Here is a 50,035-nt window from a genome sequence, read left to right as displayed (position 1 = left end):
CCCTCAGGACAAAATATACTCCCGCATCGCCGCCGTCTGAGCCTCAACCGCCTCCATCTTCGCCTTCACAGCATCGCCAATCGAAACGATTCCAACCAACTCCCGACCAGCCAGAACAGGCAAATGACGAACACGGCGATCTGTCATGCGCATCATGATATCCTCGACTGTATCGTCCGGGGCAGCGGTCACGAAGGCGGGTGTAGTGGCGTTCGCCACAGTCCTGTTGAGACTGGCCCGACCATGCATCGCCAGCTCGCGAACGATATCGCGCTCGGTCAGGACGGCAATCGGCCGACCGGTTGGATCGACCACCACCAAAGCACCAATGGCGTTGGCATCCAGCGCCTGGGCCGCCTCGCGCAGTGTGCAGCCGTCTTCAATGGTGACTACGGAACGCCCTTTTACATTGAGGATTGTCTCCACTCGCATGGGTCACTCCATTCCTATGGAGTCTCCTTATACCACAAAACGAAAGAAATGTGAGCCCTTAGACGAGGCGCCTCGCGTGAATCAAACTAACGTGGACAGGCCTCCCCGCCTCCGTCAGTCTACTGGCGTGACGGACCTCATCACCGGATCGGGGAGACAGCATGGGCTATCAATCGCGTCTCAAGCGGGACCTGTAACGCTGGCAGTCCGAGGGCTGGGTCAGCCAAGACGGCAAGGCATCGATACTGGATGATGTAGCGAAGGCACCGGGTGGATGGACGCCGGTCGGCGCGCTGGCCATTCTGGGATCGGTGCTAATTGCCCTTTCCGCTATCAGTTTTGTCGGCGCCAACTGGGACGCCACACCCAAACTGCTTGTCTTCGCGCTGCTGCTGGCTGTGATCTGGGTCAGCCTGTTTGCGGCCGGACGCGCCTTCGACTGCAACGCCCCGGTTCTTGGCCATGCCCTGGCCCTTCTGGGTGCGGCGATGTTTGGCATCACCATCATGCTGACTGCCCAGACATTCAATCTATCCTCCTTCCGCAATACGGCGGTTCTGATCTGGGCGTTGGCGGCACTGGCTGTTTCGCTCGCGGTGTCGTCGAGGCCGGTGATGATCCTGGCGACGCTTCTGTCGGCATTGTGGGTCTGGCTGGAGATCCTTTCCCCCGCCGCACCGGACACCATGTGGAGTTATGCCCTGGTCTGGGCCGTAATGCTGGCCGCGTCATCGCGCCTCAATTCTTCTGTCTCCGTCAACCTGCTTGGACTGGCTCTCCTGCCCTGGCTGATCAATGCTCTGGTCCGCGGCCTGGAAAGCCTGGGCATGGAAGCACACCAGATTGCCACCCTCACCCTCTTGTCCTTTGGCATCCTGGCCACCGGATTTGCGCTCCTGCGTCACCGCCAGGTGCCAACGGCCGGCGTGATCGCGGGCTGGTGTGGCACGGCGGCCATCATCGGAGGCGCACTGATCCAGTGGCCGCTCGGCGAATACGAGGCGTTTGTGCGCGAACTGAACCGTTCAGACACAGGCCCGGGCATGCCCAATCCGGCCCTCTACGTGCCACTCGCCCTCGCCCTTTCAGGCGGCATCGCTGCGATGGCCTGGATAAACGGGGGCGGGCAGCGCAAACGAACCGGGCTGGGCGTCGCCATCGCCGCCCTCACAGCTGCCAGCTTCCCCTTCATTGTCTACATCGAGGATCCCGTTGTCTTTCTCGCCGTGCGCATCCTGTTCGGCACGGCCTATTATGCCTTCTGCATCTCGCTGATCCTGATCGGTACACGAGCGGATGCCCGGGCCACCGGCACGCTGGGCATTGCCGGCTTCATCCTGCACACCGCCTATGTTTACTGGGAGACATTCTCGGGCCTGCTCTCCACTTCCCTCTTCTTCCTCACGGGCGGGCTTGTGCTGTTTGGCCTCAGCTGGGGTTTGCTGAAATGGCGCAAGCGCCTGCCAACAAGCCAGGGAGACGTGTCATGAGCCATACAAACCGCCTCTTGATCATAGCAGCCGTGATGACGGCATTTCTGGTCTTCATGCTGGGCAGTAATACGGCCCGGCGTGCGGGCGGCCAGGAAGTGGTGCTCGATGTCACGGGTTATGATCCGCGCGATCCGTTCCTGGGCCATTACAGCCGCATTCGCCTGGATATCGCGATACTGGACTTGCGCGACCTGGGCGGTCTCGACGAGATCCAGGCAGAGGACCTAGTCTATGTCGCGCTTGAACCGAACGAGGCCGGCGTCTGGATCGCCAGCAGCCTTCATCACGAGCGGCCGGAAACGGGCCCGGCAATATTGGGCCTTGTGACGAGCGTCTATTTCAGAGGCCAGGCAGATGAGCGGCATGAGGTGGTCCAGATCGACTATGGGCTCAACCGGTATTTCGCGGATCGGGCAACAGCGCTCGAGCTGGATTCAATTCTCCGAGATGACAGCCGGTCACCCCGCCTGATCGTGTCGATCCCGTCCGATGGGCGTGCCCTGATCAAGGGGATCGAGATTGATGGTGAGCCGCAATATGAGAGGCTGTGGTAGTCAGCGCGGACGGGCAAGCCTGAGAATGACGGGAAACAACCCTGCCCCCGCAACCGCGCCGCCGATATGCGCCGCCCAACCGATCGGGATCGGAAACGCCACACCCAGCAAGCCGATGACCAGGTTCACGCCGATCCAGGGCAAGGTCAATCTGAGCATGCCGGCATACCCGCCACGCACCCAGCCGGCTGCTGCGATCAAGCCGGAGACCCCTGTGGAGGCGCCGCCCAGAATCAGCGGCTCACTGCCTTCGGCAACCACCTGGGCAACGGCGCCCAGAACACTGCACGCACCAAAGAACGACAGGAACAGCAATACACCTTGTGCGCTGTCGCCGAGAACACGGGCGACGAGGCGGCCGGCCGAGAGCAGCACCACCAGATTCATGATGATGTGCAGCCAGCCGAAATGGACGAGGAAATGGAGCAGGAAAGGCAGGTATTGACCAAGCGGCTGCGCGGGAGGCACCTGCCCCGCCGGAGTATGGACCAGAACGCTGGCCTGGAAGATCAGCTCGCCGAGCGGTGGCACCACGACTTTCGCCAGCTCGGCGCCAAGTATGGCCAGAGCCAAGACGAGCACGACCACCGGCATGGAATTGAAAACCGGCTCACGATCGCCACTGTCCCGATGCGGCACACTCATTCTGGCAACTCCCTCTTGTGATGGCTCAAACGGGCACTTTTTCGTTAATCACAACTTAATTCCCCCACCGGGTGAACCGGTTTTACAGGCTTTCCCCTCTGGCACGCACGTTGCACGTCTCACGTATGAATACGTGCCAGTGAGGACGCAGGATGACACACAAGCGGACGCGGTTTTTGACCTCTGCCATCGGCCTGACAATGCTGGCCGCCTCGGCGGCGAGCGCCCAGTCAACACAGACGACGGCCCAGTGGGAACGCCCCTACGGCGTCGCCTATGGCCAGGAGCAACGTCCCTGGTCTGGCGCCACGGCAAGCGCTGGTTCCGCGGCACGCTCGTCTGCAGGCAATCGCGTCATCATCGATGGTGTCATCCAGACCGGTGTTGGCGTTTCCAGCCAGCTGAACGGCCTGTTCGGAGGCGGTGTCGGTGCCAATGCAACGGCCATCGGCAACCAGCTTAACGTGAATGTCACCGGTCAGTGGAACACTGTCATCGTCAATTCGACCCAGATCAATAATGGCAACGTCAACGCCAACGCCCAGTCCAACGGGGAAACGAGTGAAGACAATGAAGAAGGCTAAACTTCTCCTGGCCACACTGGCCGGCGCGCTGGCCCTGTCCGGCTGTGCCACGACCGCTCGCACGGGCGGATCTGACGGACTCTACGCGCAGCCGATCGGCGGCGCACCGGTGACCGCGAACCCGACCCCCTATTCCGAGGCCCTGGTATGCCTGGCCAACTACGCCCGCGCGAACAATCTGGTCTCGCCGCGCATCGCTGTGGGTCGCCTGTCGGACTACACCGGACGCGCCTCACTTGAAGGCGGTGCTGCTGTGACCCAGGGCGCCTCGCTGATGGCGATCTCCGCCTTTGCCAAGGCCGGCATCCGTCTGGTCGAGCGTTTTGACACCTCGGTGTCCGAGCTGGAGCTGCGTTATGCCAACAATCAGCTGATTGGCGACGAGAACGGCGATCAACGTCAGATCTACGCAGCCTCGCTGCCCGGCTCCGACTTCCATCTGGTCGGCGGCATTACCGAGCTGAACTACAATATCCGCTCCGGCGGCGTTGATATCCTGGGCGGTGACCGCATCGACAGTGACCCGACCGGTGTTTTCAATCGCCGCACCTGGGTGATGAATATCGGCCTCGATTTGCGGCTCAATGATACACGCACGATGGAGACCGTCGACGTCATCTCCTACCAGAAACAGATTATCGGCCGCGAGATAAGCGCTGGCATCTTCGCCTTCTGGGATGAAGCCGTTGTCGACATCTCGGCTGGTGGCCGCTCGCTCGAGCCGGTCCAGCTGGCCGTACGCTCTGTCATCGAACGCGCTGTCCTGGAAGTTTCCGCCCAGCTTTATGGCGTCGATCCAAGCGCGGCCTGCCACTATTCCGATCCAATCGGTGGCTCAACCAATGTAACCGGCGGCGTCAATGTCGCTACAGCCTATGGCTCCCGGGAGACCTCGAATGTCCAAGCGCGTCAAACTGTTGAGCACGGCCATGACCGCCGCGATCCTCACGTGCGCAGCTACCTACGCGGACGATACGACTGAGATTCTCAACGGGCAGGTCAATCTGAACGCCAATATTCAGGTGACCGCCGAGACCTCGGTTGGACAAGCTGCGAGCGCGATGATGACAGCCATTGGCATGGCCAATGCGCTGACCATTGACGTGCTCACGCCGCACGATATCGAGAACACCCAGACTTTCTCCGGCAGTGTGGTCGGGCGCGCAACGACCGATGCGCAGACGATTGACGGGGCTGCGATCACAACCTCGACCATGTTCGGTAACTCCGCTGTGGTTCTTGTCGACAACGGCATGGACGTCACCTCGCAGCAGAACGCCCTCGATGGCGCGCAGGTCCGCTCGACGGCCCAGCACTCGCTCTCCAATTACGGCATCACCTCGGTCACAACGGCCGGCGCCTCGGCAAATGCCTGGGAATCAACGGCCTATGCGGGCGAAGCCAATCTCGACCTGCGCCAGGATAGCGGCGCCTCTGTGACAGCAGACGCCTATGTGCTTGCGCCAACCGCGGGGCTGGGCGTGTCTTCGACGACGGTCGCAGCCGCCAACGGCAATTCCGCCATGGTGACCGGTTATGACGCCGCCTCGCAAGTCGTCGATGTCGACCAGGATAATCGCGGCAATGTGACAGGCCTGGTTCGTGTGAACGCCGGCGGCGGTGGCGAGATGACCAATGCGACCGCATCGGCTAATGGCAATAATGTCCGGATCGAAAACCAGGAAGCCTATGCCCACCTGCAGGGACAGCAGACCAATAGCGGCGAGGTGCTGGCTGATTCCGAGATCATTGTCGGAAATTTCGACGTGGATCTGATGACGGTTGCCGCCGAAGGCGTTGGAAACTCCGCCGTGCTGTCCAATATCGGTTCAAACTCCTTCATGGGGCTGGACCAGACAAATACGGCGAATGTCACGGCCCGAGCCAATTTCGAAGGTGATGCAGGCGGCGTCGCCATGCTGTCCTCGACAGCATTCGGTAATGCGGCGACCAGCTATATCTGCTCGGAATGCCCGGTGACGGCCTATGGTGCGATGAACCAGACCAACTCGGCGACAATCAGTTCGGTGGTAACGGGTCAGATGACGACCGGCGGCATGATCACCGGCACGGCGACTGCCATCGGCAACTCCTCTACCTACCAGACGACCAATCCGCGTTATTGATCAGCGATAGGCCTTGGCTTGCACGTTGAACATGGTGGCGTAGGCGCCGCCCTTTTCAACAAGCGCGTCATGGTCGCCCTGCTCGATAAGACGCCCCTTTTCCAGCATGATGATCTGGTCCGTCGGCCGGAGATTGGACAGGCGGTGCGAGATGATGATCAGTCCCGTGCCGTCTCGCGGCCGTTTGAGCAGTTCAGCCTCGGCATTGGCATCAAGGGCGGCAGTCGGTTCGTCCAGAATCACACAGTCAGCATCTGGGTTAGCGTAGGCGCGCGCCAAAGCCAGGCGTTTCCACTGGCCGCCCGACATCTCGATCCCGTCAACAAAGCGCTTTGAAAGACGGCTGTTATAGCCCTCAGGCAGATCGGCAATCACCTCATCGGCCAGGCCCAGCTCTGTCGCGCGGGCCAGTGCCTCGTCCGACATTGGCGCAAGACCAACACCAACCTCGATATTGTCACGGGCCGTCATCTTGAAATTGGTGGACGGCTGAAAGAGCACACCAAATCGTCTCGCCAGGGCCTCCCGGTCCCAGTCCGCCAGATCCGTCCCGTCCAGCAGGACCTTGCCGTTCAACGGCCGGTATAGCCCCAATGCCAGTTTGATCAGCGTCGACTTGCCTGACCCGTTCACCCCGACAATACCCAGTGCGCTCCCTCCCGGCACATGAAACGTAACATCATCCAGCGCCAGTCGCGGGCCGTTTGGATAGCGATAGGAAACATATAGAAACGAAGGCCATCGCCGGGCGTTTCCCCAACACTCACCCCGCTTGCGCGGGCCTCGACCGGCGTGTCGAGAAAACCATAGAGCGTTGAGAGATAAAGCACGTCCTCAACCACACCATTGAAGGCTGCCAGAAGACTGGTGACGCTTGCCTGCCCCTGTTTGACCAGGCCGACAAACATCGTCATCTGACCGAGCGTGATCGCGCCGGAAATGGTGACCCAGACAATCCAGACCTTGGCGCCCAGAAACACGGCCGTCGACAGGATGGCCAGCACCGCCCCCCAGAACGCATGCCGCCCCTTCATCACCAGATCTCGCTGAAACATGGACTGGAAGAGCTCGCGATATCGCGCCTGCAACGGCCTATCGAGCCGATAGTGGAGCCGGTCCCGGGCGCTGCCCTCACCCGTGATCAGGCTTTCCAGATAACTCCGCTCGCGCACTTCCGGCGTGCGTCCCTTGTAGAACCCGAATGCCGTGTCGGCGAAGCGAAGATTACCCAGGAAAAGCGGCAGGGCGCCCGCCACAATGAAGGCCAGCAATAGCGGCGAAAATGCCCACAACAGGACCGCTACCGAAACAAGTGTCAGCGCGTGCTGTAACAGGTCGAAACCACGGCTGACCAGGTTGTAGGGCCGGCTCGTGGCAAATTGCTTGGCGATGACGAGTTGTTGCTGGAGGTCTGCTCGCTCGATCTGCTCCAGATCCAAAGCGGCGCACTTGCCCAGGATCGCCTGGTTGGTTGCATATCCGAGCTCTACCTGAAGCCGAGATCGCTCGAACGCCAGCAAGCGCCTGGCCGCCAGCAGAACAGCGAGTATAGCAGCCTCAACACCGACCCACATCAATGCTGCATCCCGATCAGCGCTTGCTCCGCTCTCGATCGCCGCAACAACGCTGTCGACGATCAGCCGAGACATGTAGAGCGCCGCAGCTGGCAAAAGCGCCACCACAACGGTCAGGATGGAAATACAAATGATCAGCCAGGGCTGGCTGGACCAGACGAGCCCCGCGGTCCGCACACCATGCGACCAGGCCATCGCGATGGATGGCCTAACCTGTGCGCTATCGGGGTTCGTGTCGCTCATGTCGTCCTAGGCGACAGCCGCGGCCTTTTTCTCGGCCTCTTCCTTCATCCGGCGCGAAAGGACAGCGCCCTTGTGCGGAAAGACTTCGGTCGGAACCGGACGGTCCAGGAAAGGTGCAAGCTTCTCGAACCCTTCGCCGGAACAGATATCAATGACCAAAAGGTCGCCCGGACGGTCCTTGAAATAATCCATCACGGCACGGACATGGTCATCATAGACATCTGAGAAGCGGTGCCGGTCGAAATTATAACACCCGTAAACCGCCGCCCTGAGGAAGCGGCGCATGTTCATGTGCACTTCCTGGTCCGGGTCTTCAGTCAACTTGAACGCCGGGCGGTTGAAATAATGCCGCGCGCAAGAGCCGAGCCAGCCTTCCTTGTCGCGAACCGTCAGGATGAATTTCGATCCGGGATACTGTTTGTCCAACTGCTTGTAGCAAGGGATGGTCGTGATGTCGGTCAGGCCATCATGGTATTTCAGCAGGGTCAGACCGTATTGCGCATTGGACAGCTCGGTATAGGTGTCCTCGTCAATGGGATAATGGCTGCAATCAAAGCCCAGAACCTGCAGACCGGCCGTCAGGCTGCGCGTGCCGGTCCGGCTGAGGCCCAGTCCGAAGATTTTCGGTTTATCAGCTGAGGAACCATAGTTTACCCGGCCGCGATTTTCCTCGAGCCAGCGCTTCAGTTCTTCGCGCGAAAACTCCGGCTTTTCCTGCACGCCCAGGCGCCTGATCTCGGCATCGGCATGTTCCGGCAGCGCCTCGATAAATTCGTGCACCTCATCCGGGCTTGAATCGAGCGGCATTTTTTCCCGGGCGTAATCCACGGCGTGTTTCGCCATTTTCAGATCGCACCAGTCCTCGGACAGGTCCCAGGCGTCCATGGAGCGACGCAGGCGAACCCCCTGGTCCTTGGTCCGGCTGCGCAATTCGCGCAGCGCGTACTTCATGAAGATGTGGTGATAGGACTGGAAGTGATCATGTAGAATATCGAAGTTCCGGAACTGCTTGGCCACACCCATCGGTTTCATGGCCAGGTTGCGCAGGCGCGATTCCGGACGCAACACGTATTTCATGTCGTCCGCCGGCACTTCGGTAGCCGCCATGCGACGCACGAGATCAATCCGGGTGATGTGCACACCGCAGTGCAGACGGCCTCGGAAACGGTCTGACACATAACTGTCCACATAGGGCGCGTCGCAGGTTTCGATAAAGGCCCGCAGGTCTTCGAGGATAAGACAATCCGCATCGACATAGACGACGTAGTCGCAATCGTGATCGATTTGCAGCATCTGGTTCACGCACTCAGTGAAGGGCCGCACATCGTCGATGATGCTAGGTATTGTCCGGCCGGATACTCTCCTTGGCCAGTTCCAGCGCCACATCGCGTGTACGTTCGTCGATCTGACGGAAAACAAGATCAATCTTGGCCATCGACTTCAGGCCTCCCACTTCAGTTCTGCGTTGGCTCGCCCGGCGAGCTTTTCAAACAAGGCTTCGTGCTCGCTGGACAATTCCTGTTTCCAGCGCAGATCGAGCGAGATGCCGCCGGCATGCTCGCCATAATAGTCACGTGTACGATCAGCCAGCGAGACAAACGCATCCTGAGGGTTTTCGAACTGATTACGGGCGACAAGAAACTGAGTTCCGCTATTGCCGCCCAGCACGTGTTGCGGGCGCTCGTCGAAGCGCAACATATCCGGCTCGTACTCGATCTGAAGCAGATCACAGACCTGGCGGGTCACTACTTCCGGGTCGGTCGCCAATTTTTCATACCGCACACGCATCTTTGGGCCGTCAGAAGCGTTGAACGGTGTGTCGCTCGTGCCGATCTTGTCGGCCCACTGCCGGATCTGGTCTGACGGGTCGCGCTCGGGATATTTCCGGATACGCGAATTGACGACGGCGCGACCATCACGGGTCAGAAACAACAGGGCCGGTACGCCCCCCGCCTCGCGCATCTCCTTGCTACGGGTCTCGATCCAGCGTTCATCCTTGGTCGTGTCGACAATCATCGAGACTCCGACATGCTCCGCGACTTGCGGATAGAGCGCACGCGTCTCGTCCCAGTGGAACTTGCTCCACACCGGACAGTCATCACCACAGATCTTGCAGACCCGCTTGCGCATCGGCTTGCGCTCATCGTGCAGATAGCGAACCTTGCCGCCCTCTCCCATGTAGAAGGCGCTCGAATGCCTGCCGAGAATCATCCCCAGCAGTGTCGAGCCGGAATGACCGGCGCCACACAAGGACACGGATCGCATTTGCGAAGTCTTGTCCATTTGTCCCCTCGCACAATTCAACCTGTGAATTGTGACTTTCCTTGTATTCTCTTGGAGCGAACATTTCGCGATGACGCAAGAAAAATGCGGGTTCTCCATGTAACCGGAGATGAACGGGCCGGATTGTGAGGCTGCATGCATCCGGCGTCATCCTGACGCATCGGCATTCGGTGCGACTGGCGTATATCTACCTCCACCCCAGAACGGAGATTGAAATGTCGCGTCTAGTCCTGCCCGCCCTGTCCGCCTTCATGCTTGTAGCCTGCGGTGGAGGCGACAGCTCGGCCACGTCCAGCGAACTGCCGACCAATGCCGGAGCCGAGCCTACAGCCGAAGCAGGGGCAAACGAAGCTGGAGCAGCTGCAGAGACTGCCGTCACAGAGTTGGCAGAATCCACCAGTCAGCAGGCCTCCGATGCGCTTCCTGATGCCGTACTGGCGCTGGGCGAGACCTTCGCCAATGCTGACCTGGTCAATGGTCGCCGCCAATATCGCCGTTGCCAGTCCTGTCACACGTTGGAAGCAGGAGGCCGCCATACAGTCGGACCGAACCTCCACGGTATCATGGGAGCCCAGGCCGCAGCCAAGGAAGGCTTCAATTATTCGCCCCGCCTGACGGACGCCGGTCTTGTCTGGGATGTTGCAACGCTCGACGCGTGGATTCAAAACCCGCGTGGCCTTGTACCGGGCAATCGCATGAGTTTTGTAGGCTTGCGTGACGCGGATGACCGCCGTGATGTCATCGCATACATCGCCGCGCAGACATCGAACTAGAAACGCCGCCAGACCGACAGGACCGCAGCGCGTTCGTCCAGCGCGTTGCGGCCGCTGGGCGTCAAAATAACTCCGATCTGGTAATCGACCTCGCCGACCGTTCGAAGCACGCTGAACTGAAGTTTGTGCTGGTCGAATTCAGGCAGGCCCGGACGCGTTTCCTCTGCACTCCAGACCGAATAGCTTTGCACCATCGCCGACCATCGTTCGCTGATTGCGAAGCCGAGGCTGGTATCCATTCGCCACTCATCGAGATAGCGGCCATCGCGCGCACGGTGCGCGAGCTGAACATCCAGGAAACCGTCGCGGGGCAGCGCGCGGCCAACCAGCAAACGCAGATCAAACGCCCCCTCACCCTGGCCGAGCGGCTGATTGGTGACATTCTCGCCCTCCCCCGGCACAAAATGTGAAAGCTGTCCGCTGACCACCCAGTCATCCCGGCGCCAGATCAAGGCCCGCACTCCCAGCTCGCTGGCCGAGAAGCCCTGCGCGGCATCCCGCCGCCCGCCCGAGAGCTGGTCGACATTCTGCCAAGCAAAACGACCGACCAGGGTCACCCGGTCGGTCGCTCCGTATTCGATGTAGGCGGCCAGCTCATCCTTGTAGAAATGACCGCCTGATTGCCGCTGCCGGTCAGCATCAAAATAGCCATCAGCGCGGTCGACCAGATTGGTCAGGATGAGCAGGGTCTCGCCCTTGTCCCGCGGCCAGCCCCCCGCTTCAGCAGAAGGCACCCAGGCCAGCGCGGCCAACAGTCCTAGGTATCGAAGCCCGGGCTTTCGCGGCGCACGCGGTCGAGAACAGCGGCCCACGCAATTTCCTTGAAGAATTCGTTGCCCGCGATCTCGGAAGACTGTCCAAACACCCTGTCCTGCATGGGCTGATCCCATTCGATCAACTCCCCGCCTGCCTGCGCCATGAGCTGAATCTTGCACGCACGCTCAAGTAGATAAATTCTAACATACGCGGAAAACGGGTGATCGCCAACCGATAATGTGCCGTGATTGCGCAGGATCATGAGGTTCTTTTCGCCCAGGTCGTCGACCAGGCGAACCTTTTCCTCGGACTCAAGGGCAATGCCTTCATAGTCATGATACGCGACATCATTATAGACATTCATCGCCAGCTGGCTGATCGGCAGAAGTCCACGTTTCTGCGCTGCAACAGCGACGCCCTGGTCGGAATGCAGGTGCATCGCGACCTTAACATCGCTGCGCGCTTCATGAATGGCGGAGTGAATGGTGAAACCGGCCGGATTGATGCCATAGGTCGAGGGCGGCAGAACATTGCCCTGCAGGTCGACCTTCACCATGTTACTGGCGGTCACGTCTTCATAGAGAAGCCCGAACGGGTTGAGCAGGAAGTGCTCTTCCGGCCCCGGGACACGCATGGAGATGTGGGTGAAAAACAGGTCATCCCAGCCGTGCATGTGAACGAGGCGATATAGCGCTGCGAGATCGCACCGCGCCTTCCATTCCTCTGCCGTGACCTGATCCTTGACGCTCGGTGCAGCTTGATCGTCCATAGCGATCTCCCCAATTCTTTATCGACTGGGGCTAACATCCTCCGCACTGGGCTCTGCGTCAAATATCCTTGGCCAGTCGAACGCCGGAAAACTGCCAGCGTGCATCGGGCGGGAAGAAGTTGCGGTAACTTGCGCGAACATGACCTGGCGGCGTCGCACAAGATCCCCCCTTCAGCACGAATTGCCCGCACATGAACTTGCCATTGTATTCACCTACAGCCCCCGCTGCCGGGCGGTAGCGCGGATAGGCGGAATAGGCCGAACGAGTCCACTCCCACACCCCACCGAACAATTGCGAAAATCCACCATGTTCAGGGCGGGAAACGGGATGGGGGGCCCGCGCCGGGTCAAGCGTGTCAGCAAGACCGGGGTTGTGGCTGGCGGCCGCAAATTCCCATTCGCGCTCCTCGGGGAGGCGTGCTCCCGCCCACTCGGCGAAGGCGGCCGCTTCGAAATAGCTGAGATGGCTGACCGGCGCATCCGGATCGACACGACGTTCACCACCCAGTGTAAACTCGAACCACTCCCCTTCCTTGCGGAACCAGTAGAGCGGAGCGGCCCAGTTCTCGCGGTTTACGCTTGCCCAGCCCTCGGACAGCCAGAGTGCGGCAGAGCCGTATCCATCATCGGCCATGAATTCGAGATACTCGCCATTGCTGACCGGACGCGAGGCCAAGGCAAAATCCTCAAGCCAGTATTGGTGTCGTGGGCCCTCATTATCGAAATGAAAGTCCTCACCGATATGCCCGAACTCATACAGCCCGCCCTGGAAGGCCCGCCAGCTCAACTCTGGCAGATCATTGCCGCGCAGGGTCTCTTCCGCCCAGGCCTTGAGACTGAACGGATGCCGCGACAAAACATGCTTGATATCCGTTACCAGCAATTCCTGATGCTGCTCCTCGTGAGCAACACCAAGCTCAACCAGCGCCTTTACTTCGGTAGAATCGATTTTGTGGTTACCGGAGAGTAAACGCTCCATCGCTGCGTCAACATGAGCACGATAAGCCAACACTTCATCGAGAGACGGGCGGGTCAGGAAACCACGCTCCGGGCGAGCGTGTCGTTCGCCAATCTGCTCGTAATACGAGTTGAACAAATAATTGAATTCAGGAGAGAATTCGACGTAGTCGGGATCGTACTTACGAAGAATAAAGCACTCCCAGAACCAGGTCGTATGCGCGAGATGCCATTTGGTCGGGCTGACGTCCGGCATGGTCTGCACGACCATATCCTCGGCGGACAGGTCCGATACCAGTAATTGTGTGCGCCGACGAACTCCCGAATAAAGCGAAAAAATCGAGCTAAAAATCTGTTCGTCCATAAGAAATCTGCTTTCCGAATACTGGAATTAACAAGTTTTCAAACTGATCCGCGCTATCAGCAAGGTCGGGCAAAGAAATATATAGACATCAATGACAGCCAGTCCTGCACAAGCGCTTCAAGCTCTCGCAAAAATGCGTGACCCCGACAAGCGTCACCAGCTTGCATTGGGGGTAACGGATATGTGCATTGCCCAGAAGCTGTCGGACTCAGCTGAGCCCGTTGCCGGCGAGTTACTGGTTACGCTCTCTTCAACCTGCACCGAAGACACGCAAAAGGCCATGGCTGAAAAGCTGACCTCTTGCGAATGGGCGCCCCATGCGGCTCTGCGCTTCCTGGGCACGCGAGATATCGAGATTGCCAGCGTGATCATCAAGAAAGGTGACGGCCTGTCTGATGAGGACATGATCCACATCGCGCAGACCGCCTCCCCCTATCACCGTCTGATCCTGGCCAAACGTTCCAACCTGCGCGTCCGTGTCACTGATACCCTGGCGCAACCTGGCGAGGCCAATGTGCTTCGAGCGCTCGCCGACAATGACACAGCGGAGATTTCCGAAGGTACGCTGGAGATCTGCCTCACGGCGGCGCGCACCCACCCAAAGCTGCGCGAAGCGCTTGCCCGTCGCCACGACATCTCCACGGATTACGCGACGCAATTGTGCATCATGCTGCCGGAAAGCTGGCGCGAGGAACTCTGCCGCCGCTTCGGCCTGGACAAGACCAAGGTCGAGGAGCTGACGGTCGAGGCTGCACTCAAGATCTCCGACGAGGGTTCGGACAACGACGCCGCCGAACTGGTTCATGCAGCCAGGAAGGAAGGCCGCCTCAACGGTCAATACGCCCTTTCCGCCCTGAAGAAGGGCGAGGAAGCAGTCTTCGACCATGCTATCGCCGAGCTCTGCGAACTGACCGTCGCGCAATGGCGCGTCGCCCTGGCCATGGGCGGTGTCCGTGCTGCGGCCCTCGCCTGTCAGTCTGCAGGGCTGGATCGAACCGCTTACCCGATCGTTCACAAGGCTCTGCGCCACCTCGGGCGAATGCACCAGGCGCTCGAGGGCGATGCGATGTCCTCTGCGGCCAATGTCTTTCGTATGTACGGTCCTGAAAAAGCGGCCAAAGTCTTGCGTCAGATGGGTGGCAGGGTTTAATGGCCACTCACCAAGTGAGTGCGCAATTTGACCTCCAGACCCAGCCTAGCCTTTCTCGCCAGCCCCAAACCTGAAGCGAAAGCCGCGCGCCAGCGGCTTGAAGAGCGATATGGCTCCACATCTGTTTATGATGCCGACATAATTATCGCCCTGGGCGGCGACGGGTTGATGCTGGACGCGCTGCACACGGCAATCTCAACCGGCGCCAAGGTCTATGGCATGAATTTCGGCTCCGTCGGCTTCATGATGAATGACTATGCCGAGCACGATTTGCTGGAACGCCTGGCTCGCGCCGAGGCCGCCAGCATTCACCCCCTGCGTGCACGCGGCGAAGACGTGCACTGCAACAGGTTTGAAGCCCTGGCCATCAACGAGGTCTCCCTGTTGCGCGAGACGCGACAGACCGCCAAGATCAAGATCCGCATTGACGAAACCGACCGCCTCGCCGAATTGCAGGCCGATGGCGTACTGGTCGCAACTCCTGCCGGGTCAACGGCTTACAATCTTTCAGCCCACGGCCCGATCCTGCCTCTGGATTCGCGTGTCCTGGCTCTGACGCCGATCAGCGCGTTTCGCCCCAGACGGTGGCGCGGCGCACTCCTGCCACATACAGCGAAAGTCGGCTTCGAGATTTCCGAACCCAATCACCGACCGGTTTCCGCAGTCGCCGACAACAAGGAATTCCGTGAGGTCTGCAAGGTTGATGTCGAGGAAGCATCGGACATCACCCTGACCATGTTGTTTGATCAGGGATATAACCTTTCCGAACGCATCTTGGCAGAACAGTTCGAAAGTTAGTAAGCTTAGGCTGGTGTTAAGCACCGCGCGTTACGTTGTTTTCGGCTATCAATAGTGAGCCTGTGGACGTGACCTTGACGAGCAACATCAAAGAAAGCTGCGCTGGCAAGACCGTGCTCATTGTCGACGACAATGCAGCGCTGCGCGGATTATTGCGCGTGTCATTGCAGGCGTTTGGTGTCGCCAAGGTATTCGAGGCGGAATCTGTTGATGCCGCCCTCTCCCACCTAGATCGGCATCGCGTGGACCTGGTCGTCACCGACTGGAAGATGAGCCCGCGTACCGGACTGGACCTTGTCCGTGAGATCCGAAACCCACAGCTCTGCTCGGCGGCTTATGTGCCGATAATCATGCTGACAGCCTATTCCGACGGGGAACATATCCGCGCCGCCCGCCAGGCCGGCGCAAGCGCGTTCCTGGTCAAGCCTTTCACCTCCTCCAGCCTCGCTACGACGATCGTCGAGGCGCTCGAGGACGATAGAGTTTTCGTCAATACCAGCGACTATTTCGGACCCGACCGCCGAGCAGGCGAGCGTGCCGTGAATGAAACCGCACAACCCCTGCTCGCCGCCAGGTAAGAGGAAAAATTATGTCCAAACCGAACCAGGATGTTGAAATCGTCAACCCGCCGAACATGCTGCAGATCAAGATCGGTGGCCCGATCAGTGCCGGCGACCTGCACCTGATCGAAAAGGCTGAGGATGCCATCAAGGATCTTCGCCATGAATTTGGCGCCTGGCTCGAGGAAGAGGTCCAGAAGCTGGAAGACGCGGCGAAACTCGTTCGCGAAAAAGGGCTCAAAGGAGATGAAGGCGAACAGCTCTTTATCTGTGCCCACGACCTGCGTGGCGTCGGCTCGACCTATGAATTCCCGATCATCACGCGGCTGGCGGCATCGCTGACCAAGCTCATCGACATGGATGAGAAACGCCAGAAAGCTTCCAAAGCTCTTGCGCTGGCACATGTAGACGCCATTCGCGCAGCACTGAGCCAGAATATTCGCGATACAAATGATGCTGTAGCCGCCGCTCTGGCCGGAGAGCTGGAAGTCCAGTCCACCGAGTTTGCCAAGCCGTGGGATGATTGATCGCATACGCTGTCAGATCACCGAAACAAACAAGGGCGCCTCTTCGGGCGCCCTTTTTGATGTCGATCATATCTTGTGGGATCAGCTGGCCTCGCTGTACTCCGCCGGCTCGCCATGAAGACGGTCGAGCACATAATCGAGATCTTCTTCCGGAATGCCCTGGAACCGGGTAATGGCACGCTCGGCGAGAACGGCCTGGAAATGCTCCCGCCCCTGCTTGTCGTGCGGCATCTCCATGGAATGGAAAATATCGATCGCAGCACGGAAAGCCGGATAAAGACGCGGCGGCATGCCCGTGCGGTCATAAACAGCGCGCAGACCCAACGGGCCAGCATCGTGTACCAATAACCATGCTCGCGCATGCGTGACACCAGCCAGCTCGGCAAATGCGTGCTCAACAAAGGCAACATGGCCCCGCAACATCGACCGCAGCACAAGCGACGGGGTCAGTCGGCCATTCATGCGCAATTGCTGCACGAAATGCTGCGGATCATGTGCAAGGCCTGCCTGGTCAACCAGGTCGACAGTCGCGCGCTCACGGGCGTTTTCCGCCAGTTCTACAGCAAGCTGCGGCGGCAATGCATGTTTCTCGACGAGACGCTGCATCGCCTCGTCACTGATGTGGGCAATGAGTTTCTCGGTGACAGAAAGCGGCAGCGTTGAACGCGCAACAAAAGCTTCCATCACGCCCTGGTTCTCGCAAAACTGCGTAAACGCTTTTTCATAAGCGTTTTGACTGAAGTCAGCACCGTCATTGCTGGCCGCAATGCCAACAGCCTTCTCATCGCCCTTGTCGATGATTGCCTCGACGACAATGCTCGGAACGTGCTCGCGTGCAGCAATGGCACACAATTTTCCGCCTTGGGATGTCTCCACGAGACGGGTCAGATCGTCCTCGTCAAGCACCGGCGAGGACAGCAGGATCGGCGTCGCCACTTCCTCAACATCAGCGGCCAGGCGCAAGGCGATATCGTGGGGCAGGTTTTTGGACTGCCGCAAGGTCACAGCCAGCGACCGTCGAACCAACTCCGCAGAATCCTGGATAATCAGCTGCAGAATTCCACTGGCTGCCTGGTTTTCTTCGCCCTGCAGGGGTGCCGCATCGATCAGGCGACAAATTTTTCGAGCAGCATTGGCACGTTCGTCATCATCACCACCCTTAACAAGGCGGCGGATGTCGGTGTCTGTCAGTCGATTTCGAAGCGCAACTACAGCCATGGCGGTCTCACAAGATAAGGATCTGGCAAGAGATTAGCCGCAGCATGCTTAACGAAACCTTGTCAAGACACAGTGTTCAGCGTCAGACGTCACGCTGGCGCGCAGCGAGGGGCACATCTAGAGACGCAAGGATTTCCACCAGCGTCGGTGTCAGCTCACCACCGGAAGACGCGAACGAGCCTGAACTCATCACGCCGAAACTGCGCGCGATAGCGGGGACGGCCGCCGCGATATTGTCGTGGCGGTGAGCCGCCGCAGAGGTGGCTCCAGCGGGCTGAGCCTCGGCCAGTGCGCGCTCTGCCTCGCCGGTCAAACGCCCCAGCAGATGAGCCGCACTCACTGGACGAGCACCATCATGAAACATGTTGCGATTGGCCGCCGCTGCGGCCGGAAACAGGTGTGAGGCTGATTGCTGCGGGTTGTCCCGAACCGCCTCGATGAGGTCGGCAGCGCCGCTGGCACCCAGGAAATGCGCAGCATAGAGCTCGCCGGATGTCGCCGGACGCCCAACCCGGTTCTCGATGATTTGGCCATTCTCTGCGGCCAGCTCGCCCGCCATGAGCGCGGCTGCATCGGCGTTGAATCGCAAATCCAGGATCTGCTGACGTGCCGCGCTGTCAGTGACCTCGAACCGCCCGTCCGCGCTACGCTCGATCTGCGCTGCGAGATCGGAGAAACCATGGCTGTCGCCATGGCGTTGCATCATGCCGAGCCAAGTTTGTTCGATAAACTGGAACATGCCCGCAGCGCTGGACGTCCGGGCCTGAGCCTCTGGGTCGAAATTGCTCTCCCGGGCAGCGGTACGAGCGAGATACTCGAAATCGGCCCCGGTTTCGCGCGCAGCCTGGCGGATTACGGTGTTGAACCCGCGCATGTCGAGATTTTCGATGCGATCGACCATGCCGACCTCCAAGAGATTCGAATCGCGTAGATGGTCCTGCCAATCGAGCTAATCTCTCGTTAACGCAGTTTGATTCCCGTGGTTTCCCCCGTATACTCATCTTTGAGGGACGATTTTTTGGAGACATAAGATCGTGAAGATAAAAAGTATTCTATCCGCCGCGGCCCTGGCTGCCGTAGTTCTGGCGATGCCCGCCAGCGCGGATCGGGTTCGCCTGGTCAATATCAACTCATACACCGTCGTCGACAATGAACACCTTATCCTGCGAGGTGGTGTCAGCCGCTATTATCTCGTGACATTGACCCACCGCTGTTACGGCCTGCGGGGCGGAATGCAGGTAGGAACCAGCCTGCCCACTACCGGCACTGTGTTTTCACCTCGTAGCGAATACATCGTCACCCGTGACCATGAACGTTGCTATATCGAGACGATCGAGGAAGTCGAGGATCGAGAGACGGCGCTGGAGCTCATCGAACAGCGTGCCGAGGCAACGGAAGCTGCCGAGGATGAAGTCGAGTCCTGATCTGAACAACAACACCTGTGAATCAAAAACGCCGGCCTGATAGGCCGGCGTTCTCATTTTCAGCTCATGAGCGCTAATTAGCGATATCCACCAACACCACCATCCAGCATCAGCGTCATGGAAATCGACTCACGGCTTTCCGTGCGAACTTCGCGGCGCATCTGTTCGAAATACCGCTCCTCACGGCGCATGAAAATCAGCTTCTCGCCCGGGCCGAACCGGCGCAACAGGGAGCGTTCATTGCAATTGCGGCGCGGCTCCTGGGTCGAGCAGTAGAGCTGACCGCCCGGCATATGGCGAAGTGCCTCCCCCTTGCGACACATAATCGTTGCACCGTCTTCCCAGACACTGTTGCCATCGGAATGCCAGCCAACAGTCACCTGCATCGCCGTACCAGCCATACAGCGAAAAAGCTCACCGTCATAAACCGCATCGACGCGAGACTCGCCATCGACCTGTGAGGCCGGGTGCGGTGTGCCATTATCATCCACACAGACAGCCCGAACGACACGCCATTCCTCGATGATACGTGTGCGCTCTTCCTCGTAGTACTCCCAGGCCTCTTCCTCGCGTTCGACCACATTGAGCCCGGCAATCGCCGTCGCGGCCGGTGCCGTGGTGTTGCTGTAATAGGAACCGCCACCCACAAAGGTGATTGCGCCAGCGCCTGCATTGGCCGCGGCATTGGCATTCACATTCGCGGTCGCGTTGACGTTGGCGTTGACATTGGCCGTGATGTTCACGCCGGCATGCACATTGACACCGACATTGATATTGCCGCCATGCACATTGATGTTCGGAACGTTCACCGTATGGCCGCCACCGTGATCGCAACAGTGAGTCGGCGGAGGCGGTGGTGGTGCCGGGTGACAGCAATCCTGCGCAAGGGCGGTCGCGGCCCCGAATCCGGTCGGTGCTGCAACAACTGCAAATGCAGCGCTGGCTGCAATCATAAAAGCGTGCCGTGCTGAAACGCTCATGGCGAGGCTCCTTTAATCCTGCGCCTGTCCATGCAATCCCCGGGCCGGTTTCAGCACCACTCCGCTCGCCCATATCGGGAAGCTGGAAATCCGCAATTCCCGTCTCGCGGGTATGGCCCCGATCTTGAAGCTGGGCGACTGCGAAGGGCGTTAAGCCCTGCCATGCGACGACAGCGGAGTGCGAGATGAAACACGCTCAATCGAGAGCCCTGCACAGCTATTGGCAGACATTGCGAATGTCTGGCCGGGCAGCGGGGATGACACCGGAGCGTTCTGATGTGGAACCCCAGGATATCGCCTCATTGCTGGGTTACGTCTTCATGCTGCGCCGCATAGACCAGAGCCATCATGTCTTTCGCCTTGCAGGTACGCATTTCTGTCAGCTGTATCAGCGCGAGTTTCGCGACCAGAACTTCCTGAGCCTGTGGCGCGGACATGATGCGACACATATCCAGGCCCTGCTGGAATCGACCTTGTCCGGCGCATCACCTTCCTCGGTCGTGGCACGCGCCTCCTCGATCGACATGCACCAATTGCCGGTGGAGATCAGCTTCTTCCCGCTGAAGGGGCCAGAGGGTGTCGTCGACCGTATACTCGGTCTTTATCAGCCGCTGGATGACGCCGACGGGTTTGACAACCGCCCTGTCGTGCGCACAGGCCTGCGCGAAATTCGTCCGCCAGCCGTGCCTGGACACCTGTTCGGCGTTTCACAACGAGACATGCGTTCAGCGCGGGAAATGATCGCAAACGACCGATAGTAGCAAAGGGTTTTTAACCCCTCTTCGCTAAACCTGATCCGCGCATGGAGAAGGCCATGGCGGAAGAGCCGAACCGACTTGATCGTCGCAAAATCCGGATTGCTGCCCGCGGGGCTGCCGAAAGACGGCGGCACGCCCGTCTTCCGCTGCGCCTTCATGGCCGTTTCTGGAGCGAGACTCTTGGAGAGCATGCCTGCCGTCTGATCGATATTTCTCCCGGCGGAGCGCGCGTCATGTCACGCGCCCTGCCTGCCAGTAATCAGCGTATCATTCTGATGATCAACGGCATTGGTCGCATGGAAGGTGTGGTCGTGCGCAGCGATGGCGACGAGTTCAGCTTGCGCTTCAGCGCCACCGACCGGAAACGGGACAAGCTGGCCGACACCATTACCTGGCGTTTCAACAAGGATCGCCTTGGTCTGGATGAAGATCGCCAAGCGCCGCGCAAGCCTGGGCGCGGTCGTGCCAAGATACGTTTCGCCGACGGCGTGGTGATTCACGCCAACGTTCTCGATGTCTCGGTGACCGGCGCTGCCTTCGAATGCCTGGAACGCCCCAAGGTCAATGAACCTGTCAGGGTTGGCGAGATGTCCGGGCGTGTGGCGCGCATTCTGGACAATGGCTTCGCGGTGGTGTTCGATCCACCCGAGGCCTTGAGAGACGGAGGACAGGCTGCCTGACGGGCAGTAATCACCCAATCCTTGAAGGGTTGAATTTTTCTGGGCTGTGGCCAGATTCTTGCCGCAAGTCTGTGTATGATAGTTTGAGTACTCGGTGCGAAAGAGGTCGATATGCCTCGCGATGATGGAATCGCAATGTCCTGGTTTGTGAAAGTTGAGGGCCGTGTCTACGGACCCTATACGCCGCCGCAAATGCGCGCCTTCGTAGGTGAAGGCCGGATTGCGTCGCATTCCATGGTCGCTGCCGACAAGGAAGGCGAGTTTGCCCCGGCCGCTGATATCGAGGAAATGAAATCCTGGTTCGGCGAATCGGATGGCGGCACTGTCGTCGAAAAGCGCGTCACCCCAGGTGCCCGGCCTGCGAATTTTGTCATCATCACCGAGATTACCTCGGAGAACGGCGCCGACTTCCGCTCCTCCCTCGCTGCTTACGGCGATGTAGAAACGGTCACACCGGGCGTTTGGCTGCTTCGCGGCCCGACCACGGCGGCCGTGCTGCGCAACGAGCTCAGCCATGTACTTGATCGTGATGACAAGCTGCTGATCATCGACGCCTCCCACGACCGTGCGGCGTGGTTCAACCTGGGCAGCGAGGCGGACCAGAATATCCGCGATCTGTGGGGCCGCGCGAACTAGTAGTCCAGACGCCTCAGTTCAGCTGAATGACGCTGTGAGTTCTCGACATAATGTTCGGCGGACATTTTCAACATGGCCGCCGTGTCATCATCCAGCGTTCGGATTACACGCCCCGGCGAGCCGACCACAAGTGAATTGTCCGGGATCTCCTTGCCTTCGGGAATCAACGCGCCTGCGCCAATAATGCAATTCTTCCCGATCCTTGCCTTGTTGAGGACAATGGCACCGATACCGATCAGTGAATTGTCACCGATTTCACACCCGTGAAGCATGACCTGGTGACCGACCGTCACCCGCTTGCCGATCTTCATGTGGATGCCGAAATCCGTGTGCAGGACGGCTAGATCCTGGATGTTAGTGTCCTCACCGATCTCGATCCGGTCGGTATCGCCGCGCACGACACAGCCATACCAGATGCTCGCATTCTCATGCAGGACAACATCGCCGATAACAGTGGCGTTGTCGGCGATCCAGTAGTTTCCGCTCTCCGGCAGAACCGGTCGCGACTCACCCAATGCATAAATTGCCATCCGTGTCGGCCCCCAAAGTTTTATGAAATTCGCGCGACAAACGCGTTCAGATCTTCTTCACTGAGTTACACTCAGACTGTAGTCACGATTCGAGGCGTGGTCCCGGATCGTATCGGTCACTCTAGCAGGAGGTCTGCAGGTCGGCATGCCCGATTATCGCGTCAGTCCGCCCCCCGGTTACGGCCACACGCCGCAGAAACTGCCGGAGTCTTCCGAAATTTCATCAACGCAACGCGTTTTCGCCCCTCTGCCCTCGGCTGAGGGGTTTTTCATGTGTGGAGGTTCCAGCCATGGCCAAACGATCCGTCAAACGTCGCCTGAAAGCCGGAGAGTTCAACAGCAAGCACTATGAGTCGGAGAAGGCGAAGATCCAGTCACTCTTTCCCGGGACACACTGGTCCCCCGACGACAAGGAGCCCATGCGTGACCAGAGGTTTGTGAAGAAGGTCAAACCCAGATCAGCCGGCCAGGAAAAACTGATGAAAGCCATCGACGAGAAAAATCTCGTCCTGGCCCTTGGCCCCGCAGGCACTGGCAAGACCTATCTCGCCGTTGCCAAGGCCGTCGAGGCGCTCGAAGCCGGCAAGGTCAGCCGGATCGTCCTGTCACGGCCCGCGGTCGAGGCCGGAGAATCAATCGGCTTCCTGCCCGGTGCCATGGAAGAGAAACTCGCCCCCTATCTGCGCCCCCTCTATGACGCCCTCGCCGACCGGCTTTCCCCGAAAAAGCTAAAGGCCATGATGGCCGAAGGTGTGATCGAGATCGCTCCGATCGGCTATATGCGAGGTCGCACGCTGAACAATGCCTTTGTCGTCGTCGATGAGGCGCAGAACTGTACCTATGGTCAGCTGAAAATGCTGCTCACCCGGCTCGGCTGGAACTCCACAATGGTCGTCACCGGTGATCCGGCGCAATCCGACCTCCTGCCGGAAATGTCGGGTCTGGCGACGATCGCCGACAAGATGGACGAGCTTGAGGATGTCGGTGTCAGCCGCCTCGAATCCAAGGACATCGTCCGCCACCCGCTCGTCGCGACGATGTTGACTGTACTGTGATCCTGTAGCGCAGGAGTGCGGCGATTAATCGCCGCACTTTTTTTGCGGATGATCTTGAACGACTGACCTATCCGGCTAGGATTAAAGCAAGTCGGAGACCTTGAATGCCCTACGAACGTGTATTCGTACCCGAGGCAAAACGGTTCGAGACCCGCTTTTTCGGACGGGTCCCGGTTGACGAGATTGTGCGCAATTACATGGAAATGATCCAGTCCGACGAATGGTCGTCCGAGGTCGTACGCTTGATCATTGTGGAACAGGGAGCGGATCTGAGCGACCTCACCTACGAGGTGTTCGAAAACCGCTTCATCAAACTGCTCCAGGACACTGCTCACATCGCCGGCCCGCCCAACAAGAATGCCTGGGTAATCGAATCGGAGGGAACCATGCCGATTGTTCAGACATGGCAACTGATGCCTGCGGCACAGAAACTGGATGTGTTCGGAGTATTCGGCACGCGTTGTGAGGCACTCGAATGGCTTGACACCTAGTGAACCGTTACCCTTCGCTGGCGATATTTCACCAGCTTCCGTAAGGTTAGCGGATGGCGTTCGCGCGGATTCAGGCCCATTCTTCGCATCTGTTGTTCGGCGTTATCACGTTTTGAGCGCGCCCGGAGAAACTGGATCACCAGATAGCCGCCCAGCGCCACATAGGCCACGTATTCCATGATGGAATAATAATTCGGCATGAAGACCCAGATCAGCAAGGCCGCAATGCCCGCCAGGATGATGTCGAGTGGCAGGCTTTCTGCGGCATTGAAGTAAGCCACAGCTGGAAAAAGCTGGCGATCGATATCCCCTTCCGGGTCGATGCGTTCGAGCAGGCTTTCAAACTCCGCGGCCTGCTGGGTGTAGGTCTTGTTGAGGATGGTCTCTGGCGTGATTTCAGGCGCATGTGGTGGAATGTCCTTGTTCAGCTCCATGCAGGCGCGCATCAGCCATTCCGCATCCTGAAGCCGACCATGTCCGAGAAATCCACTCACGCCCTACTCCGTCACCTGTTCATACAGCCAGCTTGCCGCCTGTTGCGGGGTCTGGCGCTCGAGATCCGCAAGGCGGTTGGCTTCCCGCATATCGTCATCGCTGATCGATCCGACAAGCCCCGCCAGTGCATCAGCAAGCCCCGGCCTCTCCGCAGCCTCCGGTGACAACAGGATAACGGCGTCATAAGGCGGTAAAATTCCACGTGGATCGGCCAGGACAACAAGATCATAGGCAGCGATACGACCATCAGTGGTGTAGGCGCTGATGACATCCACCTGGCCGTCTCGCACCGCGTCATACATGAAAGTCGCATCCATCGCCCGGGTCGAGATCGCCCCCAGGCCATAAGCATCGCGCGTGTTGATCCATTCCGAGCGCGTGAACACCTCCGCGTCGCCGCCGACTTCCAGGGCCCCAGCGTGGACTGCCAGATCGGCCAGGGAACGAATGCCCAGCGCCTCGGCCTGGTCCGCCCGCATGGCGAAACCATAGGCGTTTTCAAATCCCATGCGCCCCAGCGTCAGAATGCCGTGCTCCTCGCGCAGATACGCCGCCATTTCCACAAACATGGCATGGCGGTTGATTGGCTCATCACGGGCCATCACCGTCGCCCAAATGGTGCCGGTGTAATCGATATAGGCGTCGATCTCGTTATTGCGCAGGGCATCGAAGGCAATAATGGAGCCCAGATTGTCCAGGCGCTCTACCTCTGCGCCGGCATCTACGAGCACCTGCTCCATCAGCTCGGCGAGAATGTACTGTTCGGTAAAGGCCTTTGCGCCAAGGCGAACAATCTCGTCATCAAGAGCGCCCTCTTCCGCCCGGACACTGGCGAACTGCTGGCTGATCTGCGGCTGTGCCGGCGGGGTGAATTCGACGAAACGCGGCAACACCGAAGCCACGACCAGTGCGCTGAGAAGCGCACCAACCTGCACTGCCAGCATCTTCCGGCGGTCCCGGGCGGCGACTTCCAGCAGGCGGATGAGCTGGTCCAGCACCACGGCCAGACCAGCCGCAAACAGGCAGCCGAACACTACAGACAGCCAGTTGCGGGTCTGCAGCCCGGCAAAGATGTAGTTTCCAAGGCTGGGCGCGCCAACGGGGGTTGCAAGGGTCGCAGCCCCGACCACCCAGACAATGGATGTCCGGACCCCCGCAACGATGAACGGCAGAGCCAGCGGCAATTCAATCTGCCATAACCGCTGTTTCTGCGTGAGCCCCAGCCCTCGGGCCGCTTCCACAACACCTGGCTCGACACCTTGGAGCCCCACCACTGTGTTCCTCAGTATCGGCAGGATTGAATACAGCATCAGCGCCATGAAGGCCGGCGCATAGCCGATTGTCCCACCCAGAAGCGGCACCATCAATGCCAGCAGGGCCAGACCGGGGATGGTCTGGATCACACCGGCGATGTTGAGGACAGCCGCGGCAAAACGCTTTCGCGGCGCCGCGAATACGCCCAGCGGCAGGCTGATCGCCAGCCCGACGAGGATCGCGGAGAGCGACAACAGGACATGCCCTGACAGAAGGTCTGGCAGCTCGTTGAGACGTTCGGCAAGGTTCTCGTTCATCCGCCCAGCTCCGCAATGGCACGCATCTGGCGACGCGGCGTGTCCAGCAGACCGGCGACATAGTCGTCAGCCGGCTCTGCCAGCAATTGCGACGGCGTTCCGCTCTGGACAAACTGCCCGTCGCGCATCACGGCGATCTCGTCTGCCAGGATCAGGGCCTCGGCCATGTCATGCGTGACAAGCACGGCGGAAAAGCCCAGCTCTGACTGAAGACGTTTGAAATCACGTTGCAAATCGTCACGGGTCAGTGGATCAAGCGCGCTGAAGGCTTCATCCATCAGGACCAGGTCCGGCTTGCCGGCCAGGGCCCGGGCAAATCCGACACGCTGTCTCTGGCCGCCGGATAATTCGTGGGGATAACGCTCACCAAACGCCTCAACATCCAGCTGGACCAACTGCATCATCTCGCGCACTCGCAGCTCCGTCGTGGCGATATCCCACTCCAGCAGGCGCGGCACGACCGCGATATTCTGGCGAACGGTGAAATGAGGAAACAGGCCATCGCCCTGCATCACCCAGCCGATCTGGCGGCGCAGGCGAAAGGCGTCGAACTGGCGGACATCCGCCCCCTCATAAACGATCGAACCGCCCGAAGGTTCCTCCAGGCGGTTGATGAGTTTCAGCAATGTTGTCTTGCCGCATCCTGACGTTCCCGTCAGGGCCAGAAGCTTGCCCTCATCCAGAGACAGCGAAACATCGCGAACGGCTTTGATCCCACCCGCATACTGTTTCGATACGCCTCGCAGTTCGAGGACCGGCTTGGCAGACTTACTCAAGTTCTTCGAGATCGATGTCCAGAATGGTGATTTCGAAGGAGTAGGACGTCTCGCCCTCATCGATGATCTTGGAGACCACACCCAGGCATTCATCGCCAATGTGGATTTCGGCACATTCGTCCGGACGATTGCGACGCTGGACCTGCAGATCCGGATTCAGCTTGCCGCAAAGGAATTGCTGGAGTTTGACCGCCTCGATCGGCGTGATGTTCTTGTCCACGGGAGCTCTCCAAGTGGGGGATTCGTTTGGTGCGTAACTAAGCGCACCCGTACCGGGCGCGTCCAGAGCCAAGCTTCATTTACAGATGACAAACAGCCGTGCCTAGTCCGGCAGGCGCTGATCCATCGAACGCGCCGGCTGCGGGCAGCAATCGCCGACTATCTTCGCCGGCACCCCTGCGACGGTACAGCCCGCCGGGATCGGCTTGAGCACAACGGACCCGGCAGCAATACGCGCGCCGTCACCGATCTCGATATTGCCCAACACCTTGGCGCCCGCACCAATGAGGACGCCACGACCGACTTTCGGATGGCGATCTTCATGCGCAGCACCGGTTCCGCCAAGCGTCACCTCGTGCAGCAGCGAGCAATCATCTCCGATCACAGCGGTTTCACCGATCACGACAGAGGTCGCGTGGTCGATCATGACACCCTGGCCGATCCGGGCCGCCGGGTGGGCGTCAACGCCAAAACGTTCCGACACTCGGCTTTGCAGGTGAAAGGCCAGGGTTTCACGTCCCTCGCCCCACAGCCAATGAGCGACACGGTGGGCCTGCAGCGCGTGATAACCTTTGAAATAAAGGAAGGGCTGCAGGAAACTCCTGCAAGCCGGGTCGCGCTCCTCGACAGCCATCATGTCGGCCGCGGCCTGCTCAACAATCTTCGTATCGCCTTCAAGCGCCGCCTCAGCAACATCGCGGGCCAGCATCATGTCCAGCTGAGCATCGGCCAGTTTGGAAGCCAGGCGATAAGCCAGCGCATGCGCAAAATGGTCGTGGCGCAGAACGGCCGCATTGAGAAAACTGGCAAGGATCGGCTCTTCCGCAGCTGCAGCAGCAGCTTCGACGCGCAAGCGCGCCCAGGCGGAGTCGACACCAGAGCGTGCCGCGATCGGGCTTTCGCTTTCAGAGAGTGACATTCCTGGCTCCTCCTTCCGTCAGCCCTGCAGCATGGCACGGGCAAGCTCCGGCTCCAATAAACCTTCCCGAGCCATGTAGTAAGCCTTGAAGACCATTACCAGTGTAAGGGAATCAGAGATTTTTCCGGACTGGCATTCAACCAGCAGGTCCCGAAAGGCGATGCGGCGCGTTTGCAGGACTTCGGACGGATCAGGGTTAGCCCTGCCCGGCTCCAGCCCGGTGGCGACAAACCCCGTTCCGGTTTCATCGCTGATCGAGTTGGACAATTCCAGCCGCAGTATTTCCTGCCAGTGTTTTGCCCGATAACCGGTTTCCTCCTCCAGCTCACGGGCCGCTTCCTCGCGTTGGTCAGCGGCAGGATTGCCGCCACCTTCCGGCAATTCCCAGCTGTAATGGTCATTGGGAAAACGATGCTGGCCAACCAGGAGGGTGTCGCCATTCTCGAACAGAGGCAAAACAGCAAGCGCTCGTGTCTGGAAGTGAACAACTCCGTAGAGCGCAGGCGCTCCATCCGGACGCGTTGCATCGAACTCGTCGACCCGCATCCAGGCATTTTCATATTTCACTTCAACGCCGTGGACCTGCCACGGACCGCGCTTCTCGCTCATCTCGAACTCCCGCTTCCAAGGGCAGCTCTATTGAGGTTGAAAGCACTCCGCAAGCGCCGCTATTCCGCCGGCACCGCCGAGATCTCGTCCTGGCCGGAATGTCGTTTGACGGCAGCCATCAAGCGCCTGGCCTTGCTCTGGCTTCGCATCAACAGAACAAACGCCGCCGGCGCAAAGATCAGCGCGAGGATTGCCGAGCCACTGACACCGCCAACCATCGCCGAAGCGAACGGCAGCCAGAAATTATCACCCGACAAAAGCAGCGGAATGAAACCGCCAATGGTCGTCAGCGTCGTCGAGATTATGTGGCGTGTCGCATCCATCACCGTGGAGACCACACTGCCCTCTTCCAGCGCCGAAGCCTCGGGCGAGACCTTGAGCGCGGAAAGCACGACAATCGCGCCATTGATCGACAAGCCCATCAGCCCCATCGAGCCGACAATGGCGTTAAAGCCCATGGGCGTCCCGAACAGCCAGACGCCAAACATGGCGAGACCGACTGACAGGAAGGCAACCGTCAGGATCACTCCAGCGAAACGGAAACTGTTGAACGCAAGAACGACCGAACCGATCATCAGGACGATCAGCGGGACGGCAGTGCCCAGCAGATTGCCAACGGCATCACCACGCTCTGCCGCCTCACCGCCCATCTGAAGCTCATACCCCGGCGGCAATTCCAGTCCCGCCTCGTCCAGGCGCTGCATGAACGAAGACAGCGCTGTCGCCGGCAAGGTGAACGGGTCGAGATAGGCGTAGATCCGGTTAATTCGGCGGCCATCCTCGTGGGGAATCTGGGCGACTTGCGGCGCCAGCGTGATCTCGCCCAGTGCGGAGAGCGGCGCTGCGACCAGTTCACCGTCGGCAGTCCGCAACGGCGCGCCGGAGACATCGCTCAACGAGGCACGACGATCTGCGCTAGCGATGATGCGAACAGGCAATTCCTCGATGCCTTCCAGCACACTGCCGCCAACGACACCGTCCAGGTCACTGCGTAACTGGTTGGCCAGGTCGCTCAGACGCAGGCCCGCCAATTCTGTCGAGGCTTCATCGGCCATGACACGCGCAACCGGTTCTCCCATTTCCAGCTGAGCCATGGTGTAGGTGACAGTCGGTGTTGAGGCCAACAAGGTGCGAAGCTCGCTTCCGATCCGGTCAAGTTCGGCCAATTCAGGCCCGACGATAACCAGCTCGATCGGTGCAGGGATCGGCGGCCCCTGTTCGAAAGGCAGGGTCAGCACCCGCGCCTGCGGAAACTCCCGCATCATCTCCTGCTGCAACAGCGGCAGGATGCGTGCGGTCGCCTGCGCAGATTCCGTGTGCACAAAACCGGCTGCGTAGTTGGAGACACCCGATTTGTTACCGACCACATTGTAGTAGGTACGAGGGGAGCTTTCGCCGATCGTCCAGGTGACCCGCTCGATGCCATCATAACGTTCGATGATCTCGCGCGCCCTTTCGGTCTGACGACGAGTTTCCTCGATTGAAGCCGTTGAGGGCAATTCCAGCTCAAGCTGGAACATGTCGCGGTCGGTCGGCGGGAAAAACTGCATCGGCAGGGTCGATGCGGCGACAAAACCGGCAATCGGCAGCAAGACAGACGCGAAAATCCCAACCCAGGGCCTCTCCACGATCACAGTCAGGATACGTTTGTAGATCCACGCCAGAGGCGCGACATGCAGTCCCGTGCGCCAGAAGCGACGTGGTCCGCCGTCAACCTTTGGATCATCAAACCAGGCCGCCAGCGCACCCACGACGGTCATGGCCAGCAGGAAGGAAGCCGTGATCGCAAAGATCACCGAGATCCCGATCATGGAGATGAACTCGCCGGCAGATCCCGGCATCAGCGCGATCGGCGCAAAGGCAAAGACTGTCGTCAGCGTTGATGCCAGAAGTGGCGCAAACAGCAGGCGAACGGCGCCATCCAGCGCTTCCAGGGGGGACTGCCCCTTGGCCCGCAAAAGCCGGTATTCCTCGACCACGACGATCGCGTTATCGATCAACAGGCCGAGCGCGACGACAAGACCCGTTACAGACATCTGGTGCAGAGGTTCATCAAACAGGCGCATCAGCAACATGACGGTCAGCACCGTCAGAGGCAAAGCCGAGCCAACAATGAAAGCCGCTCGCCAGCCCATCATCAGAAAGAGGACGGCGAAGACGATCAGTGCGGAATAACCCAGATTGGTCGCCAGCCCGTTGAGGCGCGATTCCACATAATCGCCCTGTCGGAAAATCGTCTCGACCTGGATGCCAGGCACGCTCTCAGCGAAAGCGGCCACCACGGTATCGGCGCGCTCGGCCCAGACATCGGCGCGCAGGTCCGGCTGCAGATAGGCTGCAACCAGGACCGTGCGCTGCCCTTGGGTCGTCGCGAGGGAGCGGGTTGGCTGACGCTCTCCGCGACTGACCTCAGCCACATCGCCCAGACGCACGAAGCGGCCATCCTGACCGTCTGTCAGGGCGATGGACCGGATCCGGTCTATACCGTCAAACTCTCCATCGATCTCGACACCGAGATCGCTTGCACCTGCGCGGATCTCACCGGCTGGAACCTTGGCATCCGCGCTATTGGTCAGGCTGGCAACATCAGCAACGCTGAGCCCCAGCGAGGCAAGACGCTCCGGGTCCACCTCGACGCGGATCTCTTCTTCAGCCTCGCCGAAAATTCGTGTCTCTTCAGTGCCAGGCATGTTGCGCAGCTCGCGCTCAAGGTCGAGGCCCAAGCGAGAAAGGATGCCGATATTCTCTTCACCCACATCCGCCCAGCTAAGCGCCACGATAATGGTGGCAGCGCCGATATACTGACGATCCACATCAGGGGCACCCGAGGCCGCTGGCAGGAATGGACGGACGCTGTCGACCTGCTCGCGGATCTTGGTCCAGGTCTGGTCGACCTCGGCTTGGCTCAGATCCTCGCGGATAGACATCCCGATCACCGACACGCCGGACCGCGAAGTCGAGAATGTTTCATCGATCTCCGCCAGCTCATTGATCGCATCTTCAAGCGGCTCTGTAATCAAGGCCTCCACACGCTCAGCCGAGGCGCCGGCATACGGCGTCGTAATGGTGCCGTAGCGCTCGACCAGGGTCGGATCCTCCTGGCGACCCAGTGAAAAAAATGCGCCCAGGCCTGCCGCAAGCAGGAGGGTAATCGCCAGGATGGTCAGGCGGTGATATCGATAAAAGAGCGTGGCCATTATTCAGCCTCCGCGCCCGTCTGCAGGGCCACCAGCTGACCCGCGGTTACGCGCTGGAGACCGGCTGCCAGGATGTATTCGCCATCATCGACAGCCCCGCGCACAAACACGCGCTCTGCTTCCACACGAACAGTTTCCACAATGCGGGCTTCCAGCCGGTATTCATCTGCTTCCGGCTGCAAGATGAAAACGGACCACAGCCCGCGGCGGCTCTCCGCGAGGGCATCTGTGGGCACCCAGAATCCATCGGTTCCAACCGGCGTCTCAACAACCAATCGTGCAATTTCACCGATAATGACCGGCTGGTCCGGAGCGATGTCGAACACCGCTGAAACCGTGCGGGTTTGGCGATCCATCAGTCCGGTGTTGGAACGGAAAACGGCGGAGAACTCCCCGCTTTCTCCTTCAAAACGGTAGATTTGCCCATTCTCCAGCGTGCCGATCACAGCTGCCGGCAGGCCGATCCGCACTTCGCGCGCACTCGTTTCCACCAGCTCGAGGACCGGTGTTCCCGGCGCGGCGATAGCCCCCTCATCACTGCTGCGTGCCGTAATCACACCAGCGTACGGCGCCTCAATCACGGCCAGATCGAGCTGGACACGCATGGCATCCGCTGATGCGGCAGCAGCGTTCTGGCGGGCACGAGCGGCATCGGTCGATGTGACGATCTCGTCATATCGTTGCTGGGAGATGTGCCCGCGTTCGAGCAGTATCTGTTGACGGCCCTGCGTATCCCGAGCAAGCGCCGTCTGAGCAGCCGCTTCGCGGGTCTGCGCGTCAGCGGCAGCAATCTGCGCCTCAAGCGTACGGGTATCCAGTCGTGCCAACGGCTGACCGGCCAGGACCTGGTCGCCAACATCCACCAGGATCTCCTCGATCCGACCGCCCTGCTGGAACCCCAGGGCACTCTGTCGTGCAGCAGCGACCACGCCCGGGAAACGCTCCTCGATCAAGGCGGCGTCCTCATAGGCAACTCGATAGGCTGAAACCGGCATGGGCGGCGACGCGGTCTCGCTCAGATTGGCTTCAGCGCGCCAACCGGACACACCAAATACGCTCGCCGCCAGTACAACGGCACCAACAGCGACCATTGTTCCGGCACCAACCCGAAATCGTTTCGCCAGCATGAGACTACCCTTCGCTCAGAATACGAGACGATAGATAGTAACTCAAACCCGGTTTGAAAAGTGAACGACGTTTACTTTTTTGCGCATGGCAACTATGCGTTACAGCATAGACCGCGCATGATCACATCGGTGTGGAAGTCGATAACCTCTTCACGAGTAACATGTTCCGAGCCCGGCATGCCGGACGGAAAATCGTCCAGACAGACCATCAAATTGGTCAGCCCGTGCAGACTAGCCCACACCGACTTGGACGCGACATGCGGGTCCATCTTGCGGAAGGCGCCCTCGGCCATGCCCTTCTCGATCATGGAGACGAGCTTGGACTCGGCCTGATACGCCGTCTCCTCCTCGGAATGCACATGCGGCTGCACACGGGCGGAGGGCGAAAAGGCCATGATATAATGATTGGGCTCTTCCAGACCGGTCTCGATATAGGCCTTCACACAGCGCGCGCAGAGCTGACTGGTCTCGCCGCCCTCGGCCATCGCCTCGTGGATTCGTTTGAGCAAGCGCTCGAAAAACAGATCCCGGATAGCCTCGAACAGGTCATCCTTGGACGAAAAATACTTGTAGATGGCGGCGGGGCTGTAATCGATCGCCTCAGCCAGGCGACGCATCGAAATGCCCTGCTCGCCCTCGCTGGAGAAGATCGCTTCAGCCGCATCGATGATGGCTTCGCGAACCTTGCGGCGGCGGCGATCAGCCGGCGTGTCATCATCGATGGAGATTTCTGCGTTCATGCCCAATACTACTCCCCCCGGAGCCCTTTTGTCACAACGTTGTCAGTTCCAAGATATAACGAGCTGACAAGTGTTTGGTCAAAGACACTGATATTTTAGGGAAGAAAACCTCATAATGAATGAGATCAACCTGCCTGATTTTCCCCAGCCTGGTGAGCGACTCGCCCCATCACACAAATCCGACGATGCGTTGGAATTGCTGACGCGCCGCCGATCCACCCCTGCCATCGGCCTGAGCGAACCGGGCCCCGATGAAGCCCAGATCCGCCATCTGCTTGGTATAGCGGCTCGTGTTCCCGATCACGGCAAGCTGGCACCTTGGCGGTTCATCCTGTTTGAACATGAGGCTCGGGCAAGTTTTGGCAATGTGCTCGGCAAGATCTGGTCAGCCAAGAATGGCGATGCCACGCCGGAGCAGGTGGATTTAGAGCGCAATCGCTTCAATCGTGCACCGCTGGTCATCGCCGTGATTTCCTGCGTCACCGAAAAGCATGCCATCCCGGTTTGGGAGCAGGAATTGTCCGCAGGCGCAGCCTGCCAGAACTTGCTGATCGGCGCCTCGGCCATGGGCTTCGGCGCGCAATGGCTGACGGAATGGTACGCCTTCGACCATGATGTGAAGGACATGCTGGGCCTGCGTTCAGGCGAACGCATAGCCGGCTTCATCTACATCGGCACCGCAAGGGATGAACCGGTGGAACGCAAACGTCCCACCGCTCATATCGGCCGCTGGAAAGCCTAGCCGCGTCCACGATAGGGCGCGACGCCCTGGTCGGGGATCCAGACGCCCTTGGGTGGTTCGCCCGTCGCGAAGAAGACATCAATCGGGATGCCGCCGCGCGGATACCAATAGCCGCCGATACGCAACCATTTCGGGTCGAGCTCCTTGACCAGACGCTGGCCGATCATGGTTGTGCAGGCCTCGTGGAAGGCACCGTGATTGCGGAAGGAGCCAAGAAAGAGTTTGAGCGACTTGGATTCGACGATCCAGTCCTGCGGTACATAGTCGATCACCAGGTGGGCAAAGTCCGGAGCGCCGGTTACCGGACAGATCGAGGTGAATTCCGGACAGGCGAAGCGGATCATGTAATCCGCATCACACGGATTGGCGACACGCTCCAGCTCGGCCTCTTCCGGCGAGTTGGGGAGCGGGGTGTCCGAGCCCAGCTGGCCCAGCACAGTGTAGCGATCATCAGTCATGGCCGGGGAGTTAGCCCTCCCTCGGCCCGAGGGCAAGCCCTTCAGCCTGCGGCCGGTGCGGCCATGCCCTCGATCACATCTCCCCAGTCGGGATTGCGATCCGCCTGGGCTTTCAGGAAGGGACACAGCGGGACGATGGTGAAACCCCTCGTCCGGGCTTCGGAAATGATATGAAGCGCCAACGCCTTGCCCACGCCCATGCCCTTGAAGGCGTCCGGTACGCCGGTGTGATCGACAATGATGCGGCTGGGGCTGATGCGCGAATAGGTCATCTCGGCCTCGTCCGCGCTGCCCGGCAGCCGCGCCACATAGCGCCCCTTGTTACCGTCTTCTTCCAGCGTGATGGTCAGGTCCGTCATGTCGGTCTCCTCAATTCATGTTCGATGAGGAAGATATCTTGCGCTCGGCATTTGATTACCGACGATTTCGGAAAAACTGACTATCCGCAGTCAGACCTCGGTTCCCTCGTCGAGCCAGAGTGTGGCGAACATACCCTTCAGAGGGTTCGCACAGATGTACGCATCCACGGTCTCGCGCCACTCGGGATCGAGGAGGTCGTATTGACCGTCCATCCACGCGGCAAGTGCGTCGCAACCTTCATCGTCTTCTTCCACCCGAATGGTGCGTTCCGATCCCGTGAAAGCCAGAAAGACGGAATCATATGTAAGGGCGTCGACGACTTCGACATCGATCCGCCGAATTTCAGCAACCGGCAGTTCGGCAATCTGTTTCCAGCGTCGGAAAAAGCCGCGCTTAAATTTCTTTATTCGCTCATCGCTCAGCTCTAGACGAAACGGGGAGGATCGACGCGCCACAACTAGACTTCCGTTCCCTCGGCCACCGGCACCTGCGTGCGCGAGAAGACCTGGCGGATGGTGAAGCTGGAATGCAGGCGCGCCACCCCCGGCAAGGCTGACAGGACTTCGCGGTGCACACGTTCATAATCATTCGCGTCACGCACCAGAACACGCACCAGATAATCCGCCTCGCCGCTCATCAGGTAACATTCCATCACCTCGGGCACGTCTTCGACGGCATCTTCAAAACCCTGCAGCGTATCGCGTTTCTGATTGTCGAGCGTCACCTGGACGTAAACCGTGATACCGCGCCCCAGCGCTTCCGACGACAGAATCGCCACATAACGATCAATCACCCCGCTCGCCTCCAGAGCCTTCACGCGGCGATGGCAGGCCGAGGGTGAAAGGCCGGCGCGCTCCGCCAGCTCAGCATTGGTCAGGCGACCATCCATCTGAAGCTGGTTGAGAATGGCGATATCAACGGCATCAAGGCGCATTAGACCCTCGGAGAAAACTTGCTGGCAAAGACAGTGATGTTCGTATATATCACCGCCAAATTTGAGATGTGCGCAGCATTCTTCGCCCACACTCGTCAGAAAGTCAAAATATTTCGAAATCGGCCCGGTTATTTGCACAATTTCGCAGATCCAGCCGGAATGAAGAAAGAGAGCGGGAGAAAATCATGCGCATCGGTGTTCCCAAGGAAATCAAGGTTCGTGAATATCGTGTCGGCCTGACGCCAAATTCGGTCGCCGAACTGGTCGGCCATGGTCACGAGGTTGTTGTTGAAACCACCGCAGGCCTGGGCATTGGCTGCTCGGACCAGGACTATGTCGATGCGGGAGCCTCCATCCTGCCGGACGCTGCTGCCGTGTTCGAAGCCGCAGAGATGATCGTCAAGGTTAAAGAGCCCCAGCCGGTCGAAACGGCGATGCTCAAGCCGCACCACATCCTCTACACCTATCTCCACCTGGCACCCGATCCGGTCCAGGCAGAAGGCCTGCGCAAGTCCGGCTGTACGGCGATCGCCTATGAGACCGTAACGGACAATGAGGGCCGCCTGCCCCTGCTCACCCCGATGTCACAGGTTGCCGGTCGTATGTCCGTCTCTGTCGCTGCGCATTGCCTGCAGAAGGCCCAGGGCGGTCTCGGCCTGATGCTCGGTGGCGTACCGGGCGTCCTGCCGGCCAAGATCGTCATCATCGGTGGCGGTGTAGCCGGAACGCACGCGGCAGAAATGGCGATCGGTGCGCGCGCCGACGTCACGGTCTTTGACCGCTCCAACGCCCGCCTGGCCGAGCTCGACGTCCAGTTTGCCGGTGCCGTGAAAACCGCCTACTCCACCCAGGCTGCACTCGACGCGGCCGTGCGTGAAGCCGATGTCGTCATCGGCGCGGTTCTGATCCCGGGCGCAGCTGCACCGAAGCTGGTCTCCAAGGCCATGCTGGCCAATATGAAGGACGGCGCGGTTCTGGTTGACATCGCTATCGACCAGGGTGGTTGTTTCGAGACCTCCAAGGCCACCACGCATGACGATCCGACCTATGTCGTCGACGGTGTCGTTCACTACTGTGTCGCCAACATGCCGGGCGCCTATGCGCGCACCTCTGCCTTCGCGCTGAACAACGCCACCCTTCCCTTCGCCATCGCGATCGCGAACAAGGGTGTCGAGAAAGCGCTCAATGACGACGCCAACCTGGCCCGAGGCCTGAACGTCTCTGGCGGCGAGATCACCTACAAGTCCGTCGCTGACGATCTCGACCTACCCTACGTCAAACCAGAATGGCTGACCTCGATTTAGGGGTGCAACGCGCAAGAGAATCATAAAAGCGTTACGAGGCCGGTCTAAAAACCGGCCTCTTCGTTATCTGCGGCAACGGGGCCGATTCGTGACTCGACGTTATGACCTGGTGATATTCGACTTTGACGGCACTCTGGCCGACAGCCTGACCTGGTTCCGCACGGCACTGGCTGACGTGGTCGACAAGCACGGCCTGCCGCCGATCTGTGAGGAAAAGGCCGAACGGCTGCGTGGTCTAGCGCCCAAGGCGATCATGGACGAGCTTCAGATCCCGGCGTGGAAACTGCCCTTCATCGCCGCAGATGTCCGCGCCCGGGCCGCGGAGAATGTCGACAAGATCCACCTCTTTGACGGTATTTCCGATGCCCTGCATGCCTTGCATGCTCAGGGCGTCACGCTCGCCGTGGTCAGCTCCAATGGCGAAGTCGCCGTCAAGGAAGTTCTCGGACCTGAATTGACCGCCCTCTTCAGCCAGTTCGCCTGCGGCGCCGCCCTGTTTGGCAAGGCGCCCGTCTTCCGCAAGGTCATCAAGAAAGCCGGCACCACGGCCGAACGCACCCTGTGTGTCGGCGACGAAGTCCGCGACATCGAGGCTGCCCGCGAAGCCGGATGTTCGGCGGCAGCTGTCGACTGGGGGTTCGCAACCCCGCAGATACTCTCCGACAACGGGCCGGACTATCTCCTCGACTGCCGCACCCAGCTGAACGGGTGTGTGAACAATCAGGCCGCGGGCGTTCGCGCCAGCTAGGTCGCACCGCAACGGTTCGACACGGCCTCCTCGGCCATTTCCGCTCTTGCCTGTTTGATGATGCTCACCGCCGAGCGCAGGAAAAGACCCGCCATCAACACGGCGAGGATGAGATCGGGAAAACGCGACTGCAGGGCGAAAACCAGGAAACCGGCAATCACCACCCCGACATTGCCGATGGCGTCATTGCGAGAGCACAGCCAGACCGAGCGGACATTGGCATCACCATCGCGCCAGCGCAGCAGGATCAGCACCGACACCAGATTGGCCACAAGCGCCAGGGTTCCGATCCAGCCCATGGTCGGCGCAGAGGGCAATTCACCGGCAAAAACGTCAATGACGGCCATAGCAAGTACCGCTGCGGCGGTCGCGCCAAGGAAGACGCCCTTGAACATCGCAGCTTTGGCCCTCAGGGCCAGGGAGCTGCCGATCACCGCGAGGCTGATCGTATAGGTCAGAGCATCGCCCGCGAAATCCAGGGCATCCGCCTTCAGGGCTTCGGACCCGGAACCCACTCCGGCACCGGCCTCGACAAAGAACATGACCGCGTTGATGACGATCACGGCAATCAAGGCGCGTCGGTAGGCTTTGGATGTTCCGTCGAATTTGGGCTGGTTGGAACAGCAATCCATGGAATCAGTCTCCCTTGCTGTCAGTGAATGTAATTTCTACAGTCACTGTAGAAGCAAGCGGAAAAAGTCATGAACTTCCACTCGATCGGGCGCGCCAGTGAAATGTCCGGGGTAAAGGTGACAACGATCCGGTTCTACGAAGAGAACGGGTTGATGCCCGAACCGGACCGCACGGCCAGCGGGCGCCGCGTTTATGATGAAGCGCGTATCGACCAGCTGCGCTTCATTCGCCACGCCCGCGATCTCGGCTTCCCGGTCGACAGCGTGCGCGGCCTCATCCGGCTACAGCAACAGCCCGGCAATGACTGCGCGACAGCGGATCGTCTTGCCACGAGTCACCTGCAAGAGGTTCGCGACCGCATCCGCCAGTTGCGAGCGCTGGAAGAGGAACTGGAACGCATGATCTCATCATGCAAGGGCGGCGCAATCGCCCAGTGCCAGATCATGGCGAGCCTGGGCGATCACGGCAAATGCTCGGGGGAGCATTGACGGCACTAGCTACAAAGCCGCGCCTTGGTCGCCTCATACTCCGCCGCCAGCTGGTCGATGTATTCGCCGGCGCTCTGGATGGCCTTGACCGAGCCGATGCCCTGGCCGGACCCCCAGATGTCTTTCCAGGCCTTGGCGTCGGAACTACCGCCGGAACCGAAATTCATCGCTGACGGGTCACTTTCCGGCAGATTGTCGGGATCCAGACCCGCTTCTTCGATCGATTTGCGCAGATAATTGCCGTGCACACCGGTGAAGAGGTTGGTGTAGACGATGTCCTCGGCCCTGCCGTCGACAATGCCCTGCTTGTACGCCTCTTCGGCGCGCGCCTCCTTGGTCGCGATGAAGGCAGAACCGATGTAGGCGTAGTCGGCGCCCATGGCCTGGGCTGCGAGCACACCGCCACCCGTCGAGATCGAACCGGAACACAGGATCGGTCCGTCAAACCATTCGCGGGTCTCGGCAATGAAGCCATAGGGTGAGAGCGCACCGGCATGGCCACCCGCTCCTGCGGAAACGCAGATCAGGCCCGTTGCGCCCTTGTCGATCGCCTTGTGGGCGAAGCGCTGGTTGATGACGTCATGCAGCGTGATACCACCCCAGTTATCGACCGCCTTGTAGACGGACTCCTGGGCGCCGAGCGAACAAATCACAACCGGGACCTTGTATTTCTCGCACAGCGCCATGTCCTCTTCGAGGCGATTATTGGAGCGATGCACGATCTGATTCACGGCGAAAGGCGCAGCCGGCTTGTCCGGATTGGCACGGTTATAGCTGTCCAGCTCGGACGTGATCTGGTCGAGCCATTCATCCAGCTGGCTGACCGGGCGCGCATTCAGCGACGGGAACGACCCGACAATCCCGGCCTTGCACTGAGCGATGACCAGGTCCGGATTGGAGATGATGAAAAGCGGCGCGCCAATCACCGGAATGCGCAGCTTGCCTTTCAGGATATCGGGTTCGGCCATTTCTCTCCCCTTTTTGAGTATATCGACCAAATGTCAGGCGGCTTTGCGCCGCTCGTCTAGTGAACAGTGTTCAGGTGGACGTTAGCCACCGCTCCGGCAGCTGTCGAGAGCCGCAGTGCCTTTCGAGCAAGCTGTTTGCACGGGCATATTTATTTCGCGCCCGAAGGCTTTCCACTTCGCATGTGCAAATTTTTTGCTGCAGATGCGAGCAAGCTTGCTTCATCGGCGTGCAGTTTCGAACCTGCCCGGAATAAAACTTAACGCTTGCTTGACGATTTTGTCCGGCGAAACCCCACTGAAGACGCGGTGTCTTGTCGGGACCGCGATCTGTGACTGCTGGCGGCGGCCGACGCCGGCCTTTTCACCGATCATCGGCAAGACACCGCTAAACGCCATAAGGCGAAACCAGGGCGACAGACCCGCACACAGATCCATCCGACGACCCCGCCGCAGACGTTTTGGCTGCGGTTTTGGCGACGATGCTCCGGGACAAGCCCGGCTTCACAAAACCCAGCTCCGCACACGGGCCGGCATTGCCGTGTCCCAGAGACGCAGCGCCCTGCGCTGCACCCGCAAGACTATGGAGGGTACCATGTGGGAAAAGAAGAGAAGCTGGCGCACCAAAGCGGCAGTGATTGTCGCGGCAGGACTGGGTATGGGTCTTTTGACCTCGGCCAATGCCGCAGCTGAAGTCTCCGAAGAGACAGCCTTTGTTTTCAATACACTGCTCTTCCTGATCGGTGGCTTCCTGGTGATGTTGATGGCGGCCGGATTTGCCATGCTGGAAGTCGGCTTTGTACGCACCAAACACGCCGCAGCGATCTGTCTGAAAAACATCGCGCTCTACTCGATCGCCGGCATCATGTTCTACCTTGTGGGCTATCAGCTCATGTATGGCGGGCAGACCCCCTTCTTCGGCATCCCTGAAATCTGGGCCCCGTCCGAGGTCGCAGCCGATGATAGCATCGACCTGTCGACCGGATATGCCGCCGCATCAGACTGGTTCTTCCAGATGGTATTCGTGGCCACAGCGGCCTCAATCGTCTCCGGAACCATCGCCGAGCGGGTGAAGCTGGGCTCCTTCTTCATCTTCGTGGTCGTCCTGACCGGCTTCATCTATCCGATCCAGGGCTCCTGGGAGTGGGGCGCTGGCTGGCTCGACAGCGAGTTTGGCTTCTCCGATTTTGCGGGCTCCACCCTGGTGCATTCCACTGGCGGCTGGGCGGCACTGGCCGGGGCTATCCTGATCGGCGCACGCTCCGGGCGCTTTGGCCCGGATGCCGTAGCCATGCAGCCCTCTTCGCTTCCGCTGGCAACACTGGGTACGTTCGTTCTGTGGTTCGGCTGGTTCGGCTTCAACGGAGCCTCGCAACTGGCCATGGGCTCTGCAGCCGACGCCGTCGCGATCTCGCAGATCTTCGCCAACACCAATATGGCAGCCGCCGCCGGTGTTGTGACGGCCTATGTCCTCTCGCTGATCCTCGGTCGCGGCAAGGCCAACCTGGCCTATTGCCTCAACGGCGCACTGGCCGGTCTGGTTGCCATCACGGCAGAACCGCTCACCCCGACCGTCACCGAAGCCATGCTGATCGGCGCTGTGGGCGCTGTGATCGCGACGTTCGGCGCCAAATTCCTAGAATCTGTGCGTATCGACGACGTGGTCGGCGCCATCCCGGTTCACCTGTTTGCCGGCATCTGGGGCACGATGGCCGTACCACTGACCAATGGCGATGCAAGCTTCTACGGGCAGGCCGTCGGTGTCGGTGCCATCGGTGCCTTCGTCTTTATCACCAGCTTTGTTGTCTGGCTGGGCCTGAAACTGACCCTGGGCATCCGCCTCTCTGCTGACGCGGAAACGGTGGGCGGCGACCTGTCCGAACTTGGCCACGCTGCCGGAGCAGTCTTCGTTCCCGAGGGAAAGGACAAGGCTCTGGCCTGATCCAGGCCATGGCGAACACGGCCCTGGCGACGACCGCCGGGGCCATCGCCGAAACGACCAGAGCCCTGGTTCAACACCCAACGCCTGAACCCGCCGTCGCGGCCCGCCGCTCGGCACCAGCAACAGGACCATCTCGCAAGCAAGCCCCAATCGCCCGGCGCAAGCCAGGCGGCCGGGTCTCTGCACCGAAATGATCCCCGTGAGAATTGATCAAGTACTTGAAAACAAGGAGTTAGTGGGATGATCAAACAAATCGCAACAGCAGGCCTTCTGGCCATCACCGTATCCGGTATCGCCAGCGCAGGAGACGTCACCGGCAATGTCGGCCTGACGACCAACTACATCTTCCGGGGCATCACACAGACCGATGACGGTCCGGCGATCTCCGGCGGCTTCGACGTCGAGAAGGATGGCTTCTATGGCGGCATCTGGGCCTCTTCCGTCGATTTTGGTGACGACACCACGATGGAGATGGATTTCTACGGCGGATACACCTTCGCGGCGGGAGGGTTCGATTTCGACGCCGGCGCCATCTACTACGCCTATCCGGACAGTCCGGAACTGGGTGGCAACAGCCAGGACTTCCTGGAGCTCTATTTCGGTGGCTCGCGGGAATTCGGTGCAGTAACGATCGATGCCAAACTGTCCTGGTCGGACGATTTCTACGCCGGCACAGGCGAAGCCCTCTACGCGGAGATCGGTGCAGCTGTCGAAATTTTCGAAGGCATCACTGCCGACGCCCGGTTCGGCTCGAGCACCTTCGATGATCTGGCTGGTGCCGACTACGAGGACTGGCAACTCGGCTTGTCTGGTGAAGCTCTCGGAGTGGGCTGGGACCTGCGCTATCACGACACGTCCGACTTCTTCGGTGACGCGCTCGTTTTCTCTGTCTCGCAAAGCTTCGGCGGATAACCCTCCCGGTCGAAGAGTGGCGGGGGCGCCTGCGTCCCCGCTACACCTGTTTCCAGACGGGTCTGAGCCACTCCCCGTCGGCATCAATCACTCCGCCCGCTTCCAGCACCGATATCATCGGCTCCAGGGCATCGCGATAATGTTTCCAGCGTCCGATGGATGAGGAATAGAGCGGCTGACGCACCTGAACCGAGCTCGCGGTTGCGACAGCAGCATCCTGCTGGTGAAAGTCGAGGCAGGCCTCCTCCCACCCCAATCCGCAATGATCCAGCAAGCGGCGCGTTTCGCCTTCCTGATCCGCGATAATGTCCTCATAGCCGATCTCCATGAAACGATCGGCTGGCAGGTGTTCACGCCAAAACGTCATCAGCCGGTCAAATTCCAGGAAATAGCGCGCGGTATGTTCCAGCGCATATGCATAATTGTAATAGGAAAAACTGGTTGCAAAGAGCTGACGGTAATTGCTGAGGCAGGTGTCCAGCGGGTGGCGCCGCAGGCAGACAATCCGCGCATTGGGCAGCGCCGCGTGGATATGCCCGGCAAACATGAAGTTGAGCGGCATCTTGTCGGTGAAGCGGCGCGCTGTGCCAACCAGATTGTCCGTACTTTGTTCATAAGCCTGCCCGAGCGCCTGGAAATCAACATTCCAGCCTGCCTCAAGCGTTGGCGCATCCATCACGAACCCGCCCGGGGTTCGAGCCAACCGCTTCAGCTGGATGGAAAAATTGGACAACTCGCCAGCCATCTCAACATCGCTGTGCGCGCCCAGTATCCGGTCCACGAGCGTTGTTCCGGTCCGCGGCATTCCGACGACGAAGATCGGCCGGTCGCTCCCCTCCCCCCTCACCGGGAGCGGGGTAGGCATATTGGCCGCCGCGGCGAACACCCGGGAATCCTCTCTCGCATCGTGGCGCGTTTCCTCGCACTTCCTGTGCTTGGCCCGCTGCAGCCATTGCATTGCCGCGACAAAGTCCTTGCGATCCTCACAGATGCGCGCGAGCGCATGCCCCAAGTGCAGATCGCTTTCCGACGACGCCGATTTGGCGATTGATGCCTCTAGCGTCTTCTCCAGCGCCGCATCGACGTGTTTGCGCCCCAGCGACACCAGCGCCGAACTGGCCTTGAAGAGATCGGGGTTGATCGCGATGGCCTGTCGATACGCCTCGGCGGCTCCATCAAAATCCCCCGAAAACTGCCGCGAAGTTCCCAGATTGTAATAGAAATTGGCGTCACCCGGGTTCTGCGCAACAGCCGTCTCGAACAGCTCTACCGCTTCGGCATGCGCCCCCAACCGGGTCAGCACGACCCCGATCGTGTCAAAGGTTAGCGCATCACGGGGCCCGCACTTGGCCGCCTCGCGCACCGCCGGCCATGCCAGATCCTGACGATTGATGATTAAAAGACAGCGCGCACGATGAGCGTGCAGCCGCGCATCCTCAGGTTCCAGCGCGATCGCCCGATCGAGAATCTCCGCAGCCTTGCCCGCATTGTCGTGCTCGAGCGCAATCATCGCGAGCACGAAAAACGCCTCTGCATCAGCACCGTATTGCTGCAAGACCGCCAACGCCGACCGGTGTGCGGGCTCGAATCGTCGGGCCGCCAGATCGGCACGGGCCGAATCAATCAGCGCGCCTTTAGAAGTATTCATCACGCAAAAAGCTCCCGAAACGAGGGTTCTGGAGAAAACTGGTTACAAAATCGCGCCGAAGGCGTGTTCCCCGCGCAACAACTCGCCCACAAATGGACCGGAATGACAATTTTATAACGCCGAATAATTGCATTCGCGGGCCGACTTTGGCCAAATTTCAGCAGCTTTCACTGGAGGAGAGATAAAGCATGTATTCGGGCAAACAGGGCAAGTCACTGAGGCACCAACTGACGACGTCTATTAGCGCCTTTGCTATTCCACTAACTTCACTGGCCCTGGGTGCAGCAGCCCAGGCTCAGGACAACACGGCAAGTCAGGACGTCATCGTTGTGACGGCGACCCGCCGCGAGGAAACTGTCCAGGAAGTTCCGCTCAACATCGCGGCAATCGGCGGCGAGCAGATTCAAGAACAGGGCTTCAACGAACTCGCAGATGTTCTGGCCTTCGTTCCGGGCATCAATATCGTCGACCGTGGCGGGCGCCAGGGCAATCCGATCATTGTCCGCGGCCTCAACGCCGACCCGATCAACTCCGGAGATGGCAACAATGACGGCGGGGGCACCGTCGCCACCTATCTCGGCGAGATTCCGATCTTCATTGACCTCAAGCTCAATGACCTCGAACGCGTCGAGGTTCTTCTCGGGCCACAGGGGACACTCTATGGGGCAGGCACCCTGGGTGGTGCGATCCGCTTCATCCCGAACCGTCCTAATTTCGATGAGAACATGCTCGAGGTTCGTGCCGAGACCTATCGGTATTCAGAAGCCGATTCATTCTCCACCGGCTTCGGCTTCACCTTCAACCGCACACTGGGAGACACGTTCGCGGTACGCGGCTCGCTGGACTATCTCGATGACAGCGGTTTCATCGACTATCCCTTCGCCGTAAGCCAGATCGGCGTATCCGATCCGGATCCGGATTTCAGTGACCCAGCCGCGAGGGCTGCCAACTTCTCGCCAATCGAGGACGCGGACAGTGAAGAGGCCTTCTCCGGTCGTTTGGCCGCTCGCTGGGCACCGAACGACATTTTCGATGCCACGCTGACCTATTATTTTCAGTTCCAGGACATCGGCGGTCGCACCGTCTCGTCCCAGCGCTCGACTGTTCCGGCGCGCCCGTATGAAGCAGGCCTGCGAGTTCCCGAGCCGATCTCGCGCGACAATGAGCTGCTCGCGCTGGAAATGACGCTGGACCTTGGCTTTGCGGAACTGACTTCTGCCACCGGCTACGGCACGTATGAGGAAGATGGCCAGCGTGACCAGACCGACCTTCTGATCTCGCTTGAATACTCCTACGAGACCTTCCCGAGCTTCACGGCATTCACGCATGAAGTCGGCGAAGATGACTTCTTCAACCAGGAAATTCGCCTAGTCTCGACCGGCGACAGCCGCTTCAGCTGGATCATTGGTGGTTACTACAACAAATCCAATGTCTCCGGCTCGTCCAGCGAGTTCGTTCCCAACTACGTCGACTACGTCAACGCAGCCCCGTTCAACTTCGGCCTCTCGAACCAGCCTGGTGGCCTCGAGTATTTCTCGACCGCCTACACGCAGCTGACAGAGCAGGCCTTCTTTGGTGAGCTCGGCTGGGATGTCACTGACCGCCTGACCATTACCGTTGGTGCGCGTCAATATGACTACGAACTGCAGTCCGTTTCGACGGTAGACTTCCCACTGTTCGAAGCCGTGCCGTTCGAACGTCTCTCGATCTCCGAGATCCGCGATCTCGATTTCGACCCGGCACTGTTCCAGGCCGATGATGGTGTACTGACCAAGTTCAACATCGCTTATGACCTGACCGACAATATCCTGGCCTACTTCACCGTTTCGGAGGGCTATCGTATCGGTGGCTCAAATGGCCTCGGCCCATGCCCGGCCTTTGATCCGAATGCAACGCAGGGCGCCTGTGCGCTGGCACCAGGACAGCAGTACGGTCCAAATCCGGGCGATATCGCCGAGTTTGACGAACGCCAGTACGGACCGGACCAGACAACCAATAATGAGCTCGGCTTCAAAACGACCTGGCTGGACGGGGCTTTCACCTTCAACAGCGCCTTCTTCTTTGTTGAGTGGGAAGGTCCGCAGGTCTCATCTGCCACAGTGAATGCGAACATTCCGATCACCGTGAACGCCGCTGGAGCGGAATCGACCGGTGTGGAGCTTCAGGCTGCCTGGCAAGTCACGCCAGAATTTGGCCTTCGCGGCACGTTCAGCCGCACCAAGTCCGAGCTGACCGAAGACGTGCCTTTCCTCATTCGCACCATCACGCCTCCAGGGTTTGCGACTGCGTTCGAGAATGGCGAAGCTGGCGATCGCCTGCCCGGTTCCCCAGAAAACCAGTTCTCACTCTTTGCGCGTTACGAGCAACCGCTGCGTAGCGGCAATATCCTGAACTGGAATGCGGGTATGTCCTATCAGGGCGATGTCCTGACCCGGACCGGTGGCCGCGGATCCAGCGTGACGCTGGACAGCTATACCCAGGTCAACACTTCAGTGACTTATGAAGCAGAGGACTGGAACGCGACCTTCTTCATCAACAACGTGTTCGACCAGTATATCGAGACAGGCATTCGCGGTACGCCGCTCTCCAACCAGACGGTCAACGGCCACAATGTCCGTTCGCACTACGCTAACGTGGCGCCGCCGCGCACCGTAGGACTGCGCTTCAGCCGTCGTTTTGGCGGTTGATCCTGCCCGAGATCGAGAAGAGGCCGCGCATTCCGCGCGGCCTCTTTTTTTGTGCGGAATACCTGTGTCAGGACGGGATATCAGCCTCTCCAACGTCCGGCGGCGCGTCGACATGAGCCCACATATAGATAGCCAGCCAGGACCTGTATGGCCGGAAACGTTCGGCCGTTCGTGAAGTTTTCCGGCGCTTCGAGGTGAGTTTTTCCAGCGTCTTGCGCGCTGCCACATCGCCGTCGGGCCAGATGTCCTCTTCGCCGAAATAGAACATGTTCATCATGTCGGCGGTCCAGGCCCCGACACCCCACAGCGTCGTCAGGCGCGCTGCACGTTCCTCTGCGGGAAGTGGCTTGAGCGTCGGCACGTCCAGCCCTTCATCCAGATGCGTACGCGCTATGCCCTGGATGGTTTTCACCTTGGCGTTGGACAGACCGCACGCGCGCAGGCCATCGCTGTCGCAGGCTGCGAAATGATCCACCAGCGATTTGCCCTCCGCACTGGCGACAACACGCGTCCAGATGCTCTGGGCAGCTTTTACGGAGATTTGCTGGCCGGAGATGGCCCGGCACAGATATTCCGGAAACGGGAGATCATCCCGTCTCCGAAAATCCTGCGGCCCCAGGCGTCGGATCGCCTCTGCCAAATCCGGGGCGAAGTCGTCAGCGATCTCGCTGAGGTGTGTATAAACCAGGGTAGCCGTCATGCTGCCACCCTAGAAATGCCAAACAGCGCGGTCCAGCCTAGTCCATGAAATAGGCTGGCATACAGGCGGCCTCGCGACTGCCGGAACATCCATTCGCCTCGTAGCGCACCAGGATTTCGTCTGGACCAAAGGTTGCCACCGAAAGCCCGTATCCATTCAGACGGTTCAGGACGGCCTGATGATCGAAAGGCGTGTTGAGGAAGGCGTAGATCTCTGACGCCAAGCCCTCGGATCGCTGATCGAGGAAAGACAACATTGTACGCAGGCTCCAGCCGGTATCGGAGTTCTCGTAGAGATCCCGCAGCAACGCCTCATAGCTCCCTGCCCCCAGGCGCGCAGTCAGTTCCGCATCCAGCATCAGGTGGAAAAGCGCTCCGCCGCCATAAACGAGCTGGCGGTTTTGCTGTTTTTCCTGGCCGGCTTCAGACAGGTCGATATCACCGCTGGCGATCCGTCCGAGGAAGAAACGGCGAACCTGGCCTTCGATGATGAACAGCATTTCCTGGGCATCGATCTGGCCGGAATGGTAGAGCGTTTTTCCGGTCAGATAGTCGGTGCCGCCTTCGCTGAACCACTGCAATTCCCAGCCATTGGTCGAGTAGATAGCGTGTCCCAGCCAGGTGTGCAGCGCCTCATGCGCCAGGATACGCCCCCACATGAGCTTCTCACCCATTCGCGCGGGTGCCGACATGCGCTGGCCGAAACTGTTGGCAAACGCCCCGCCATCCGTGCCCGGGTCGTCGCCGAATACGACAAGGTATCGATCTACCGGGGCGGAACCGAAAACCTCGACATACCGACCGATACTGTCCTCCAGAAGCGTCTGGAAAACCTCACCATTCTCACGCAACTCGGCCTGTTTGAGGATTGTCACGCGCATGCCCTCGAACTCGGCATAATGCGGCTGCAGGTCCGGGCCCGTTACAAGGATGTTGCGCAGCAATTCGCGCAGATCAGCCGCCGCAAAAGTCTCACCATCCTGTGTGGCCCAGCCGGCAACGCTGCTCCAATCGCCCGGCACGTCCATGACGATCTCGAAATCGCAATCCGTCTAGGAATAGTCCGCGACGATGACCGCGGAACCGACAAAGTAAAACCCGTCATCAAAGCGGTAGGCGATTTCTTCCTTGCCGATATTCCAGACCGCACGGTCATGGTCCGCTTCCAACTCGTACTGGATACGCACCACGTCGTCGCGACGCGCCTCGGGCACGTTCCAGGTTCCATAGCCCTGATAGTACAGCTCAACCCGCTCGCCACAGGCGGTCAGCGCATGCAGATCGGAGATGAAGTCGGCTTGGCCGTCCTGCGTCCCCTCAGCCACACGCCAACCAACATCGAATACGCCATTGTGATCGGTAAAACTCGCCTCGATCTGAAAGCGGTTATCCTCGACGTGCCGGACCGTGTAAGCGATCGGGGATGTGCCACACATACCCTCCTGTGCGTCCGCCTGCGCCATGCCCATTGTCATGGCCAACATGGCCGTTGAGATTTTCAA

Annotated in this window: 54 protein-coding genes and 1 pseudogene (1 of these 55 cut by a window edge); 23 read left to right on the top strand and 32 right to left on the bottom strand. The window is 59.7% G+C overall.

All coding sequences use genetic code 11. The annotated features are described in order from the left end of the window. Positions 1 to 3: 3 nt before the first annotated feature. Positions 4 to 432 (bottom strand): CBS domain-containing protein, encoded by a 429-nt coding sequence (locus tag JJ889_RS07180; protein WP_291893126.1) that lies wholly within the window; start codon positions 430 to 432, stop codon positions 4 to 6. 209 nt (positions 433 to 641) lie between these two features. On the opposite strand from JJ889_RS07180, the pseudogene JJ889_RS07175 reads away from it, so the two are divergent. Together JJ889_RS07175 and JJ889_RS07170 are read left to right on the top strand one after the other, a co-directional pair. After that, positions 642 to 1,922 (top strand): annotated as a pseudogene (locus JJ889_RS07175) (DUF2157 domain-containing protein); the annotation flags it as partial. Then, complete coding sequence (locus tag JJ889_RS07170; protein WP_291893123.1) at positions 1,919 to 2,479, top strand: GDYXXLXY domain-containing protein; 561 nt, start codon at positions 1,919 to 1,921, stop codon at positions 2,477 to 2,479. The pseudogene JJ889_RS07175 and the gene JJ889_RS07170, both read left to right, overlap by 4 nt. Here JJ889_RS07170 and JJ889_RS07165 read toward each other — a convergent pair whose 3' ends face one another. Continuing rightward, a complete protein-coding gene (locus tag JJ889_RS07165) occupies positions 2,480 to 3,124 on the bottom strand; it encodes a rhomboid family intramembrane serine protease (protein ID WP_291893120.1) in 645 nt (214 codons plus the stop codon). It lies immediately after the preceding gene. Between the two features lie 152 nt (positions 3,125 to 3,276). Here JJ889_RS07165 and hfaA point away from each other — a divergent pair, with 152 nt between their 5' ends. Genes hfaA through hfaD form a run of 3 tightly spaced genes read left to right on the top strand, consistent with a single transcriptional unit; the run spans position 3,277 to position 5,834 of the window. Then, complete coding sequence (gene hfaA, locus JJ889_RS07160; RefSeq protein ID WP_291893118.1) at positions 3,277 to 3,708, top strand: holdfast anchoring protein HfaA; 432 nt, start codon at positions 3,277 to 3,279, stop codon at positions 3,706 to 3,708. Further along, positions 3,695 to 4,690 (top strand): holdfast anchoring protein HfaB, encoded by a 996-nt coding sequence (gene hfaB, locus JJ889_RS07155; RefSeq protein WP_291893116.1) that lies wholly within the window; start codon positions 3,695 to 3,697, stop codon positions 4,688 to 4,690. The genes hfaA and hfaB overlap by 14 nt, the downstream gene beginning before the upstream one ends. Next, complete coding sequence (hfaD, locus tag JJ889_RS07150) at positions 4,605 to 5,834, top strand: holdfast anchor protein HfaD (RefSeq protein ID WP_291893114.1); 1,230 nt, start codon at positions 4,605 to 4,607, stop codon at positions 5,832 to 5,834. Before hfaB ends, hfaD begins: the two co-directional genes overlap by 86 nt. Here hfaD and JJ889_RS07145 read toward each other — a convergent pair whose 3' ends face one another. The 4 genes from JJ889_RS07145 to JJ889_RS07130 form a co-directional block, all read right to left on the bottom strand. Beyond that, the gene (locus tag JJ889_RS07145; RefSeq protein WP_291893112.1) at positions 5,835 to 6,467 is read right to left on the bottom strand and encodes an ABC transporter ATP-binding protein; all 633 of its coding nucleotides are present in this window, start codon (positions 6,465 to 6,467) and stop codon (positions 5,835 to 5,837) included. Next, positions 6,464 to 7,651 (bottom strand): hypothetical protein, encoded by a 1,188-nt coding sequence (locus tag JJ889_RS07140; protein ID WP_291893109.1) that lies wholly within the window; start codon positions 7,649 to 7,651, stop codon positions 6,464 to 6,466. The genes JJ889_RS07145 and JJ889_RS07140 overlap by 4 nt, the downstream gene beginning before the upstream one ends. A 6-nt stretch (positions 7,652 to 7,657) precedes the next feature. Then, positions 7,658 to 8,944, bottom strand: a complete 1,287-nt coding sequence (locus JJ889_RS07135) for a sulfotransferase family protein (RefSeq protein WP_291893106.1) — start codon at positions 8,942 to 8,944, stop codon at positions 7,658 to 7,660. A gap of 147 nt (positions 8,945 to 9,091) precedes the next feature. After that, positions 9,092 to 9,934: a sulfotransferase gene (locus JJ889_RS07130; RefSeq protein ID WP_291893103.1), complete on the bottom strand. Its 843-nt coding sequence runs from the start codon at positions 9,932 to 9,934 to the stop codon at positions 9,092 to 9,094. 215 nt (positions 9,935 to 10,149) lie between these two features. Here JJ889_RS07130 and JJ889_RS07125 point away from each other — a divergent pair, with 215 nt between their 5' ends. Continuing rightward, positions 10,150 to 10,707, top strand: coding sequence for a cytochrome c family protein (locus JJ889_RS07125; protein ID WP_291893100.1), 558 nt, complete (start codon positions 10,150 to 10,152; stop codon positions 10,705 to 10,707). Here JJ889_RS07125 and JJ889_RS07120 read toward each other — a convergent pair. The 3 genes from JJ889_RS07120 to egtB are packed head-to-tail and all read right to left on the bottom strand — an operon-like array spanning position 10,704 to position 13,553. Next, positions 10,704 to 11,459, bottom strand: a complete 756-nt coding sequence (locus JJ889_RS07120; protein WP_291893098.1) for a hypothetical protein — start codon at positions 11,457 to 11,459, stop codon at positions 10,704 to 10,706. The genes JJ889_RS07125 and JJ889_RS07120 overlap by 4 nt on opposite strands. 5 nt (positions 11,460 to 11,464) lie before the next feature. Continuing rightward, entirely contained in the window at positions 11,465 to 12,232 is a 768-nt protein-coding gene (locus tag JJ889_RS07115; RefSeq protein WP_291893095.1) for a class II aldolase/adducin family protein, read from the bottom strand. Positions 12,233 to 12,290: 58 nt separating this feature from the next. Further along, the gene (gene egtB / locus JJ889_RS07110; protein ID WP_291893091.1) at positions 12,291 to 13,553 is read right to left on the bottom strand and encodes an ergothioneine biosynthesis protein EgtB; all 1,263 of its coding nucleotides are present in this window, start codon (positions 13,551 to 13,553) and stop codon (positions 12,291 to 12,293) included. A gap of 133 nt (positions 13,554 to 13,686) precedes the next feature. Between egtB and JJ889_RS07105 the strand changes: the two genes are divergently transcribed. The 4 genes from JJ889_RS07105 to JJ889_RS07090 all read left to right on the top strand — a co-directional run bounded on the left by JJ889_RS07105 (position 13,687) and on the right by JJ889_RS07090 (position 16,588). Next, positions 13,687 to 14,703: a DUF2336 domain-containing protein gene (locus JJ889_RS07105; protein ID WP_291893088.1), complete on the top strand. Its 1,017-nt coding sequence runs from the start codon at positions 13,687 to 13,689 to the stop codon at positions 14,701 to 14,703. A 27-nt stretch (positions 14,704 to 14,730) separates the two neighbouring features. Continuing rightward, positions 14,731 to 15,501, top strand: coding sequence for an NAD kinase (locus JJ889_RS07100; RefSeq protein WP_291893085.1), 771 nt, complete (start codon positions 14,731 to 14,733; stop codon positions 15,499 to 15,501). Positions 15,502 to 15,575: 74 nt separating this feature from the next. After that, positions 15,576 to 16,079, top strand: a complete 504-nt coding sequence (locus tag JJ889_RS07095) for a response regulator (protein ID WP_291893083.1) — start codon at positions 15,576 to 15,578, stop codon at positions 16,077 to 16,079. Between the two features lie 11 nt (positions 16,080 to 16,090). Next, the gene (locus JJ889_RS07090; RefSeq protein WP_291893080.1) at positions 16,091 to 16,588 is read left to right on the top strand and encodes an Hpt domain-containing protein; all 498 of its coding nucleotides are present in this window, start codon (positions 16,091 to 16,093) and stop codon (positions 16,586 to 16,588) included. Positions 16,589 to 16,669: 81 nt separating this feature from the next. On the opposite strand, the gene JJ889_RS07085 is transcribed toward JJ889_RS07090, so the two are convergent. Continuing rightward, positions 16,670 to 17,806, bottom strand: a complete 1,137-nt coding sequence (locus JJ889_RS07085) for a DUF2336 domain-containing protein (protein ID WP_291893077.1) — start codon at positions 17,804 to 17,806, stop codon at positions 16,670 to 16,672. A gap of 82 nt (positions 17,807 to 17,888) precedes the next feature. Further along, positions 17,889 to 18,707, bottom strand: a complete 819-nt coding sequence (locus JJ889_RS07080) for a transglycosylase SLT domain-containing protein (RefSeq protein ID WP_291893074.1) — start codon at positions 18,705 to 18,707, stop codon at positions 17,889 to 17,891. A gap of 133 nt (positions 18,708 to 18,840) precedes the next feature. On the opposite strand from JJ889_RS07080, the gene JJ889_RS07075 reads away from it, so the two are divergent. Then, positions 18,841 to 19,230 (top strand): DUF6491 family protein, encoded by a 390-nt coding sequence (locus tag JJ889_RS07075; protein WP_291893071.1) that lies wholly within the window; start codon positions 18,841 to 18,843, stop codon positions 19,228 to 19,230. Between the two features lie 77 nt (positions 19,231 to 19,307). Here JJ889_RS07075 and JJ889_RS07070 read toward each other — a convergent pair whose 3' ends face one another. Continuing rightward, complete coding sequence (locus JJ889_RS07070) at positions 19,308 to 20,210, bottom strand: hypothetical protein (protein ID WP_291893068.1); 903 nt, start codon at positions 20,208 to 20,210, stop codon at positions 19,308 to 19,310. 185 nt (positions 20,211 to 20,395) lie between these two features. Here JJ889_RS07070 and JJ889_RS07065 point away from each other — a divergent pair, with 185 nt between their 5' ends. The 3 genes from JJ889_RS07065 to JJ889_RS07055 all read left to right on the top strand — a co-directional run bounded on the left by JJ889_RS07065 (position 20,396) and on the right by JJ889_RS07055 (position 22,284). Continuing rightward, complete coding sequence (locus tag JJ889_RS07065) at positions 20,396 to 20,968, top strand: PAS domain-containing protein (RefSeq protein ID WP_291893064.1); 573 nt, start codon at positions 20,396 to 20,398, stop codon at positions 20,966 to 20,968. A gap of 56 nt (positions 20,969 to 21,024) precedes the next feature. Next, the gene (locus JJ889_RS07060; RefSeq protein WP_291893061.1) at positions 21,025 to 21,648 is read left to right on the top strand and encodes a PilZ domain-containing protein; all 624 of its coding nucleotides are present in this window, start codon (positions 21,025 to 21,027) and stop codon (positions 21,646 to 21,648) included. 111 nt (positions 21,649 to 21,759) lie between these two features. Then, positions 21,760 to 22,284 (top strand): DUF4339 domain-containing protein, encoded by a 525-nt coding sequence (locus JJ889_RS07055; protein WP_291893059.1) that lies wholly within the window; start codon positions 21,760 to 21,762, stop codon positions 22,282 to 22,284. Here JJ889_RS07055 and JJ889_RS07050 read toward each other — a convergent pair. Next, a complete protein-coding gene (locus JJ889_RS07050) occupies positions 22,281 to 22,814 on the bottom strand; it encodes a gamma carbonic anhydrase family protein (RefSeq protein WP_291893056.1) in 534 nt (177 codons plus the stop codon). The genes JJ889_RS07055 and JJ889_RS07050 overlap by 4 nt on opposite strands. Before the next feature lie 290 nt (positions 22,815 to 23,104). Between JJ889_RS07050 and JJ889_RS07045 the strand changes: the two genes are divergently transcribed. Together JJ889_RS07045 and JJ889_RS07040 are read left to right on the top strand one after the other, a co-directional pair. Further along, positions 23,105 to 23,869, top strand: a complete 765-nt coding sequence (locus tag JJ889_RS07045; protein ID WP_291893053.1) for a PhoH family protein — start codon at positions 23,105 to 23,107, stop codon at positions 23,867 to 23,869. 104 nt (positions 23,870 to 23,973) lie between these two features. Then, positions 23,974 to 24,360: a hypothetical protein gene (locus tag JJ889_RS07040; RefSeq protein WP_291893050.1), complete on the top strand. Its 387-nt coding sequence runs from the start codon at positions 23,974 to 23,976 to the stop codon at positions 24,358 to 24,360. Here JJ889_RS07040 and JJ889_RS07035 read toward each other — a convergent pair. The 9 genes from JJ889_RS07035 to JJ889_RS06995 form a co-directional block, all read right to left on the bottom strand. Next, positions 24,357 to 24,854, bottom strand: a complete 498-nt coding sequence (locus tag JJ889_RS07035) for a hypothetical protein (protein ID WP_291893047.1) — start codon at positions 24,852 to 24,854, stop codon at positions 24,357 to 24,359. The two genes, JJ889_RS07040 and JJ889_RS07035, sit on opposite strands and share 4 nt — an antisense overlap. Positions 24,855 to 24,857: 3 nt before the next feature. Then, positions 24,858 to 26,426, bottom strand: coding sequence for an ABC transporter permease/substrate-binding protein (locus JJ889_RS07030; RefSeq protein WP_291893044.1), 1,569 nt, complete (start codon positions 26,424 to 26,426; stop codon positions 24,858 to 24,860). Continuing rightward, positions 26,423 to 27,202: an ATP-binding cassette domain-containing protein gene (locus tag JJ889_RS07025; RefSeq protein ID WP_291893041.1), complete on the bottom strand. Its 780-nt coding sequence runs from the start codon at positions 27,200 to 27,202 to the stop codon at positions 26,423 to 26,425. The genes JJ889_RS07030 and JJ889_RS07025 overlap by 4 nt, the downstream gene beginning before the upstream one ends. Then, complete coding sequence (locus tag JJ889_RS07020; RefSeq protein ID WP_291893038.1) at positions 27,195 to 27,422, bottom strand: DUF3126 family protein; 228 nt, start codon at positions 27,420 to 27,422, stop codon at positions 27,195 to 27,197. Before JJ889_RS07020 ends, JJ889_RS07025 begins: the two co-directional genes overlap by 8 nt. Before the next feature lie 102 nt (positions 27,423 to 27,524). Then, positions 27,525 to 28,340 (bottom strand): serine O-acetyltransferase, encoded by an 816-nt coding sequence (gene cysE / locus JJ889_RS07015; RefSeq protein WP_291893036.1) that lies wholly within the window; start codon positions 28,338 to 28,340, stop codon positions 27,525 to 27,527. 18 nt (positions 28,341 to 28,358) lie between these two features. Next, the gene (locus tag JJ889_RS07010) at positions 28,359 to 28,949 is read right to left on the bottom strand and encodes an NUDIX hydrolase (RefSeq protein WP_291893032.1); all 591 of its coding nucleotides are present in this window, start codon (positions 28,947 to 28,949) and stop codon (positions 28,359 to 28,361) included. A 59-nt stretch (positions 28,950 to 29,008) separates the two neighbouring features. Then, positions 29,009 to 32,146 carry an efflux RND transporter permease subunit gene (locus JJ889_RS07005; protein ID WP_291893029.1) on the bottom strand — a complete coding sequence of 1,046 codons (3,138 nt, stop codon included), beginning with the start codon at positions 32,144 to 32,146 and terminating at the stop codon, positions 29,009 to 29,011. Next, positions 32,146 to 33,273 carry an efflux RND transporter periplasmic adaptor subunit gene (locus JJ889_RS07000; protein ID WP_291893027.1) on the bottom strand — a complete coding sequence of 376 codons (1,128 nt, stop codon included), beginning with the start codon at positions 33,271 to 33,273 and terminating at the stop codon, positions 32,146 to 32,148. Before JJ889_RS07000 ends, JJ889_RS07005 begins: the two co-directional genes overlap by 1 nt. 92 nt (positions 33,274 to 33,365) lie before the next feature. Beyond that, on the bottom strand, positions 33,366 to 34,013 hold the full coding sequence (locus JJ889_RS06995) for a TetR/AcrR family transcriptional regulator (protein WP_291893024.1): 648 nt from the start codon (positions 34,011 to 34,013) through the stop codon (positions 33,366 to 33,368). A 115-nt stretch (positions 34,014 to 34,128) separates the two neighbouring features. On the opposite strand from JJ889_RS06995, the gene JJ889_RS06990 reads away from it, so the two are divergent. Further along, complete coding sequence (locus tag JJ889_RS06990; protein WP_291893021.1) at positions 34,129 to 34,755, top strand: nitroreductase; 627 nt, start codon at positions 34,129 to 34,131, stop codon at positions 34,753 to 34,755. On the opposite strand, the gene queF is transcribed toward JJ889_RS06990, so the two are convergent. From queF to JJ889_RS06970, 4 genes are all read right to left on the bottom strand, one after another. Next, positions 34,752 to 35,213 (bottom strand): preQ(1) synthase, encoded by a 462-nt coding sequence (gene queF / locus JJ889_RS06985; protein ID WP_291893017.1) that lies wholly within the window; start codon positions 35,211 to 35,213, stop codon positions 34,752 to 34,754. The two genes, JJ889_RS06990 and queF, sit on opposite strands and share 4 nt — an antisense overlap. A 41-nt stretch (positions 35,214 to 35,254) precedes the next feature. Beyond that, positions 35,255 to 35,572, bottom strand: coding sequence for a GNAT family N-acetyltransferase (locus tag JJ889_RS06980; protein ID WP_291893014.1), 318 nt, complete (start codon positions 35,570 to 35,572; stop codon positions 35,255 to 35,257). A gap of 90 nt (positions 35,573 to 35,662) precedes the next feature. After that, entirely contained in the window at positions 35,663 to 36,028 is a 366-nt protein-coding gene (locus JJ889_RS06975) for a hypothetical protein (protein ID WP_291893010.1), read from the bottom strand. Between the two features lie 2 nt (positions 36,029 to 36,030). Then, a complete protein-coding gene (locus JJ889_RS06970) occupies positions 36,031 to 36,507 on the bottom strand; it encodes an Lrp/AsnC family transcriptional regulator (RefSeq protein WP_291893007.1) in 477 nt (158 codons plus the stop codon). Positions 36,508 to 36,692: 185 nt separating this feature from the next. Here JJ889_RS06970 and ald point away from each other — a divergent pair, with 185 nt between their 5' ends. Beyond that, positions 36,693 to 37,811 (top strand): alanine dehydrogenase, encoded by a 1,119-nt coding sequence (gene ald / locus JJ889_RS06965; RefSeq protein ID WP_291893004.1) that lies wholly within the window; start codon positions 36,693 to 36,695, stop codon positions 37,809 to 37,811. Positions 37,812 to 37,899: 88 nt separating this feature from the next. Continuing rightward, entirely contained in the window at positions 37,900 to 38,559 is a 660-nt protein-coding gene (locus JJ889_RS06960; RefSeq protein ID WP_291893002.1) for an HAD hydrolase-like protein, read from the top strand. On the opposite strand, the gene JJ889_RS06955 is transcribed toward JJ889_RS06960, so the two are convergent. Next, positions 38,556 to 39,191 (bottom strand): cation transporter, encoded by a 636-nt coding sequence (locus tag JJ889_RS06955; protein ID WP_291892998.1) that lies wholly within the window; start codon positions 39,189 to 39,191, stop codon positions 38,556 to 38,558. The genes JJ889_RS06960 and JJ889_RS06955 overlap by 4 nt on opposite strands. A gap of 69 nt (positions 39,192 to 39,260) precedes the next feature. On the opposite strand from JJ889_RS06955, the gene JJ889_RS06950 reads away from it, so the two are divergent. Beyond that, positions 39,261 to 39,680, top strand: coding sequence for a helix-turn-helix domain-containing protein (locus tag JJ889_RS06950; RefSeq protein WP_291892995.1), 420 nt, complete (start codon positions 39,261 to 39,263; stop codon positions 39,678 to 39,680). A gap of 5 nt (positions 39,681 to 39,685) precedes the next feature. Here the strand turns inward: JJ889_RS06950 and JJ889_RS06945 are convergent, their stop codons facing one another. Beyond that, positions 39,686 to 40,648, bottom strand: a complete 963-nt coding sequence (locus tag JJ889_RS06945) for a nitronate monooxygenase family protein (protein WP_291892992.1) — start codon at positions 40,646 to 40,648, stop codon at positions 39,686 to 39,688. Between the two features lie 655 nt (positions 40,649 to 41,303). On the opposite strand from JJ889_RS06945, the gene JJ889_RS06940 reads away from it, so the two are divergent. Together JJ889_RS06940 and JJ889_RS06935 are read left to right on the top strand one after the other, a co-directional pair. Further along, positions 41,304 to 42,587, top strand: a complete 1,284-nt coding sequence (locus JJ889_RS06940) for an ammonium transporter (RefSeq protein ID WP_366940063.1) — start codon at positions 41,304 to 41,306, stop codon at positions 42,585 to 42,587. 240 nt (positions 42,588 to 42,827) lie between these two features. Continuing rightward, positions 42,828 to 43,499, top strand: a complete 672-nt coding sequence (locus JJ889_RS06935; protein WP_291892986.1) for a TorF family putative porin — start codon at positions 42,828 to 42,830, stop codon at positions 43,497 to 43,499. Between the two features lie 40 nt (positions 43,500 to 43,539). On the opposite strand, the gene JJ889_RS06930 is transcribed toward JJ889_RS06935, so the two are convergent. Beyond that, the gene (locus JJ889_RS06930; protein WP_291892983.1) at positions 43,540 to 45,147 is read right to left on the bottom strand and encodes a tetratricopeptide repeat-containing sulfotransferase family protein; all 1,608 of its coding nucleotides are present in this window, start codon (positions 45,145 to 45,147) and stop codon (positions 43,540 to 43,542) included. Between the two features lie 188 nt (positions 45,148 to 45,335). Here JJ889_RS06930 and JJ889_RS06925 point away from each other — a divergent pair, with 188 nt between their 5' ends. Further along, positions 45,336 to 47,834: a TonB-dependent receptor gene (locus JJ889_RS06925; protein WP_291892960.1), complete on the top strand. Its 2,499-nt coding sequence runs from the start codon at positions 45,336 to 45,338 to the stop codon at positions 47,832 to 47,834. 67 nt (positions 47,835 to 47,901) lie between these two features. On the opposite strand, the gene JJ889_RS06920 is transcribed toward JJ889_RS06925, so the two are convergent. The 3 genes in view from JJ889_RS06920 to JJ889_RS06910 are tightly spaced (at most 37 nt apart) and all read right to left on the bottom strand, a layout consistent with a single transcriptional unit that may run on beyond the window. Further along, positions 47,902 to 48,534: a DNA-3-methyladenine glycosylase 2 family protein gene (locus JJ889_RS06920; protein ID WP_291892959.1), complete on the bottom strand. Its 633-nt coding sequence runs from the start codon at positions 48,532 to 48,534 to the stop codon at positions 47,902 to 47,904. Positions 48,535 to 48,571: 37 nt separating this feature from the next. Beyond that, entirely contained in the window at positions 48,572 to 49,561 is a 990-nt protein-coding gene (locus JJ889_RS06915; RefSeq protein WP_291892957.1) for a hypothetical protein, read from the bottom strand. 24 nt (positions 49,562 to 49,585) lie between these two features. Further along, positions 49,586 to 50,035 carry the 3' portion of a hypothetical protein gene (locus JJ889_RS06910; protein WP_291892955.1) on the bottom strand. 3 nt of this gene lie beyond the right edge of the window, so only the last 450 of its 453 coding nucleotides appear in the window; the start codon falls outside the window, past its right edge; the stop codon is at positions 49,586 to 49,588.

Source organism: Maricaulis sp., assembly GCF_017643475.1.
Classification (GTDB): domain Bacteria; phylum Pseudomonadota; class Alphaproteobacteria; order Caulobacterales; family Maricaulaceae; genus Maricaulis.
Note: the sequence above shows the minus strand (reverse complement) of the source record. Positions and strands in the feature narration are given on the sequence as shown.

Bases quoted from the DNA above. Each gene is read 5' to 3' on its own strand.
- JJ889_RS06980 (WP_291893014.1), bottom strand. From the start codon at position 35,572: ATGACGGACCTGACCATCACGCTGGAAGAAGACGGTAACAAGGGGCGC.
- JJ889_RS06935 (WP_291892986.1), top strand. From the start codon at position 42,828: ATGATCAAACAAATCGCAACAGCAGGCCTTCTGGCCATCACCGTATCC.
- hfaA (WP_291893118.1), top strand. From the start codon at position 3,277: ATGACACACAAGCGGACGCGGTTTTTGACCTCTGCCATCGGCCTGACA.
- queF (WP_291893017.1), bottom strand. From the start codon at position 35,213: ATGACTGATGATCGCTACACTGTGCTGGGCCAGCTGGGCTCGGACACC.
- JJ889_RS07115 (WP_291893095.1), bottom strand. From the start codon at position 12,232: ATGGACGATCAAGCTGCACCGAGCGTCAAGGATCAGGTCACGGCAGAG.
- JJ889_RS07000 (WP_291893027.1), bottom strand. From the start codon at position 33,273: ATGCTGGCGAAACGATTTCGGGTTGGTGCCGGAACAATGGTCGCTGTT.
- cysE (WP_291893036.1), bottom strand. From the start codon at position 28,340: ATGTCACTCTCTGAAAGCGAAAGCCCGATCGCGGCACGCTCTGGTGTC.
- JJ889_RS07085 (WP_291893077.1), bottom strand. From the start codon at position 17,806: ATGGCTGTAGTTGCGCTTCGAAATCGACTGACAGACACCGACATCCGC.
- JJ889_RS07140 (WP_291893109.1), bottom strand. From the start codon at position 7,651: ATGAGCGACACGAACCCCGATAGCGCACAGGTTAGGCCATCCATCGCG.
- JJ889_RS07010 (WP_291893032.1), bottom strand. From the start codon at position 28,949: ATGAGCGAGAAGCGCGGTCCGTGGCAGGTCCACGGCGTTGAAGTGAAA.
- JJ889_RS06945 (WP_291892992.1), bottom strand. From the start codon at position 40,648: ATGGCCGAACCCGATATCCTGAAAGGCAAGCTGCGCATTCCGGTGATT.
- JJ889_RS07030 (WP_291893044.1), bottom strand. From the start codon at position 26,426: ATGAACGAGAACCTTGCCGAACGTCTCAACGAGCTGCCAGACCTTCTG.
- JJ889_RS07165 (WP_291893120.1), bottom strand. From the start codon at position 3,124: ATGAGTGTGCCGCATCGGGACAGTGGCGATCGTGAGCCGGTTTTCAAT.
- JJ889_RS07060 (WP_291893061.1), top strand. From the start codon at position 21,025: ATGGCGGAAGAGCCGAACCGACTTGATCGTCGCAAAATCCGGATTGCT.
- hfaB (WP_291893116.1), top strand. From the start codon at position 3,695: ATGAAGAAGGCTAAACTTCTCCTGGCCACACTGGCCGGCGCGCTGGCC.
- JJ889_RS07045 (WP_291893053.1), top strand. From the start codon at position 23,105: ATGGCCAAACGATCCGTCAAACGTCGCCTGAAAGCCGGAGAGTTCAAC.
- JJ889_RS06950 (WP_291892995.1), top strand. From the start codon at position 39,261: ATGAACTTCCACTCGATCGGGCGCGCCAGTGAAATGTCCGGGGTAAAG.
- JJ889_RS07050 (WP_291893056.1), bottom strand. From the start codon at position 22,814: ATGGCAATTTATGCATTGGGTGAGTCGCGACCGGTTCTGCCGGAGAGC.
- JJ889_RS06990 (WP_291893021.1), top strand. From the start codon at position 34,129: ATGAATGAGATCAACCTGCCTGATTTTCCCCAGCCTGGTGAGCGACTC.
- JJ889_RS07170 (WP_291893123.1), top strand. From the start codon at position 1,919: ATGAGCCATACAAACCGCCTCTTGATCATAGCAGCCGTGATGACGGCA.
- JJ889_RS06940 (WP_366940063.1), top strand. From the start codon at position 41,304: ATGGGTCTTTTGACCTCGGCCAATGCCGCAGCTGAAGTCTCCGAAGAG.
- JJ889_RS07040 (WP_291893050.1), top strand. From the start codon at position 23,974: ATGCCCTACGAACGTGTATTCGTACCCGAGGCAAAACGGTTCGAGACC.
- JJ889_RS06955 (WP_291892998.1), bottom strand. From the start codon at position 39,191: ATGGATTGCTGTTCCAACCAGCCCAAATTCGACGGAACATCCAAAGCC.
- JJ889_RS07005 (WP_291893029.1), bottom strand. From the start codon at position 32,146: ATGGCCACGCTCTTTTATCGATATCACCGCCTGACCATCCTGGCGATT.
- JJ889_RS07065 (WP_291893064.1), top strand. From the start codon at position 20,396: ATGAAACACGCTCAATCGAGAGCCCTGCACAGCTATTGGCAGACATTG.
- JJ889_RS07080 (WP_291893074.1), bottom strand. From the start codon at position 18,707: ATGGTCGATCGCATCGAAAATCTCGACATGCGCGGGTTCAACACCGTA.
- JJ889_RS07130 (WP_291893103.1), bottom strand. From the start codon at position 9,934: ATGGACAAGACTTCGCAAATGCGATCCGTGTCCTTGTGTGGCGCCGGT.
- JJ889_RS06920 (WP_291892959.1), bottom strand. From the start codon at position 48,534: ATGACGGCTACCCTGGTTTATACACACCTCAGCGAGATCGCTGACGAC.
- JJ889_RS07090 (WP_291893080.1), top strand. From the start codon at position 16,091: ATGTCCAAACCGAACCAGGATGTTGAAATCGTCAACCCGCCGAACATG.
- JJ889_RS06995 (WP_291893024.1), bottom strand. From the start codon at position 34,013: ATGAACGCAGAAATCTCCATCGATGATGACACGCCGGCTGATCGCCGC.
- JJ889_RS07070 (WP_291893068.1), bottom strand. From the start codon at position 20,210: ATGAGCGTTTCAGCACGGCACGCTTTTATGATTGCAGCCAGCGCTGCA.
- JJ889_RS06970 (WP_291893007.1), bottom strand. From the start codon at position 36,507: ATGCGCCTTGATGCCGTTGATATCGCCATTCTCAACCAGCTTCAGATG.
- JJ889_RS07105 (WP_291893088.1), top strand. From the start codon at position 13,687: ATGCGTGACCCCGACAAGCGTCACCAGCTTGCATTGGGGGTAACGGAT.
- egtB (WP_291893091.1), bottom strand. From the start codon at position 13,553: ATGGACGAACAGATTTTTAGCTCGATTTTTTCGCTTTATTCGGGAGTT.
- JJ889_RS07180 (WP_291893126.1), bottom strand. From the start codon at position 432: ATGCGAGTGGAGACAATCCTCAATGTAAAAGGGCGTTCCGTAGTCACC.
- JJ889_RS06915 (WP_291892957.1), bottom strand. From the start codon at position 49,561: ATGGACGTGCCGGGCGATTGGAGCAGCGTTGCCGGCTGGGCCACACAG.
- JJ889_RS06930 (WP_291892983.1), bottom strand. From the start codon at position 45,147: ATGAATACTTCTAAAGGCGCGCTGATTGATTCGGCCCGTGCCGATCTG.
- JJ889_RS07135 (WP_291893106.1), bottom strand. From the start codon at position 8,944: ATGCTGCAAATCGATCACGATTGCGACTACGTCGTCTATGTCGATGCG.
- JJ889_RS07125 (WP_291893100.1), top strand. From the start codon at position 10,150: ATGTCGCGTCTAGTCCTGCCCGCCCTGTCCGCCTTCATGCTTGTAGCC.
- JJ889_RS07055 (WP_291893059.1), top strand. From the start codon at position 21,760: ATGCCTCGCGATGATGGAATCGCAATGTCCTGGTTTGTGAAAGTTGAG.
- ald (WP_291893004.1), top strand. From the start codon at position 36,693: ATGCGCATCGGTGTTCCCAAGGAAATCAAGGTTCGTGAATATCGTGTC.
- JJ889_RS06925 (WP_291892960.1), top strand. From the start codon at position 45,336: ATGTATTCGGGCAAACAGGGCAAGTCACTGAGGCACCAACTGACGACG.
- hfaD (WP_291893114.1), top strand. From the start codon at position 4,605: ATGTCCAAGCGCGTCAAACTGTTGAGCACGGCCATGACCGCCGCGATC.